Source organism: Aeromonas oralensis, from assembly GCF_049665575.1.
Classification (GTDB): Bacteria; Pseudomonadota; Gammaproteobacteria; order Enterobacterales; family Aeromonadaceae; genus Aeromonas; species Aeromonas hydrophila.
The window spans coordinates 978,042-1,033,182 of record NZ_CP187186.1; the positions used below are offsets into that span (position 1 = coordinate 978,042).

Annotated in this window: 52 protein-coding genes, 4 tRNA genes, 1 pseudogene and 1 other annotated feature (2 of these 58 only partly in view); of the genes and pseudogenes, 22 read left to right on the top strand and 35 right to left on the bottom strand. The window is 62.5% G+C overall.

The features are described 5' to 3' along the window. Positions 1-2,147: the 3' portion of a transporter substrate-binding domain-containing protein gene (locus ACPDZI_RS04800; protein WP_438834107.1), read on the top strand. The gene continues 1,270 nt to the left of window position 1, outside the view; the window shows 2,147 of its 3,417 coding nt (coding positions 1,271-3,417); the start codon falls outside the window, past its left edge; its stop codon occupies positions 2,145-2,147. Here ACPDZI_RS04800 and ACPDZI_RS04805 read toward each other — a convergent pair. The 4 genes from ACPDZI_RS04805 to ACPDZI_RS04820 all read right to left on the bottom strand — a co-directional run bounded on the left by ACPDZI_RS04805 (position 2,106) and on the right by ACPDZI_RS04820 (position 2,850). Beyond that, the gene (locus ACPDZI_RS04805; protein ID WP_187268073.1) at positions 2,106-2,399 is read right to left on the bottom strand and encodes a hypothetical protein; all 294 of its coding nucleotides are present in this window, start codon (positions 2,397-2,399) and stop codon (positions 2,106-2,108) included. The two genes, ACPDZI_RS04800 and ACPDZI_RS04805, sit on opposite strands and share 42 nt — an antisense overlap. Before the next feature lie 134 nt (positions 2,400-2,533). Then, a tRNA-Tyr gene (locus ACPDZI_RS04810) sits at positions 2,534-2,618 on the bottom strand. Between the two features lie 31 nt (positions 2,619-2,649). Beyond that, positions 2,650-2,734 (bottom strand) — tRNA-Tyr (locus ACPDZI_RS04815). 31 nt (positions 2,735-2,765) lie between these two features. After that, positions 2,766-2,850: transfer RNA gene (locus tag ACPDZI_RS04820), tRNA-Tyr, on the bottom strand. 335 nt (positions 2,851-3,185) lie between these two features. Here ACPDZI_RS04820 and ACPDZI_RS04825 point away from each other — a divergent pair. Then, on the top strand, positions 3,186-4,418 hold the full coding sequence (locus tag ACPDZI_RS04825) for a cysteine desulfurase-like protein (RefSeq protein ID WP_438834108.1): 1,233 nt from the start codon (positions 3,186-3,188) through the stop codon (positions 4,416-4,418). 53 nt (positions 4,419-4,471) lie between these two features. Here the strand turns inward: ACPDZI_RS04825 and ACPDZI_RS04830 are convergent, their stop codons facing one another. From ACPDZI_RS04830 to ACPDZI_RS04880, 11 genes are all read right to left on the bottom strand, one after another. Then, positions 4,472-5,533 carry a protein-glutamate methylesterase/protein-glutamine glutaminase gene (locus ACPDZI_RS04830; protein WP_207138566.1) on the bottom strand — a complete coding sequence of 354 codons (1,062 nt, stop codon included), beginning with the start codon at positions 5,531-5,533 and terminating at the stop codon, positions 4,472-4,474. 10 nt (positions 5,534-5,543) lie between these two features. Next, positions 5,544-6,014, bottom strand: a complete 471-nt coding sequence (cheD, locus tag ACPDZI_RS04835) for a chemoreceptor glutamine deamidase CheD (RefSeq protein ID WP_076362279.1) — start codon at positions 6,012-6,014, stop codon at positions 5,544-5,546. Positions 6,015-6,024: 10 nt separating this feature from the next. Continuing rightward, a complete protein-coding gene (locus ACPDZI_RS04840; protein WP_207138568.1) occupies positions 6,025-6,828 on the bottom strand; it encodes a CheR family methyltransferase in 804 nt (267 codons plus the stop codon). Between the two features lie 56 nt (positions 6,829-6,884). Then, positions 6,885-9,053 (bottom strand): methyl-accepting chemotaxis protein, encoded by a 2,169-nt coding sequence (locus ACPDZI_RS04845; protein ID WP_438834109.1) that lies wholly within the window; start codon positions 9,051-9,053, stop codon positions 6,885-6,887. Between the two features lie 70 nt (positions 9,054-9,123). Beyond that, entirely contained in the window at positions 9,124-9,696 is a 573-nt protein-coding gene (locus ACPDZI_RS04850) for a chemotaxis protein CheW (protein ID WP_146061029.1), read from the bottom strand. Between the two features lie 12 nt (positions 9,697-9,708). After that, a complete protein-coding gene (locus ACPDZI_RS04855) occupies positions 9,709-11,631 on the bottom strand; it encodes a methyl-accepting chemotaxis protein (RefSeq protein WP_187268076.1) in 1,923 nt (640 codons plus the stop codon). A gap of 15 nt (positions 11,632-11,646) precedes the next feature. Then, entirely contained in the window at positions 11,647-13,860 is a 2,214-nt protein-coding gene (locus ACPDZI_RS04860) for a chemotaxis protein CheA (protein ID WP_146061031.1), read from the bottom strand. Positions 13,861-13,886: 26 nt separating this feature from the next. Beyond that, a complete protein-coding gene (locus tag ACPDZI_RS04865) occupies positions 13,887-14,213 on the bottom strand; it encodes an STAS domain-containing protein (protein WP_146061032.1) in 327 nt (108 codons plus the stop codon). A 14-nt stretch (positions 14,214-14,227) separates the two neighbouring features. Beyond that, positions 14,228-14,596: a response regulator gene (locus tag ACPDZI_RS04870; RefSeq protein WP_011704967.1), complete on the bottom strand. Its 369-nt coding sequence runs from the start codon at positions 14,594-14,596 to the stop codon at positions 14,228-14,230. Between the two features lie 9 nt (positions 14,597-14,605). Then, positions 14,606-15,820 (bottom strand): methyl-accepting chemotaxis protein, encoded by a 1,215-nt coding sequence (locus tag ACPDZI_RS04875; RefSeq protein ID WP_438834110.1) that lies wholly within the window; start codon positions 15,818-15,820, stop codon positions 14,606-14,608. 304 nt (positions 15,821-16,124) lie between these two features. Continuing rightward, positions 16,125-17,213 carry a ketoacyl-ACP synthase III gene (locus tag ACPDZI_RS04880; RefSeq protein ID WP_187268079.1) on the bottom strand — a complete coding sequence of 363 codons (1,089 nt, stop codon included), beginning with the start codon at positions 17,211-17,213 and terminating at the stop codon, positions 16,125-16,127. Between the two features lie 203 nt (positions 17,214-17,416). On the opposite strand from ACPDZI_RS04880, the gene ACPDZI_RS04885 reads away from it, so the two are divergent. The 3 genes from ACPDZI_RS04885 to ACPDZI_RS04895 all read left to right on the top strand — a co-directional run bounded on the left by ACPDZI_RS04885 (position 17,417) and on the right by ACPDZI_RS04895 (position 21,057). Continuing rightward, positions 17,417-18,358, top strand: coding sequence for a LysR family transcriptional regulator (locus tag ACPDZI_RS04885; protein WP_438834111.1), 942 nt, complete (start codon positions 17,417-17,419; stop codon positions 18,356-18,358). Between the two features lie 128 nt (positions 18,359-18,486). Then, positions 18,487-19,095, top strand: a complete 609-nt coding sequence (locus ACPDZI_RS04890; RefSeq protein WP_187268081.1) for a LysE family translocator — start codon at positions 18,487-18,489, stop codon at positions 19,093-19,095. A 102-nt stretch (positions 19,096-19,197) separates the two neighbouring features. Beyond that, positions 19,198-21,057 (top strand): peptidase U32 family protein, encoded by a 1,860-nt coding sequence (locus ACPDZI_RS04895; RefSeq protein ID WP_438834112.1) that lies wholly within the window; start codon positions 19,198-19,200, stop codon positions 21,055-21,057. A 121-nt stretch (positions 21,058-21,178) separates the two neighbouring features. Here the strand turns inward: ACPDZI_RS04895 and ACPDZI_RS04900 are convergent, their stop codons facing one another. Together ACPDZI_RS04900 and ACPDZI_RS04905 are read right to left on the bottom strand one after the other, a co-directional pair. Further along, the gene (locus tag ACPDZI_RS04900) at positions 21,179-21,655 is read right to left on the bottom strand and encodes a methylated-DNA--[protein]-cysteine S-methyltransferase (protein WP_438834113.1); all 477 of its coding nucleotides are present in this window, start codon (positions 21,653-21,655) and stop codon (positions 21,179-21,181) included. Then, on the bottom strand, positions 21,652-23,226 hold the full coding sequence (locus ACPDZI_RS04905) for an AlkA N-terminal domain-containing protein (RefSeq protein WP_438834114.1): 1,575 nt from the start codon (positions 23,224-23,226) through the stop codon (positions 21,652-21,654). Before ACPDZI_RS04905 ends, ACPDZI_RS04900 begins: the two co-directional genes overlap by 4 nt. 214 nt (positions 23,227-23,440) lie before the next feature. Between ACPDZI_RS04905 and ACPDZI_RS04910 the strand changes: the two genes are divergently transcribed. After that, on the top strand, positions 23,441-23,842 hold the full coding sequence (locus tag ACPDZI_RS04910) for a VOC family protein (RefSeq protein WP_024944412.1): 402 nt from the start codon (positions 23,441-23,443) through the stop codon (positions 23,840-23,842). 69 nt (positions 23,843-23,911) lie between these two features. Here the strand turns inward: ACPDZI_RS04910 and ACPDZI_RS04915 are convergent. The 4 genes and pseudogenes from ACPDZI_RS04915 to ACPDZI_RS04930 form a co-directional block, all read right to left on the bottom strand. Further along, positions 23,912-25,391 (bottom strand): annotated as a pseudogene (locus tag ACPDZI_RS04915) (carboxypeptidase M32). Positions 25,392-25,497: 106 nt separating this feature from the next. Continuing rightward, on the bottom strand, positions 25,498-26,076 hold the full coding sequence (gene smrA, locus ACPDZI_RS04920) for a DNA endonuclease SmrA (protein ID WP_438834115.1): 579 nt from the start codon (positions 26,074-26,076) through the stop codon (positions 25,498-25,500). 151 nt (positions 26,077-26,227) lie between these two features. Continuing rightward, positions 26,228-26,413 carry a DUF3149 domain-containing protein gene (locus tag ACPDZI_RS04925; RefSeq protein WP_011704978.1) on the bottom strand — a complete coding sequence of 62 codons (186 nt, stop codon included), beginning with the start codon at positions 26,411-26,413 and terminating at the stop codon, positions 26,228-26,230. Between the two features lie 132 nt (positions 26,414-26,545). Beyond that, positions 26,546-27,439 carry a TraB/GumN family protein gene (locus ACPDZI_RS04930; protein WP_171280215.1) on the bottom strand — a complete coding sequence of 298 codons (894 nt, stop codon included), beginning with the start codon at positions 27,437-27,439 and terminating at the stop codon, positions 26,546-26,548. Between the two features lie 87 nt (positions 27,440-27,526). Here ACPDZI_RS04930 and ACPDZI_RS04935 point away from each other — a divergent pair, with 87 nt between their 5' ends. Continuing rightward, positions 27,527-27,859, top strand: coding sequence for a DUF1904 family protein (locus ACPDZI_RS04935; protein ID WP_076362291.1), 333 nt, complete (start codon positions 27,527-27,529; stop codon positions 27,857-27,859). A gap of 144 nt (positions 27,860-28,003) precedes the next feature. On the opposite strand, the gene ACPDZI_RS04940 is transcribed toward ACPDZI_RS04935, so the two are convergent. The 11 genes from ACPDZI_RS04940 to ltnD all read right to left on the bottom strand — a co-directional run bounded on the left by ACPDZI_RS04940 (position 28,004) and on the right by ltnD (position 39,975). After that, the gene (locus tag ACPDZI_RS04940; RefSeq protein ID WP_438834116.1) at positions 28,004-28,831 is read right to left on the bottom strand and encodes an SDR family oxidoreductase; all 828 of its coding nucleotides are present in this window, start codon (positions 28,829-28,831) and stop codon (positions 28,004-28,006) included. Positions 28,832-28,949: 118 nt separating this feature from the next. Further along, complete coding sequence (locus tag ACPDZI_RS04945; protein ID WP_011704981.1) at positions 28,950-30,395, bottom strand: OprD family outer membrane porin; 1,446 nt, start codon at positions 30,393-30,395, stop codon at positions 28,950-28,952. Between the two features lie 506 nt (positions 30,396-30,901). Then, on the bottom strand, positions 30,902-32,839 hold the full coding sequence (locus ACPDZI_RS04950) for a methyl-accepting chemotaxis protein (protein ID WP_438834117.1): 1,938 nt from the start codon (positions 32,837-32,839) through the stop codon (positions 30,902-30,904). 119 nt (positions 32,840-32,958) lie between these two features. Then, positions 32,959-33,855, bottom strand: coding sequence for a DMT family transporter (locus ACPDZI_RS04955; protein ID WP_130632893.1), 897 nt, complete (start codon positions 33,853-33,855; stop codon positions 32,959-32,961). A gap of 88 nt (positions 33,856-33,943) precedes the next feature. Next, complete coding sequence (locus ACPDZI_RS04960; RefSeq protein WP_438377933.1) at positions 33,944-35,449, bottom strand: GntP family permease; 1,506 nt, start codon at positions 35,447-35,449, stop codon at positions 33,944-33,946. Beyond that, positions 35,446-35,652, bottom strand: a complete 207-nt coding sequence (locus ACPDZI_RS04965) for a hypothetical protein (RefSeq protein ID WP_438834118.1) — start codon at positions 35,650-35,652, stop codon at positions 35,446-35,448. The genes ACPDZI_RS04960 and ACPDZI_RS04965 overlap by 4 nt, the downstream gene beginning before the upstream one ends. Continuing rightward, on the bottom strand, positions 35,646-36,389 hold the full coding sequence (denD, locus tag ACPDZI_RS04970) for a D-erythronate dehydrogenase (RefSeq protein ID WP_438834119.1): 744 nt from the start codon (positions 36,387-36,389) through the stop codon (positions 35,646-35,648). Before denD ends, ACPDZI_RS04965 begins: the two co-directional genes overlap by 7 nt. Positions 36,390-36,424: 35 nt before the next feature. Beyond that, entirely contained in the window at positions 36,425-37,198 is a 774-nt protein-coding gene (otnI, locus tag ACPDZI_RS04975; RefSeq protein WP_268015514.1) for a 2-oxo-tetronate isomerase, read from the bottom strand. Then, positions 37,195-37,827 carry an aldolase gene (locus ACPDZI_RS04980; RefSeq protein WP_438834120.1) on the bottom strand — a complete coding sequence of 211 codons (633 nt, stop codon included), beginning with the start codon at positions 37,825-37,827 and terminating at the stop codon, positions 37,195-37,197. Before ACPDZI_RS04980 ends, otnI begins: the two co-directional genes overlap by 4 nt. Further along, the gene (otnK, locus tag ACPDZI_RS04985) at positions 37,820-39,070 is read right to left on the bottom strand and encodes a 3-oxo-tetronate kinase (RefSeq protein ID WP_429045625.1); all 1,251 of its coding nucleotides are present in this window, start codon (positions 39,068-39,070) and stop codon (positions 37,820-37,822) included. The genes ACPDZI_RS04980 and otnK overlap by 8 nt, the downstream gene beginning before the upstream one ends. Further along, positions 39,067-39,975: an L-threonate dehydrogenase gene (gene ltnD / locus ACPDZI_RS04990; protein ID WP_076362299.1), complete on the bottom strand. Its 909-nt coding sequence runs from the start codon at positions 39,973-39,975 to the stop codon at positions 39,067-39,069. The genes otnK and ltnD overlap by 4 nt, the downstream gene beginning before the upstream one ends. A 255-nt stretch (positions 39,976-40,230) precedes the next feature. On the opposite strand from ltnD, the gene ACPDZI_RS04995 reads away from it, so the two are divergent. After that, positions 40,231-41,022, top strand: coding sequence for a DeoR/GlpR family DNA-binding transcription regulator (locus ACPDZI_RS04995; protein WP_187268094.1), 792 nt, complete (start codon positions 40,231-40,233; stop codon positions 41,020-41,022). Between the two features lie 125 nt (positions 41,023-41,147). On the opposite strand, the gene ACPDZI_RS05000 is transcribed toward ACPDZI_RS04995, so the two are convergent. Both ACPDZI_RS05000 and ACPDZI_RS05005 read right to left on the bottom strand, forming a co-directional pair. Further along, a tRNA-Arg gene (locus ACPDZI_RS05000) sits at positions 41,148-41,224 on the bottom strand. Between the two features lie 50 nt (positions 41,225-41,274). Then, positions 41,275-42,429 (bottom strand): flagellar assembly protein FlgT, encoded by a 1,155-nt coding sequence (locus ACPDZI_RS05005; protein ID WP_029303764.1) that lies wholly within the window; start codon positions 42,427-42,429, stop codon positions 41,275-41,277. A gap of 194 nt (positions 42,430-42,623) precedes the next feature. On the opposite strand from ACPDZI_RS05005, the gene ACPDZI_RS05010 reads away from it, so the two are divergent. Both ACPDZI_RS05010 and ACPDZI_RS05015 read left to right on the top strand, forming a co-directional pair. Further along, a complete protein-coding gene (locus tag ACPDZI_RS05010) occupies positions 42,624-43,244 on the top strand; it encodes a FlgO family outer membrane protein (RefSeq protein ID WP_016349807.1) in 621 nt (206 codons plus the stop codon). A gap of 15 nt (positions 43,245-43,259) precedes the next feature. Further along, positions 43,260-43,691 (top strand): LPP20 family lipoprotein, encoded by a 432-nt coding sequence (locus tag ACPDZI_RS05015; protein WP_011705018.1) that lies wholly within the window; start codon positions 43,260-43,262, stop codon positions 43,689-43,691. Between the two features lie 98 nt (positions 43,692-43,789). On the opposite strand, the gene pheA is transcribed toward ACPDZI_RS05015, so the two are convergent. Beyond that, on the bottom strand, positions 43,790-44,962 hold the full coding sequence (gene pheA / locus ACPDZI_RS05020) for a prephenate dehydratase (RefSeq protein ID WP_011705019.1): 1,173 nt from the start codon (positions 44,960-44,962) through the stop codon (positions 43,790-43,792). A gap of 38 nt (positions 44,963-45,000) precedes the next feature. Beyond that, positions 45,001-45,136 (bottom strand) — a sequence feature (Phe leader region). Positions 45,137-45,305: 169 nt separating this feature from the next. On the opposite strand from pheA, the gene ACPDZI_RS05025 reads away from it, so the two are divergent. From ACPDZI_RS05025 to ACPDZI_RS05080, 12 genes are all read left to right on the top strand, one after another. Next, positions 45,306-45,905 carry an HAD family hydrolase gene (locus ACPDZI_RS05025; RefSeq protein WP_016349809.1) on the top strand — a complete coding sequence of 200 codons (600 nt, stop codon included), beginning with the start codon at positions 45,306-45,308 and terminating at the stop codon, positions 45,903-45,905. 25 nt (positions 45,906-45,930) lie between these two features. Further along, positions 45,931-46,209: a DUF6482 family protein gene (locus ACPDZI_RS05030; RefSeq protein WP_016349810.1), complete on the top strand. Its 279-nt coding sequence runs from the start codon at positions 45,931-45,933 to the stop codon at positions 46,207-46,209. Positions 46,210-46,254: 45 nt separating this feature from the next. Continuing rightward, positions 46,255-47,127, top strand: coding sequence for a hypothetical protein (locus ACPDZI_RS05035; RefSeq protein ID WP_438834121.1), 873 nt, complete (start codon positions 46,255-46,257; stop codon positions 47,125-47,127). 95 nt (positions 47,128-47,222) lie between these two features. After that, positions 47,223-47,771 (top strand): DUF3157 family protein, encoded by a 549-nt coding sequence (locus ACPDZI_RS05040; protein WP_438834122.1) that lies wholly within the window; start codon positions 47,223-47,225, stop codon positions 47,769-47,771. 183 nt (positions 47,772-47,954) lie between these two features. Then, positions 47,955-48,584 (top strand): outer membrane beta-barrel protein, encoded by a 630-nt coding sequence (locus ACPDZI_RS05045; protein ID WP_011705025.1) that lies wholly within the window; start codon positions 47,955-47,957, stop codon positions 48,582-48,584. Positions 48,585-48,756: 172 nt separating this feature from the next. After that, complete coding sequence (locus tag ACPDZI_RS05050; RefSeq protein ID WP_011705026.1) at positions 48,757-49,701, top strand: YbgA family protein; 945 nt, start codon at positions 48,757-48,759, stop codon at positions 49,699-49,701. Between the two features lie 63 nt (positions 49,702-49,764). Further along, positions 49,765-50,652: a MerR family transcriptional regulator gene (locus ACPDZI_RS05055; RefSeq protein ID WP_438834123.1), complete on the top strand. Its 888-nt coding sequence runs from the start codon at positions 49,765-49,767 to the stop codon at positions 50,650-50,652. Continuing rightward, positions 50,649-52,070: a deoxyribodipyrimidine photo-lyase gene (gene phrB / locus ACPDZI_RS05060; protein WP_438834124.1), complete on the top strand. Its 1,422-nt coding sequence runs from the start codon at positions 50,649-50,651 to the stop codon at positions 52,068-52,070. Before ACPDZI_RS05055 ends, phrB begins: the two co-directional genes overlap by 4 nt. A gap of 1 nt (position 52,071) precedes the next feature. Further along, positions 52,072-52,500 (top strand): nuclear transport factor 2 family protein, encoded by a 429-nt coding sequence (locus ACPDZI_RS05065; protein WP_438377966.1) that lies wholly within the window; start codon positions 52,072-52,074, stop codon positions 52,498-52,500. Then, a complete protein-coding gene (locus tag ACPDZI_RS05070) occupies positions 52,497-53,234 on the top strand; it encodes an SDR family NAD(P)-dependent oxidoreductase (RefSeq protein ID WP_438834125.1) in 738 nt (245 codons plus the stop codon). Before ACPDZI_RS05065 ends, ACPDZI_RS05070 begins: the two co-directional genes overlap by 4 nt. Then, entirely contained in the window at positions 53,231-54,490 is a 1,260-nt protein-coding gene (locus ACPDZI_RS05075; RefSeq protein WP_438834126.1) for an NAD(P)/FAD-dependent oxidoreductase, read from the top strand. The genes ACPDZI_RS05070 and ACPDZI_RS05075 overlap by 4 nt, the downstream gene beginning before the upstream one ends. Then, positions 54,487-55,141 carry the 5' portion of a DUF1365 domain-containing protein gene (locus ACPDZI_RS05080; protein ID WP_438834127.1) on the top strand. Its footprint extends 128 nt past the window's final position, so 655 of the gene's 783 nt are visible here — the first part of the coding sequence; the start codon lies at positions 54,487-54,489; the stop codon falls past the right edge of the window. Before ACPDZI_RS05075 ends, ACPDZI_RS05080 begins: the two co-directional genes overlap by 4 nt.

A 55,141-nucleotide genomic window follows, 5' to 3' on the forward strand; every position in this document is an offset into this window, starting at 1 on the left:
CCTACATGGGCAATCTGGCGGTGATATCACGGCTTATCAACGAGCGGTTTGATGATTCGCTGCACATAGTGGCACCCACACCTTTCCGAGATGAGCTGGCGGTCGCGGTGAGAGATGCCTATGCCCCACTGCTGCCGCTCATCAACCGCGTATTGGCCAGCATGAGTGACAAGGAAAAGCGGCAGATCCGTAATACCTGGTTGGCGGTGAATTACAACGAAGGTGTTTCGTGGCACAAGCTGATGCGAACTCTGATCCCTATCGGTGTCTGCATTACTCTCTTTGTGTTGTCCCTCTCCATTGCCTATTTTCACCTGCGCCAGGAGATAACCCGACGGCGCGAGGTGGAGGCCGATCTTGCCTCCGCCAAGGAGGAGGCTGAGCTGGCCGCCAGGCAGAAGGCCGATTTCCTCGCCACCATGAGCCACGAGATCCGGACCCCCATGAACGGCATCATCGGCATGGCGGAACAGCTGCGTTTTACCTCGCTGGATCCTGAGCAGCGCCAGATGGTGGGCATCATCAATCAGGGGGCGGAAGGGCTGCTCCAGCTGATAGGCAATGTGCTGGATTATTCCAAGCTGGATGCCGGCAAGATGAGGCTGGCTCCCACCTCTTTCTTGCTGCGCGAGCTCATCGACAACACGCTCACCATGACCAGCAGCGAGTTGCAGCGCAAAGGATTGCAACTTTACTTGCAAGTCGACGATTGGGTCGGAGCACGTTTTCATGGCGATACGCTGCGTCTGAAACAGGTGTTGTTCAATTTGTTGAGCAATGCCATCAAGTTCACCGAATACGGATTTATTGAACTGTCGATCAGATTGGAGGCACAGACAGAGCGACAGCAGAGGTTGCTGTTTGGTGTACAGGATACCGGCATTGGCATGAGTGCTGATGTACAGGCCCGGATTTTCAATGCGTTTGAGCAGGCGGATGGCGCCACGACCCGCAGTTATGGGGGAACTGGACTTGGTCTCAGTATCAGCCGGACGCTGGCAGAACTGATGGGGGGGCGATTGAGCCTTGAGAGCGCACCAGGGTTGGGGACTCATATCGGATTGTCCATCCCCTTGGTACTGGAAGCGCACCACGAGACTGATCCCAAGCTGGCGGGGCTGAGTGCCTTTATGGCATTGCCGGATGGCAAACTGCGCCACACGCTGCGGCTGCATCTGTTGTCGCTGGGGCTGCAGTTGTGTGAAGCCCCGCAGGGCGCAGACTTGCTGTTTGGTGACCTGAATGAGCCGGCCGCCATCCGGGTCGCGCCGCTTGGCAGTGTGCTGGGTTATCAGCTTTGTGATGATGGCCATCATTGCCTCAACAGTAATCCCCTGACTTGGCAGGCCGTGAGAGATGTCTGTTATCGCCAGCTGAGCTTGGCAGAGCAACTGCCGTCCGATTTTCTGTCTGGTGGAACGGATGAACCACTGTTGCAGCAGCGATTGCTGGTCGTCGAGGATCACCACCTGAATCAGGTTTTGGTACAGCGCCAGCTCAAACAGCTCAATCTGCAGTGCGATCTGGCTGAAAATGGTCGACAGGCGCTCGCTATGCTGGCTTTTCACCGCTATGACCTGATCTTGTGTGATTGCCAGATGCCGGTGATGGATGGTTATGAGTTCACCCGCCGGGTGCGAGCCACCGAGGAGCTGGCACATCTCCCAATCATTGCCATGACGGCCAGCGTACTGCCGGAGCAGACGCAGCGCTGTCTGGCGGCCGGTATGAATGATGTACTTGGCAAGCCCGTGCTCATGGACGGACTTCGTCAGATGCTGACGAAGTGGCAGATATTGCCGGTACCCAGGTTGCTCGACATCAGTGCGTTGAGGGTTGCATTTGGATCTTCATTTGAGGCAATGCTGCTGTCATTTCGTCAAGATCTGGAACAATCCCTTGGCATGAGCCATGAGGATGACAAGGCGCTTGCAGATTGGGTGCATCGACAGGCGGGAACGATAGCCATGATGAGGATTGACGAAGTGGCAGATCAGGCATGGCATCTGGAAGAGCATATTCGCAGGCACGGACGGGCGCGATGCGAGGTGGAGCTGACGAATTTTCGTGTTGTGTTGCAACAACTTGTCGATGAACTAGCGGCACTATCCCGAGATTGTGGTCAGCAAGCCGCTGCGCTCAGATGACAATGCAGGGCGATCTGAGGAGGAGGAGGGCTGTACGGCCTGTGCCAGCCAAACCCAGTCGAGCAGAGGGGTATCGGCCTTGAAGCGCTGATAGGCAAGGCCCTGGTCGACGGTCAGAAACAGGGTGGTGGGCAGGCCGATTCGGTTGAGGTAACGCACCATCACTTCACCCCGATAGCAGCTCAGTCGTTGTTGCAACTGCGGCAGACTCAGCCCGGTTGCCTGTCCCTCTTCATCCCAGATCTCGAACATGGTCATGTCTCTTGATGCGATGGCAATACTGTTTCCAAAAGCGGGCCGACAGGCAATTGTCAGATCTGACAGTGTCAAATGGATAGAGGCATTAAAAGCGAAAACCCGGCACTGGGCCGGGTTTTCTTGAATGATGGTGGAGGGAGAAGGATTCGAACCTTCGAAGGCAGAGCCGTCAGATTTACAGTCTGATCCCTTTGGCCGCTCGGGAACCCCTCCACAGGGGCCTTGCATGTTGTGTTCAGGAAGATGGTGGAGGGAGAAGGATTCGAACCTTCGAAGGCAGAGCCGTCAGATTTACAGTCTGATCCCTTTGGCCGCTCGGGAACCCCTCCACGGGGTATTTTCCTGATTGTTGCACTTGAATGGTGGAGGGAGAAGGATTCGAACCTTCGAAGGCAGAGCCGTCAGATTTACAGTCTGATCCCTTTGGCCGCTCGGGAACCCCTCCCCAAGTGCGAGGCGCATACTATCAGATCTTCGCTCTTTGTGAACCCCTGGTGGGCCTATCTGGCGATAAAAAAGTGCCATTCGGTCATTTTTTGATATTTGTCGCTCATTTTTCACGCTTATCAACGACTTCCCTGTCGCTGTCAGACCGGATCCAGGACTCATCGCGGGTGTGAAGCATCATCAGACAACATGTGTCGAGTAGCGTTTTGTACTGAAAAAATCACCTTCTCTTCTAAGTGTGATGGCTGACCGCTTCCTTGATGGACATTGCTGCTGCCGCATTTTACTCTCGCCATGTTATTCAACTGTTAACATGGATTGTGGACTCTCCCTATGCAGGCTCTCGATATCGCCGTGTTGCGCGGCCAGTTTCCCGCTCTCAATCAACTGGTTGAGGGCAAAGCCCCCATCTTCTTCGACGGCCCCGGTGGCGCTCAGGTGCCACATGCCGTACTCACCGCCATGACCGATTACCTCGGTCACTTCAACGCCAATCTGGGCGGCCCCTTTTTCTCGGCCAGGGTGACCGAGCAGCAGGCGCTGCGGGCCAGGTTGGCGGTGGCCACGTTGTTGGGGGCTGAGCGGGCAGAGGAGATAGTGTTTGGCGCCAACTTCACCACCCTGACCTTTGCGCTCAGCCGAGCGCTGGCGCGGGAGTGGCAGGCCGGTGACGAGATCATCGTCACCGCGCTCGATCACTACTCCAACGTCTCCAGCTGGCAGCAAGCGGCGGCGGATCGCGGCGTGGTGGTGCATCAGGCAAGAGTGGACGTGACCACCGGCGGGCTGGACTATGGGCATCTGTTCAGTCTGCTGGGGCTCAAGACCCGGCTGGTGGCGGTGACGGCGGCCTCCAATACCACCGGCACCCTGGTCGATATCTCTCGCATCGCCGATGCGGTGCACGGGGTAGGGGCCTTGCTCTATGTGGATGCGGTTCACTTTGCGCCCCACGAGCGTATTGATGTGCAGGCCTGGGATTGCGATTTTCTGGGGTGTTCCGCCTACAAATTCTTCGGCCCGCACCTCGGCATTCTCTACGGCAAGCATCGTCACCTGGCGCATTTCACTCCCTACAAGGTGGAACCGGCCAAGAACGTGGCGCCCTACAAGTGGGAGACAGGTACCCAGAGTTGGGAAGCGCTGGCCGGGGTGGAGGCCACCGTCGAATACCTGGCCTCCTTGTCCGGGTTGGACGGCACCGAGCATGGGCTGGAGGAGCGGCTCGATCTGGCGTTTGCCCGCAGCCAGGCCCATGAACGGCAGCTCAGCGAGCACCTGCTGGCCAAGCTGGCCGAGAGGCCCTGGTTCACCCTGCACGGCATTCACGACAGCCTGGGGCGCACCCCGACCTTCGCCTTGACGTCAAACCGCCATACCCCGGCCGAAATGGCCGAGTTTTTGGGGCAGCATCAGGTATGCAGCTGGGCTGGCCACTTCTATGCCTTGGCACTGGTTGAGCAACTGGGCGTGAGCGATGGGGTGCTGCGCATAGGCTGCATGCACTACAACACCTCGGCCGAGATTGACCGCCTGTTTGCCCTGCTCGACGATATGCCGCATTGAGATAAAACAGCCCGGTCATGCCGGGCTGTGTCGTCTCATCTCTCTGCAGTTTGTTAGCGGCCGACGATGGCGTGATGGATATCCTGCAGCGGCAAGACATGGCGGGCGGCGCCAAGCTTGATGGCCTCCTTGGGCATGCCAAAGACCACGCAGGAGGCCTCATCCTGAGCGAAGGTATTGGCACCCGCCTCCAGCATTTCCCGCAACCCGCGGGCGCCGTCATCTCCCATCCCGGTCATGATGATGCCGGTGGCGTTGCCGCCGGCAAACTTGGCCACCGAGCGAAACAGTACGTCTACCGAGGGGCGGTGGCGGTTGATGAGGGGGCCGTCCATCACGTCGACGTGATAGTAGGCGCCGCTGCGCTTGAGCAGCATGTGCTTGCCGCCGGGGGCGATCAGCGCCAGCCCGGGGATCACCCTGTCATTGCTCTTGGCCTCCCGCACTTCTATCTGACACAGGCTGTTGAGCCGCTCGGCAAATGAAGCGGTGAACTTCTCCGGCATGTGTTGCACGATGACAATGCCTGGGCAGACCCGGGGCAGGGTGGTCAGCACAGCTTCCAGCGCCTGAGTGCCGCCGGTGGAGGTTCCGATCGCCACGATCCGCTCGGTGGTCTGGGCCATGGAATGCTGGCTGGCGGGGGGCATGATGGCGTCGGCGTTGAGCTTGGGGGCGACGCTGGGGGCGGGCACTTTGGTCAGTCGTCTGACATTGGCCTGGGCGGCGGCGCGCACCGCCATGGCCAGCTCCTGCGCCGACTCCTGCAGAAAGCTTTTCAGGCCGACGGTGGGCTTGGTGATGATGTCCACGGCGCCGGCGGCCATGGCCTGCAGTGTGGTTTCCGCCCCCTTTGCGGTGAGGGAAGAGCAGATGACCACAGGAGTGGGGTGTTCGGCCATTATTTTGGTGAGGAAGGTGATGCCATCCATGCGCGGCATCTCCACGTCCAGCACGATCACGTCCGGCCACTCCTTTTTCAGTTTCTCCAGCGCAAACAGCGGGTCAGACGCGGTGGCGATGACCTTTATGTCGGGCTCTTGCTCGAGAATGGCCTGCAATACCTGTCTGACCACGGCGGAATCATCCACCAGCATGACCTTGATCTGTTTCATTCCCGTCCCCTTAGCGATGTGGCAAGCGGTGATGACGCACCCAGACATTGCCGTTGGCCAGCTCAAAAATCAGGCTTCTGTGTCCCGCATGGCCAAGATGGTGGGCTTTGATGGTCAGGCCCAGGTGCTGGGTCAGCTGCCAGGCGGCCTTGATGTTCTTGATGGCCACATTCATGGTGTTGAGCGTTTGTTGTTCGATAAACATGTTGCCGCCGCCAAACAGCTTGACCTCGTATTCGCGGATGGGGGCGGGATGTTTGCTTATCTCATTGATAAATAACTGGATTGCCTCATCGGCATAGCGGCCGTCCAGACTCATGGTGCTGTGACCGCGGCTGGGCAGCATGTAGTGGCACATACCGCCTCGCTTCTGTTCCGGATGCCACATGGTAATGGCCACGCAGGAACCAAGATGGGTGCGGATGATGGTGTCATCCTGCCCAAAATAGAATTCACCTGGTTGCAGCGTGACCTCTCTCATCTTGAAACCCTTATGGTTTCAGATAGATGGAAGGTGATACCAGTTGCAGGCCATGGGGCAGACCGTTCAGGCTCTCGGCATGGCTGACGATGAGATAACCTCCCTTGTGCAGGCGCGGTACCAACCGTTGCAGTACCTGTGCCTTGGTCTCCCGGTTGAAATAGATCATCACGTTGCGGATCAGGATGACGTCGAACAGTCCGATGTCGGGTAGTTCCTGATTCAGATTGATGTGATGAAACTGCACCTTCTCGCGCAGCTTGCGATCAATGATGAAGGTGCCTTCCTGAAAACCGATCCCTTTCAGGCAGTACTTCATCAAAAATGGCTGTGGGATGTTGTGGGCCCGCTCGATGGGATATTGCCCTGCTCTGGCCTGCTCCAGCACTCGGGTCGAGATATCCGAGGCGATCACCTCCCAACTGCCATGGTTCAGATTGTCGGCCAGGGTCATGGCCAGGCTGTAGGGCTCTTCACCGGAAGAGCTGGCCGCGCTCCAGATCCGCACCGCCCGTTCTTTTGGCAGTTGTGCCAATACCTTGTTGCCGAGAAATTCAAAGTGTTTGGGTTCGCGGAAAAAATAGGTCTCGTTGGTGGTGAGCAGATCGAGTGCGACCTGCAGCTCTGTCCCCCGGTTATTCATGATCAGGCTGAAATAGTCGCCGTAGCTCTCCAGCTCGTAGTGGCAGAGCCGCTTTGACAGGCGGCTGGCGACCAGGGCCTTCTTGGCCGGAGACAAGTCGATACCCGCCGTCTGGTGGATCCAGCGTTGAAACTGCGCAAATTCATCATCATGCAACTGGGTCTGATACACGCGCAAACTCCCTGCTGTGAGCGAGATGCGGGTGAGCTTGGCTCACCCGCATCAGGTTAGAAGCGGACAAAGTCGGTGTCATTGTGAGGGCGTGGCGTGGTGCCTATACCTTCCTGACCGTTGCCATCGTGCATGAAGCGTCCCCGTGGGCCACCACGGGCAGCTGCCTTCTGGCTGGCGCCGTGCTTGTGCTGTTCCAGAGTGAAGAACTCCATCGCCAGTTGCAGCTGTTCGGCCTGGCTGCTCATCTCCTCGGCGGTGGCGGCCAGCTCCTCACTGCAGGAGGCATTTTGTTGAGTGACCTGGCTCAGCTGATTCATGGCGATGTTGATCTGGCTGACGCCAGTGGACTGTTCGGCGGAGGCGGCGCTGATCTCTTGCACCAGATCCGAGGTCTTGTTGATGGAGGGCACCATCTGATCGAGCAGACGGCCCGCTTTCTCCGCCATGTCGACGCTGCTAGAGGCCAGCTCGCCGATCTCTTGGGCTGCTACCTGGCTGCGCTCCGCCAGTTTGCGCACTTCGGCGGCTACCACGGCAAAGCCCTTGCCATGATCCCCGGCCCGGGCGGCCTCGATAGCAGCATTGAGGGCCAGCAGATTGGTCTGGTAGGCGATGTCGTCGATGATGCCGATCCGCTTGGCGATCTGCTTCATGGCATCGACCGTGAGCTTGACGGCCTCACCGCCTTCCACGGCCTCCTTGGCGGCCTTGCTGGCCATACCATCGGTGACCTGGGCATTGTCGGTGTTCTGGTTGATGCTGGCGCTCATCTGCTCGATGGAGGCGCTGGTCTCTTCCATGCTGGAGGCCTGCTCACTACTTGACTGGCTGATGGACTGGGCAGTGGCGCTGACCTGCTCGGCCGCGCTGGAGAGATTGTCGGATGCCCCCCGTACTTCGGTAACGATATTGGTCAGCGAGACGATGGTCTGGTTGAGGGAGTCCTTGGTGGTGCCAAACACTCCGGGGTAGTCGGCTTCGACCTGTTGGGTCAGGTCGCCTCTGGCCAGGGATTGCACCACCCGGATCACGTCGTTGAGGCTGGTATCGATCACCTCTGCGATACGATTGATGCCCTCTCCCAGGGTCTGGAAGAAGCCACTTTTACCGGTCAGGTCCATGCGGCGGTGCAGTTCGCCGTTGATCACGGCCTGCACGATCTCCGACATCTCCCGTTCGATGGCGACTTCCTTGGTGCGATCCGACCACTCGACCACGGAGCCCAGTCGTTCGCCATCGTCGCCAAACACCGGGTTGGCGATGAGCGAGAAGGTGCGCCCGCCAAGCAGGATTTGGGTGCGATAGGTGTTGTTCAGCTTGGCCAGCATGCTGCGCTGATGACCCGGGTTTTTGTGGAAGCTGTCGATGTTGGCCCCCATCAGGGTGGCTGCATTGAAGTTGTAGAGTTCTTTGCGAATATCCGGTTCAGCCAGGCTCAGCATCTCTTTGACGGACTCATTCATGTAGATGATGTTGAGATCGGTGTCGGCGATCATCACGTTGGTGCTTGCGCCATCGAGCGCCTTCTTGACGCGCAAACTCTCTGCTGCGGCGATCTTGGCCGCAGCGCTGGCGGCCTTCATCTCGTTTTCGATGGCGATCTCCTTGGTCCGGTCGGCCCACTCGACTACGGAGCCGAGGCGTTCGCCGCCATCGTTGAAGACCGGATTGGCGATCAGCGAGAAGATACGCCCCCCGACGGTTATCTGGGCGCGATAGGTGCTGTTCAGTTTGGCCAGCATGCTGCGCTGATGGGAAGGGTCTTTGTGGAAGGTATCAATGTTCTTGCCCATCAGCTGTCTGACATCAAAATTGGGCAGATCCTTGCGAATGTCTGATTCGGCCTGGCCCAGCATGGCGAGCACGGCTTCATTCATATAGACGATGTCGAGATTGGTATCGGCGATCATCACATTGGTCGAGGCCCCATCCAGCGCTTTGCGCACTCGCAGGTTTTCGTCATACAGGGTCTGGTTGGCACTGATGGTAGTGAGGGTGTTGCTAAGGCGCTCCCCCAGCAGTGCCAGCACGGTATTGAACTCCTGACAGAGCTCCCGCAGCGGGCCGCCGAGCGAACCCAGCTCAAGCTGGGCCGATTGATCGCCTTGTCTGATCCCCTGCTGGAGCGATCGGGTTGCGCCAATGAGCTGGAGCAGTTGCTCCTGCAGCAAGGCATGAGCGCTGCCGTTGCCGAACAGATTGCCAAAAAATGATTGAGTCATGAGCCTTATCCTTGTGCGACATGTCATTGCTGTGTGGTGAGCGACACTCTTGTTGCTTGCTACGTCTGAATCACGGTGTCTGTGGTTTCTGTTCCAGCAGCCGTTCCTGCTGCTGGGTCAGTTCGCTGAGCTGTGCCATTTCGTCGATGGAGAGCACTTTCTCGGTATTGATGAGGATGACGAACTTGCCATTTACCTTGCCCATGCCGCTGATAAAGTCCGCCCGGATGCGAGCCCCGAAGCTCGGTGGAGGCTCTATCTCATTGCAGGGAATGGTCAGCACTTCGGAGACGGAGTCCACCACCACGCCGATGTCCTGATTGCCGTGTTCCGGATCGTCCGGATGCACTCCCTCGATAATGACGATGCAACTGCGGCGGGTGATGCTGGAGGGGGCATTGCCAAAGCGGGCGTTGAGATCCACCACCGAGACCACGGCTCCCCGGAGGTTGATCACGCCGCGGATGAAGCTTGGCATCATGGGGATGGGGGTGATGTTGCCGTATTCGATGATCTCCTTGACCCCGAGAATGTTGATGGCAAACATCTCGCCGTTGATGAGAAAGGTCAGGTATTGGGCATCGCCCTGGTTATCAAGGGCCAGCGTGCCGGGCTGGACGGCCACTTCGGTAGACATGCTCATGGGGCTCTCCGGTTAAAAACGGACAAAATCGGCCTCGTCAACCTGAGGTTGCGCTGCCGTATTGCCGTGCAGTGGGTGCTGGGTCGGCATGACAAATTTGCCTCTGGGGGGCAATCCTTTATGTCCGCTCTCGTGGACCCTGGCCGGTTTGTTCGGGTTCTCCAGCGAGAAAAAATCCATGGTTTGCTGCAGCTCGTTGGCCTGAGAGCTCATCTCTTCGGCCGTGGCTGCCAGCTCCTCGCTGCTGGCGGCGTTTTGCTGGGTCACCTGGTTGAGCTGGCTCATGGCAAGGCTTATCTGGTTGGCAGCGCTGGCCTGCTCACCGGAGGCGGCATTGATTTCCTGCACCAGGTCGGAGGTCTTGCGAATGGAGGGCACGATCTTGTCGAGCAGGCTGCCCGCCTTCTCGGCAGTATCGACGCTGCTCGATGAAAGCTCGCCTATCTCCTGCGCCGCTATTTGGCTGCGTTCGGCCAGCTTGCGAACCTCGGCGGCCACCACTGCGAAGCCTTTGCCGTGTTCACCTGCCCGCGCCGCCTCGATGGCGGCGTTGAGTGCCAGCAGATTGGTTTGGTAGGCGATATCGTCGATGATGCTGACCTTGCGGGCGATCTGCTGCATCGCTGCCACCGTCTGCTGGACTGAGCGGCCGCCTTCGGTGGCTTCGAGCACGGCACTGCTCGCCATGTTGTCGGTGACCTTGGCGTTGTCGGTGTTCTGGTTGATGCTGGCGCTCATCTGTTCGATGGAGGCACTGGTCTCTTCCACGCTGGCGGCCTGTTCGCTGGTGGCCTGGCTCAGGGACTGAGCCGTGGTGCTGACCTGGTTGGAGGCATTGGTCAGGTTGTCAGCGGCGTTGCGCACTTCTTCGATGATGGCGGTCAGCGCTTCTATGGTGCTGTTGAGGCCATCCTTGGTCTGACCAAAAATGCCCGGATAGGGTTGTTCTATCTTCTGGGTCAGATCACCCCGCGACAGGGCAGTGGCGATGCGCATCACATCGTTGAGGCTGGTGTCGGTTACGTTGGATAGACGGTTGAGCAGTTCGGACAGCCGCTTGATGTAGCCCTGGCGTCCATCCAGTTCGATCTTGTAACTGAAGTTTCCCTGCTCGACGGCGGCAGTCACCAGGGTCTCGATGTCGTTGATGAGTGCCGTCAGCTTGTTGACCATGTTCTGCATGGCCAGCAGCAGCTGTCCGGCTTCGTCGTGGGCACCAATATCGATGGTGACGTCGAGGTTGCCTTCGGCCAGATGGTTGGCTACCTGCAGTGCCTGGTTGATGGGGGAGATGATGCTGCGGATGAGGACAATGCCAAACCAGGCGGCAGCCACCATGCCTGCGGCAACGACCGCCAGCATGGTGAGCAGCATGACGTCGTACCAGGCCTGCGCCTGCTCGTACTCGGATTTGGCTACGTCGAGTTGCAGGCTGACCAGCTCGGTTATCTTGCCACCGATGGGATCGATGGAGCTGTAAAGCTTGCCGTCAAATTCGTTGAGCATGCCGGTGACGACACCGCGCTGGGTCGAGAGAAATGCTTCCAGTCGAGTGATATCCCGATCCGCCGCGCTGAACAGGCTGTTGGCCTCGGCTGACAGCTTCTGCTCGGCTTCGGTCAGTTTGGTGGCCTGATAATGCTGCCACTCCAGTTTGATCTGCTGCTGGGCATGCTTGATCTGCTGCTGCGCCTCTTCGGCGCTGATGAGGCCCGCATTGGCTTTGTTGACGTTGTCGATGATGGCGACGGCATAATTGTCGGAAATGGTCTTGAGCTGTTTGAGCGGCACTACCCGATCGTTGTAGACCCGCTGCAGCCCAGTGTTGCTGCTCTGCATGTTGTAGAGTCCCAATGCTCCCACTCCCAGCAGCAGTGCGCAGAGCAGGCAGAGCAAAATGGTGAGTCGCAGTTTGATGGTGGAGTTTTTGAACATGACAGGCTCCTGGCGTTAATTGACTCTAGGTTGGGTTTGCAGACGTGGAATGGCGTACTGGCTCAGCTGGCCCAGCTCCTGTTCGATGGCGTGCTGAATGAGAGAGGGGATATCCAGAATGAGGGCAACTTCACCGCCTCCCAGAATGGTGGAGCCGCTGATCCCCTGCAGGCGCTGGAACAGCTTGCCGAGTGGCTTGATGACGGTCTGGAATTCACCCAGCAGCTCGTCGACCACCAGGCCGGATTTCTTGCCGCCGTGGCTGACGACCACGATGTTTTCCCGGCGACCTCTTGTACCTTCAACGTCAAAATAGTGTTGCAGCCGGACAAACGGCAGCACTTCGCCGCGCAGATTGATGTAGTTGCGCCCCTGGGTATCGGCCAGCGCACTCTGGGTCAGCTCCACGCATTCGATCACCATGTCGAGGGGGATGACGTAGTGGGTCGTGCTGACGCGCACCAGAAAACCATCAATGATGGCCAGCGTGAGCGGCAGCCGAATCTGGACCCGGGTGCCGAGGCCGGGTTTGCTGTCGAGTTCGACACTGCCCCGCAGGGCCTGGATGTTGCGCTTGACCACATCCATGCCCACCCCGCGGCCGGAGAGATTGGTGATGGCCTCCGCCGTGGAGAAGCCGGGTTCAAAAATGAGTTGATAAATTTCCTGATCCGTCAGGGTGGCATTGGTGGTTACCAGGCCGCGTTCTTGTGCCTTTTGCAGGATCCTGGCCTTGTTGAGGCCGGCGCCATCGTCCTGAATTTCGATGACGATGCTGCCAGAGTCGTGATAGGCGTTGAGGGTCAGGGTACCCCGTGCCGGCTTGCCGGCGGCCACCCTTCTTTCAGCCGATTCGATGCCGTGGTCCATGGCGTTGCGTACCAGGTGCATCAAGGGGTCGCCGATCTTCTCCACCACCGATTTGTCCAGTTCGGTATCGCCGCCGGTGATGACCAGGGCGATGTCTTTGTCCAGTTCATGGCTGACATCCCGCACTACCCGCTGGAAACGGTTGAAGGTATCGCCGATGGGCACCATGCGCAGGCGCAGCGCACCATCCCGGATCTCTTCGACCAGCATGGCTATGGTGGAGTTGGCCTCCTGCAACTGGCTGTCCCGTGAACGCTGGGCCAGCAGGTTGGCTCCTGAGCTGGCGACCACTAGTTCTCCCACCAGATTGATCAGGTCATCCAGCTTGTCGGCATGTACCCGAACATAGCGCCCCTCCTTGTTCTTGCTCTCCTTGTTCTGGCTCTGTTTCTTGAGCGCGGCATCCACCACCACCTCGCTGACAGCACCTTGGGCAATCAGGATCTCTCCCAGTTTGCCGGCGTCGGTCTGCGGCTGTTCATGCTGGGCTTGCAGTCCGAGTACCAGTTCGCTGGCCGTCAAGGCGCCGGTCTTGACCAGCAGCTGCCCCAGCATCTCGTTGTCTTCCGGCAGGGCATTGATGAGGTCGATGTACTCGGCCAGCTTGCTGTGGGGCGGGATAATGGTGATGCGACAGTCATCGCGTACGAATTCGAACACATCGCTCAGGGCATTCTTGTCGGCCTGGGTATCCAGATCGAGTTCATAGCCCAAGTAGCAGCTCTCCGGATCGAAATGTTCCCAATCGGGCAGTGAGCTGTGAATGGTCTCGATGGCGCAGAGGGTACCCATGGTGCCGAGGTAGCGCAGAAAAGAGGTGGGATCCATGCCGTTGCGCAGCACATCCGGGCCAAAGCGCAGGGAGATGTGCCACAGAGACGTGGCGCTGACATGACCCTCCTCCTTGCTGACCGGACTGGTCTCGGCTGGTGGGTTGCGTTCCGGCAGGCCGGTTTGGCTGGTGGTGTGATGGCGTGCCAGGTTGTGCCGCAGCTGCTCATCCTGAGCCTGTTCATCCGCACCGAGCGTTTCCCCTTGTTCGGCCACTAGGCTGACCAGGCGTTCGATGTGATCCCGGCTCTCCAGCAGATCCTTGATGAGTGCTTCACTGATCGCCAACTGCTGGTTGCGCACCTGATCGAGCAGATCCTCGACGATGTGGGTGAAGCTGACGATGGGTTGCAGGCCAAACAGGCCGGCGGAGCCCTTGATGGTGTGGGCCGCTCGGAAGATGGCGCCGATGAGCTCGCTATTGTCCGGCTCGTTTTCCAGCGTCAGCAGTGCGGACTCCATCTCCTCGAGCAGCTCACGCGCCTCGGCGATGTAGGTTTGCAGGGCCTGATCAAGATTGATGCTCACGAATGACTCCTTGTTCGCGGAACCGGCTAGGCGTGATCGGGGTGGGGGATGAGGGTGGGATCGCCGAAGAAGATTGCCAGCTGGCACAGCTCAAGGGCATCGAGTACCGCATGGCTGTGCATGACCAGATGCAGCGGATAGCCGCCCTGCAGCGCCGTCTTCTTGGCGGCCAGCAGCAGTTGCAGGCCGGCACTGTCCATTTCGCTGACCTGGGAGAGATCCAGTTCCAGCTCTTGCTGGCGATAGAGCAGGGGGGTGAGCGCCTGTTTGAGTTCTGCTGCGGTATAGATGGTCATCTCACCAGCAATGGCCACAACTGTCTTTTCTTCACCCGTTTCGATATGCAGCGGCATGAATGCCTCCCGGCTCAGGGCATGATGAGCTTGGCGACGGCAGCCAGCATTTGGTCCGGCTGGAACGGCTTGACCACCCAGGCTTTGGCTCCTGCAGCCTGTCCTTCTTGCTTCTTGCTGTCCTGGGACTCGGTGGTCAGCATGATCACTGGAGTGAACTTGTAGCTGGCCAGTTTCTTGGCCTCCTTGACGAAGCTGATACCGTCCATGTTCGGCATGTTGACGTCGCTGATGATGAGGTTGATCTTCTTGCCGTCGAGTTTTTTGAGGGCGTCCTTGCCGTCACAAGCCTCCATCACCTCATAACCGGCTCCCTTGAGCGTCATGCCGACGACCTGGCGTATGGTTGCCGAGTCATCCACGATCAGGACTGTTTTGGCCATATCTCTCTCCTAGAAAAAAGTGACATCAGCATTGTTGGATGGGGTTGCCGTCGGGGTTTTGCGACCGTGATGGATATTGCGCTGCTCATCGGTGGCATATGAGAGTTCCATGTCTGCGAGCCAGCTTTCTACATCGATCTGGATGGGGCCGGACTGGTGCGTTCTGGTGCGCGACGAGATCAGGTGATCGTTGAGGCTGTCCATGTTTTGACGAACATGACCAAGGATCTGACTGACTCTATCCTGGAACTGTAACGAAACGATGACATCGGAAATCTCACGGTGGATCCCGGTACTCTCGCTCTGCAGCAGGGCTGCCGACTCCGCCAGGCTGGTGGCGGCCATCCGAAAGCGCTCCAGTACCTGTTCGATGGCGTGTTCGGCGTCGCTGACGGCGGCCTGATCCCGCCCTGCTGCACTCTCGGCAATCTGGAAGGCCCGACCGATGCCGGTGTTGATGGTATCGACCTTGTCGGTCATCTTCTGGGCGGTCTCGCTGGAGAGGCGCGACAGGGTGCGCACCTCGTCTGCCACCACCGCGAAGCCACGACCCGCTTCACCGGCTCTTGCTGCCTCGATGGCGGCGTTGAGGGCCAGCAGGTTGGTCTGGGAGGCTATCTTGGCCACGTCGAGTGCCATGGTATTGAGTTCGATGGTGTAGGCGGTGAGGGTTTTTATCTCTGCCAGCATGGCGTCACGGTTGGCCTGGGTGGAGTGCATGATGGCGACGACCTGGTTGAGCTGGGCCTGGCTCTCGGCCAGCACGGCGGCCATGCCGGCGGATTTCTCGCCGCCCAGATCGCCGGCGGCGTTGTGGGAGGCGGCGACCGCCTCTTCCAGCTTGGTGGTCAGCCCGGCAAAGCGCTGGGTGAGGTCAATCATGGCCCCTTCGGTTTGCTGGCGAGAGTTTTCAATCTGTTGCGACCAGATGGGCACGGCCTTTTCGCACACCTGCTCGAGCCCGATGATGGAGTGGTTGAGCCCGGCAGCGGACCATGACGGAGTCTGTTCTTGTTCATCGGGCTGGCCGGCAGGTTTGGCATGGTAGTGGCGGGCACTCCACAGGGCGGCAGCCACGGCCAGCACCAGGTTGGCCAGCATATAAGGCAAGGGGCTGCCCGCAAGTACCAGCAGCAGGGTGCTGAACAGGCCCAGGCCAAGGCCGCAGGCCCAGCTGACAGGCTCCCAGAAAGAGGAGGAGTGTGCCCTTGTGTTATCTGTCATACGCGAACTTGCCCCTGCATATGGATGGAAGAAGGTGAACCGCCGTTCCCTCAGGTAGGGAACCCAAGCGCCAACTTGCTACTTATCAATAGCTCAGTAAGGTTAGCGCAAAAAAATGGGCTGGCTACAAATTGGTCCTATTCGGGGGGCGTTACTGAGAAAACTGGAATATGGCGATTGTTATGGGGCCATCGTCGGGAGCCGAAGCGGTGAGAGGGCCGGAGCCTGGGAGGCGGAGAGGAGTGCTGGGCGCGGTAATAAAAAGAGCCTGCATTGGCAGGCTCCTGGTGCTGTATGTGTAGATTTACGCTTCGTCGGCGTGGGCCTTCTGGCACCCTTCCACTGCATGGGCGATGAGCTCCAGCGCGCTCTTGTCGCACGGCGGCAGCTCCGCCTCGCACTTGTTGATGGGGGTAACACGATCACCCCACTTGATGATGGCGGCGCCCCAGGTCAGGCCGGCACCGAAGGCGGCGGTCAGCAGATAGCTGTTCGGCTGGACGCGGCCCTGCTCCAGTGCCTCGCAAAGGGCGATGGGCACGGTGGCGGCGGAGGTGTTGCCGTAGTGCTCGATGTTGACCATCACCTTCTCCATCGGCGCGTTCATGCGCTTGGCGAGGGTCTCGATGATGCGGATGTTGGCTTGGTGCGGCACGATCAGGTCGATCTGCTCCGGAGCGATACCGGCCTGCGCCAGTACCGTGTTGGTGGCTTCGCCCATGCCGCGTACGGCCCGCTTGAAGATCTCCTGGCCTTCGAAGTTGAAGGTGAAGAGGCCGTCGATGTCGGCAAAACGCACCCGGTCGGTGCCGAAGTTCGGCACGTGCAGGATCTCGCGGGCCTCGCTGTCACAGCCCAGCTTGTTGGCGATGAGACCGCTCTCCTGCTCGCTCGCCTCGATTACCACGGCGCCGGCACCGTCGCCAAACAGCACGGCGGTATCGCGACGGGCCCAGTCCAGCAGATAGGTGAGTCGCTCGGCGCCGATCACCAGCACCTTCTTCATCATGCCGGTCTGTACCAGCGAGGTGGCAACCGAGAGGGAATAGACGAAACCGGTGCAGGCGGCGTTGAGGTCGAACACGGCAGCGTTGACGGCGCCCAGCTTCTTTTGCACCGCGGAGGCGGCGCTCGGCAGCAGGTTGTCCGGCGTGGCGGTGGCCAGGATGATGCCGTCGAGGTCGCTGGCTTCCAGCCCGGCGCAGGCCAGTGCACGACGCCCGGCCAGGGTGGCCAGATCAGAGGTGCTGACGTGGGAGATGCGGCGAGCCTTGATGCCGGTGCGCGGGTAGATCCACTCATCCGACGTATCCATGATGGTGCTGAGGTCGTCGTTGGTCAGTACGGAGGGAGGCAGGCATTTGCCCCAGCCGGTGATATTGGCGTATTTCATCTTGTTACCGCTTCTCAAGTGGATCGCCCGCGGGCGGAAAATCGCGCAATTATGCCGCACGGGGCAACCACTGTCATCTTGTGGTCATGGTTATCTGGCAGCAGGGCCACGCCAGGTTGCGTGGGCCCACGGGAAATTTCGCTTAAACCACAGGGCTTGGCTGCCCTAAGATAGGGCTTTCGCCACTGGATGGAACTCCCCCCTTGCACAGAGCCAATCTCAATCTGCTGCCCACCCTCAAGGTGCTGCTGGAGACCCGCAACATCAGCCGGGCGGCGGAGTTGCTGCACCTGAGCCAACCCTCCATCAGCAAGCAGCTGGGCCAGCTGCGCAGCGAGTTTGGCGACGAGTTGCTGGTGCGGGAGGGGCAGCGCTGGCTGCTGACGCCACGGGCCGAGGCGCTGGCTGCCCAGCTGGCGGATTCCCTCGGTGCGCTGGAGCGGCTCTACGAGGCCCCCGGTTTTGACCCGAGCCGCTGCGAGCGGGTGTTCCGGCTCGCCTCCTCCGATTACGTGGCCCAGCACATCCTGCCGGATATCTGCGCGGCGCTGGCCAGGGAGGCGCCGCTGGCGGCGCTGGAGTACAGCCTGTGGGACAAGCGCCTGCTACCGCAGCTGTGGCAATCCGAGCTGGACATGGTTTCCACCATCACCGAACTGGTGCCGGATCAGATCCGCGGCCTGCATCAGGGGGAAGATCGGTTGGTGGTGTTGATGGGTAGCCACCATCCGTTGGCGGGGCGCCCGCTCAGTCTCGATGATTACCTCGCCTGGCCTCATCTGCAGGTGAGCGGCGGGGGTGACAAGGACAGCCCGGTGGAACAGGTACTGGCACCGCAGGGGCTGTCCCGGTGCTGGTTTGCCCGAGTGCCCTTCTTTCAGGCTGCGGTGGAGGTGTTGTTGCGCACCGACTGCCTGCTGACCACCCCAGCTCACATTGCCTGGCAGCTCTCTTGCGAGCACGCCTTGCACTTTTGTGATCTGCCGTTTGTCAGCCGTACCCAGCAGTATCATCTGCTGTGGCACCAGCGCCACCATCAGGATCCGGCCCACAAGTGGTTTCGCGAACTGGCCTATCCCTTCCTGCGCGAACACCTGCAGCGCACAGTGGCGGCGAGCCGCAAGGTGTTGAACCCGCCCCGCTAGCAACAGACGCTTGTGTTGGCCTATAGCCGTTGGCTATGGGTTCTATTCCCAACTTTCACTTCTGGCATAACCTGGGGCCCTTTACCCTGAGCGCAGATATTCATATTCCGCTTGAGACAAGGAACACCATGGAACTGACGAGTTGGCTGGCACTGGCCGCAATCTGCGTGATGGGCGCCATCAGCCCGGGGCCGAGCCTGGCGCTGATCATCCGCAATACGGTGCAAGGAGGGCAGGGGCACGGCGTGGCTACCGCGCTTGGCCACGGCTTCGGAGTCGGCATCTATGCGCTGATCACGGCTTTGGGTCTGGCCATCCTGATCACCCAGACCCCGCTGTTGTTTGACGTTATTCGCTACGGCGGCGCCGCGTTTCTCGCTTGGCTCGGGGTCAAGGCGCTGCTGGTCAAACCCGCCAAGGGGGAGGCGAGTGAAGAGGTGCATCAGCTGCGCGGTCGGCAAGGCGCCTTTGAAGGTTTTATGGTGGCCTTTCTCAACCCCCAGCTCGCGGTCTTCTTCATCGCCCTGTTCAGCCAGTTTGTGCATGCCGACACCGGCTGGCGCGAGGGCGGCATCATGATGCTGACCGCCGGCGGGATCGACGCTGTCTGGTACGTGCTGGTGGCGCTGGTGCTCTCTCGTGGTCCCGTGCTGGCCTGGCTCAAGGCCAAGTCCTTCGTCATCGACAAGGTAAGCGGTCTGGTGCTGCTGGGGCTGGCCTTGAAGGTGGTGCTCTGATCCAATCCTGTATTTTGCGGTGATCTTAAGCGGGATCAAGGCGGGGAGGGTGGCAATGCCCTAGAGTAGCGCCCATTTGCTGTCCGCCCTGATCCCGAGACCATGCACCAGAACAAGCACCCGTTAAGCCACAACAACCGGTTGGAGCTGCTGGCTCCGGCCAAGAACCTCGCCTACGGCATCGAAGCCATCAACCACGGCGCCGATGCCGTCTACATGGGCGGCCCTGCCTTTGGCGCCCGCAGCGCGGCGGGCAACACCATTGAAGATATCGAAGCGCTGGCACGCCACGCCCATCGCTTCGGTGCCCAGGTCTTCGTCGCCTTCAACACCCTGCTGCACGATCACGAGCTGGAGCAGGCCCGGCGCCTGACCCACCAAATTTACGAAGCCGGTGCCGATGCGCTGATCGTGCAGGATATGGGGCTGCTGGCGCTCGATCTGCCACCCATCGCGCTGCACGCCAGTACCCAGACTGACAACCGCACGCCGGAGAAGGTGAAATTCCTGCAGGATGCGGGCTTCTCCCAGGTAGTGCTGGCGCGCGAGCTGTCCCTTGCGCAGATCCGCGAGATAAGCGCCACGACCAATGTGCAGCTGGAGTTCTTTATCCACGGCGCGCTCTGCGTCTCCTACAGCGGTCAGTGCAACATCAGCCATGCCCGCACCGGCCGCAGCGCCAACCGTGGCGAATGTGCCCAGCTCTGCCGCCTGCCCTGCTCGCTGCAAAAGCCGGATGGCGAGGTGCTGGTGGCCGACAGCCACCTGTTGTCCCTCAAGGATATGGATCAGACCGACAACCTGGAGGCGTTGATCGAGGTGGGGATCCGCTCCTTCAAGATTGAAGGGCGTCTCAAGGGGCTCGACTACGTCAAAAACGTCACCGCCTGGTATCGGCAGAAGCTGGACGCCATTCTGGATAGTCGCTCCGATTTGGTGGCTGCCTCTGCTGGCCGTTGCAGCTACGGCTTCACGCCTGACCCCAAAAAGAGCTTCAACCGCGGCAGCACCGATTACTTCCTCCATGGTCGCCAGCCCGGGATCGATTCCACCAAGAGCCCGAAATACGTGGGCGAGCCGCTGGGGCGGGTCACCAAGGTGACCCGTGACGGTATCGAGATCGATGGCAAACAGGTCACCCTCAACAACGGCGACGGTCTGGGCTTCTTCAAGCCGAATAACGAGCTGGTGGGGATGCGCCTCAACAAGGTCGAAGGTAAGCAGTTACTCCTGTCAGAACGCATGCCGGGGCTGAAGGTGGGGACAGAAATCTACCGCAACCACGATCAGGCGTTCAGCAAGATGCTGGAGAAGGCGAGCGCGGATCGCCGCATCCGGGTCGATATGGTGCTGGCAGAGTGCGAGGAGGGCTTGTGCCTCACGCTCACCGACGAGCAGGGCATCAGCGCCGCGGTGACCCTGCCTTGCGACAAACAGGCTGCCGACAATCCGGAGCGGGCGCTGCAACAGGCGCGCGACCAACTTGGCAAACTCGGCAATACCCTGTTTGTGGCGCGCAAGATTGAGTTGGCGTTTACTCACCCGCTATTCGTTGCCGCATCAATGCTCAATGGTTTGCGCCGGGATGCCATCGCCGCGCTGGAGGCGGCGCGTATGGCCAGCTACCAGCGCCCCGAGCGACGCATCGCGCTGCGGGATATCCACTATCCCCAGCACCGTCTCTCCTACCTTGGCAACGTGCTGAACGGCGCGGCCGAGCAGTTCTTCCGCGAGCACGGGGTGGAGCGCATCGCGCCCGCCTATGAGGCGAACAAGGAGGAGCGGGAGGTGGTGCTGATGATCACCAAACACTGCATCCGCTACAGCCAGAACCTCTGCCCGAACGAGGTGCCGGGCCTCAAGGCCGAGCCGCTGGAGCTCAAGATGGGCAAGGACACCTTCCGTCTGCGGTTTGACTGCCACCGCTGCGAAATGCATGTGATGGGGAGTTTGAAGCGTTGATGAAGCTCACCTCTCCCGATACCTGCTGCGGGCGGCGGGCTTTGGCGTTGGGCGGCGCTATTTTCAGGCGCTCGGGTTCCACGGCTGGCTGGCCGAGCGCCTGTGAGTGGGCGCCGTGTCGTCAACAGGAGAGCCCTTCCAGCGTGAGCAGCGCCTGCTTGATGGGCAAGCCCCCCGCATAGCCGGTCAGGCTGCCGTTTTGGCCGATCACCCGGTGGCAGGGGATGATGATCGAGAGCGGGTTGCGGCCGTTGGCGGCGCCCACCGCCCGCACCGCATTGGGTTTGCCGATGGCGCGGGCGATGTCGCTGTAGCTGCGGGTCTCGCCGTAGGGGATGTCGCACAGCGCCTGCCAGACCGCTTGCTGAAACGCCGTGCCTCTTGGTGCGAGCGGCAGGGTGAAGTGTTGCAGGCGGCCGGCAAAATAGGCCTCAAATTGCGCGAGAAAAGGGGCCAGCGCCACCTTGTCCTGTCGCCAGCCACTCATGTCGGGCAGCGCGCGCAGTCCCGCCACGAAGTCCACGTGCAGCAGGCCGCGCTCGTCGATGGCCACCAGCAGATCGCCGCAGCGGCTGGGCAAGATATCGTAGCGGATCATGGGGTTGTCTCCTCTGCTTGATTGTCGCTTGCTGTGCCGCCTGGTACCGGCTCGGTCAGCAGTGCCGATTCGGCCAACAGAGCCGGCTCCTCGCTCATGGCATGCCACAGCCAGCTCGCCGCGTAGCCGCGCCAGGGCCGCCACCATTCGCTGTGGGCCAATACCGCTTTCACCGGCAACTTGGCGCCGCCCCCCAGCGCTTTTTGCAGCACCAGATCCGAGGCGGGGAAGGCATCCGGATCCAGCCCGCAGCGTAGCCGCCAGTAGGCGACCGTCCAGGGGCCGATACCGGGCAGCGCCAGCAGCTGTTCATCGCTGGCGCTGATCAAGCTCAACTCGCCGCTGGCCAGCGCCAGCGCCAGCCCCTGCAGCGTTCTGATCCGGCTGCCGGGCATGCCGATGCCGTCCAGGTTGAGCTCGCACAGCTGGGCAGGGGTGGGCAACTGCGCCACCCCGAATTGCGCCTCGGTACGTGCCACCAGCCGTCCGAGTATGGTGATGGCCCCCTTGACCGACACCTGCTGGCCGACGATGGCGCGCAGCATCACCTCGTACTCATCCCAGCCGGCGGGCAGCCTAACTCCCGGCCAGCGCGCCTGCAGACGCGCCAGCAGCGGATCCTGCCCGAGTCGTGCACCGATGCGCTGCATGTCGGCATCGAGATCCCACATCCGGCGCACCCGATACAGCAGATCCGGCAGCGCGGCGGGCGGCAGATCATGGACGCTGAGCTGCAGGCTGTGCCCCTTGCCCTGGCTGATGCGCACCCGCGCGACCTGATCGCCGACCCGGTGCCAGCGTTCATAGACCTCGCCATCCACCCGCTCCAACCCCGGAATGGCGCGCAGCCGGTAGAACGCCAGCATGGCCGCCACGTCGTAAGGGGGGCGGTAGGGCAGTTGTAGCGTGAGCATCGCCCCCTCCTCGGGCGCTTGCGTCAGGGCGGCGTCGTCGCCGGCTGGCTCGCTTTGACGGCGCAGGGCCCGCGGCGCCAAGCCGTATGCCTGCTGCCAGGCGTCGTTGAAGCGGCGAATGCTGGCAAAGCCCGCCGCAAACGCGATGTCGGTGATGGGCAGCCGGGTTTCGGTCAGCAGTCGCTTGGCGAGCAGCAGCCGGCGCGTCTGCTCCACCTGTTTCGGCGAAGCGCCGAGGTGCTGCTCGAACTGGCGGCGCAGCGTGCGCTCACTGATGCCGGCCTGTTCCGCCAGCGTGGTGAGCGAGCCTTCCGCCAGCTCGCCGCGATCGATTCGGGCCAGCAGGCGTGCCAGCGTCGGCGGCAGATCGCCGGGGGCGGCGGGCGCGAGCTCAGGCCGGCAGCGCAGGCAGGGGCGCAGGCCGTGCTGCTCCGCTGCGGCGGCGCTTTGGAAGTAGCGCACGTTGTGCTCGTGCGGCGGCCGCGCCGGGCAGACAGGCCGGCAGTAGATGCCGGTGGAGAGCACGCCGGTAAAGAAGCGGCCGTCGAAGCGCGCATCGCGGGCCAAGCGGGCGGCATGGCACTGCTCGGCGCTGAGCGGCAGGCCTGACTCATGCTCTGTGGCCGGCGGCATCGTCATGGCGTGATCTGTTGGCATCGCTGGCTCCTTGCGCCGAAAACGGGGGGGGGGGGGCGCGGCGGCCCGGATGAGTGAGAGACTAAGCAGGAACGAAGGCGATGACTAGTCAGAAACGGACAGCAATTGAAATAAAACCGACGCCGCACCCGCGACTACAGGGCATGAAAAACAGATCGGTTTGGCGGGGCAAGTGTGCGAATCTGGGGTGACAACATCCAAGGAGGAGAGAGCCATGCCAGGACCCGCACGTGCCGGCGCCCTGATCTATGCCAGGGATCCCGGCCTGCTGAGCCACTTTTATCGTACCCTGCTGCAGATGGAGATCCGCAGCCAGAGTGACGAGCTGATCGTGCAGGAAAATGCCGACATCCAGCTGTTGCTGCACGCAATCCCCGCCCCCTATGCCGAGCAGGTGGTCATCACCACGCCGCCGCAGCTGCGCGAGCAGGGCGCCATCAAGCTGTTCTTTACCGTGCCAAGCCTCGCCTGGGCGGAAGCGAAGGCGGCCGATCTCGGTGGCGGCTTGCTGCCGCAGCAGTGGTCCGGCCCCGGTTTCGTGGTGCGCAATGCGTTCGACCCCGAGGGCAACATCCTGCAGCTGCGCGAGTTTGTCGGCGTGCCGGACGGGCGTTGACGCGCCGTGTTGCCATGAAAAACGGGGCCGTGAGGCCCCGTTTGTTATCTGCTGGCGGGCGCTCTGGCCCTACTTCAGATAGCGCTGCTCCAGATGGCGGCGCAGCCAGTGCGGGTTCAGCGCCTCGCCGGTGGCACGGCTGACCAGTTCGTCGGTGCCGTAGCGGCTGCCCTGGGACCAGATGTGACGACCCAGCCAGGCGAAGATCTCCGGCAGGCGGCCCGCCGCGATCAGCTCGCCCATGTTGCCGAGCTCCCGCTCGAGCGCGAAGCGCAGCTGCGCCGCGTACATGGCGCCGAGCGTGTAGCTCGGGAAGTAGCCGAACGAGCCGTCGGTCCAGTGAATGTCCTGCATGCAGCCATTCTGGTAGTTGCCCTGGGTGGAGAGCCCCAGCCACTGCTGCATCTTGGCGTCCCACAGCGCGGGGATGTCCGCCACCTCGATGCGCCCCTCGATAAGGTCGCGCTCCAGCTCGTAGCGCAGGATGACGTGGGCCGGGTAGGTCACCTCGTCCGCATCGACCCGGATAAGGCCGGGCTCGACCCGATTGTAGAGCTTGACCAGGTTCGCCGGCGCCAACGCCGCCTGCTCGCCGAAGTGGGCGCGAATGTGCGGCGCCAGCAGCGTGAGGAAGGCGGGATCATGGCCGAGCTGCATCTCGCAGAACAGGCTCTGGCTCTCGTGAATGCCCATGGAGCGCGCCTCGGCCACCGGCTGGCCCAGCAACTGGCGCGGCAAGCCCTGCTCGTAACGGGCGTGACCGGTTTCGTGGACTATGCCCATCAGGCTGGAGACGAACTCCTGCTCGTTGTAGCGGGTGGTGATGCGCACGTCGGTCGGCACCCCGCCGCAGAATGGGTGGCTGCTCACATCGAGCCGGGCCGTGGGCAAAATCGAAGCCGAGCAGCCCCATCACCTGCTGGCCGAGCGCCTGCTGGGCGGCGATGGGGAAGGGGCCTTGCGGGATCTGCACCGACTCGCGCTTTTGCTGCTCGCTCACGGTCTGGATCAGGTTTGGCAGCCAGCCGGTCAGATCGCCGAAGATCTCGTCGAGCCGGGCGCTGGTCATGCCCGGCTCATAGAGCGCCAGCATGGCATCGTAGGGGCGTACCCCCAGCGCGTCGGCACGCAGGCGAGCCACCTCGCGCGCGAGTGTCACCACCTCGGTGAGGTTGGGTGCAAAGCCCGCCCAATCGTTCTCCTTGCGCTGGCGGCGCCAGGCGTGCTCGCACTTGCTGCCGGCGAGCGACAGCGCCTCCACGAGATCCCCGGGCAGCAGGCTTGCATCCTGCCAGTGGCGCTTGATCTCGCGCAGGTTGGCGCGCTGGATCTCGTCCAGCGGCTCGCTCTCGGCCTTGGCAATCCAGTCGCCCAGCTCGGGGGCGGTGCGCTTGTGGTGGATCAGCAGCCCCAGTTCGGCCATGGCTTCGGCGCGGGCTTCGTTGCCCCCCTCCGGCATCATGGCGGCCTGATCCCAGCCGCAGATGGCCGAGAGGTGGGAGAGGCGGTGCAGTTGTTGCTGATGTTGTTCGAGTTTCTGGTATGACATGGGATTGTCCTTGTTATCGTCCCTGATGGTATGCACCCCGTACCTGGCATGCTCGGGGCCGCCCGATGCTAGCACTGCCATCCACCCTGGTGCCACCCTCAGGCAGTCAGCCAAGCCGCTTCTGGTGGCGTTCGCGGTTCTCCGCCTTCTTGCGCTCGCTCTTGCGCAGCAGCACGTAGAGGGCACCACCGCCGCCGTGGCGACGCTCGGCGCTGTGCATGGCCATCACCGCCGGCAGTTGCGGCAACCAGGCGCTGACATAGCTTTTGAGCAGGGCGCGCGGCGTGCTGCGCTCTCCCTTGCCGTGCAGGATCAGCAGGCAGCGGATGTCGCGCAGTTCGCAATCCGCGATGAACTGCACCAGGCTCTGGCGCGCTTCGTTCAGGGTCTTCTGGTGCAGGTCCAGGCTTGCCTGCAGCTCGTACTTGCCGAGCCGCAGCTTCTTGTAGACTCCCTCCTGCACCCCGTCACGCTTGAAGCCGACGATGGCGTGGGGGTCGAGCATCTCGACCGCCTCCATGCTGAGGTGATCCTGGGCGAGTTGTTCGGCGGTGGCGGCCTGGCGCCGCGCCAGCTGGGCGTCGGTCGGGCTGCTGGCCGTCTGGAGGCGGACATGGTCGTTGCGAATGGGGCGCACATCGGCCACTTCATTGCGAAACAGTGAGAGTTCGTCGTTTTGAGACACGGCAGGCTCCCCGCAGGTGGAATGAGCGGCCATTATAGCGGGCGGGGGCGGATCTGAAAGTGGCGGGCGCGCTGGTGGCAACGGGTTGCTCAGCTCGTGAGCAAAGGAGGCGAGGGCGGGATCAGGCGATCGGGGATCGCCTGACGCAGGCTTATTGGCCCTCTTTCGGCGGCTTGGCGTTCATCACCTTGTAGATGAAATAGGCCGCGTAGGAACTGATCAGCAGGAAGGTACCGATAATCACCAACATGGACATCAGTCCCACGCTGTTGCCGAACATCAGGTTCATCCAAAATTCCATCTCATGCACTCCAGTCATCCCATTGATGACAGGCATGATAGATACCTCTTTGGGAGCAAAGAGATGATCTCGATCAAGTCCTTCCGTGGTTATTAAATCGGCAGCCGGATCTGTGAGCGCCCTCCCACATCAAGACCCTGACGGGGCCGATGTGGCTCCGCCTGCGCCTTATTGGCGGGGCTGCTTGCGCGGACCCGGCTCGGTGAGCGGGGTGATGCGCCAGCCCTGTTGTTCCAGCAACGCGAGCAAGCCCTGGTCGCCGTAAAGATGCAGCGCTCCTACCACGATGAAGCTCTCGTTCGGCAGGGTGGACCATTTCTTCAGCCAGTTGTGGTTGCGCTCCGCCAGCAGGGTCTGCTCCAGCCAGGCCTGCAGTTTGGGCGGTGCCATCTCCGATTTGAGCAGGTTGATGAGGGTCGCCTCGTCCCCCTCTTCCCACGCCTTCATCACCTCGCGAAAGCCGCGCTCGAGTTCGGGCAGCTCGTCCAAGGTGCTCTCCAGCATCAGGGTCTGGTTGTCACCGACGCTGGCGAGGTAGCCGAGCTGCTCGAGCAGGGTCTCGAAGCCGATGATGGGCTTGCCGCTGTCGCCTGCCTGCTTGGCGAAGTGCTGATCCACCCCGAGCGCGCTGCGAAAGTCGGTGCGCTCCAGCGCCGCCTGGGTGAGGGTGATGGCGGCGAACCAGGGGCGCAGCGGGGCCAGCATGTTCTCGGTCAGGCCGTTCTGGCCGGCGGCGATGATGGTGCGCCGGTAGAGATCGAGCGGCACGTGCTCCTTGAGGGTCTTGCCGTCCACCAGCCGGGTGATGGCCCCCATCTCCTGCCACTGCTGCTGGCTGATGTGGGTCAGGTCGACCTCCAGCACCAGGGCGCGGCTCTGCAGCCAGGCCCGCTCGATGGGGTCGGGCAGCGGATAGAGCGAAGGCTTGCCCGCGTGGATGGAGCCCAGCAGCCAGTGCTGCTGATCGCCCTTGCTGACCTTATAGAAGGCGGGGTCGGCAAAGGCGCTCAGCGGCAGCAGCAGGCAGAGCAGGAAGGGGAGCAGCAGGCGATGGAGTCTCATGGGGCACCTTATGTCAGCGGATGGCTTCTCTTCGTCACAATAACCCCTATGATAAGTCCTCATTTGTCACAGCCAAGAGGTTTTCCCATGCCCCACCTTCGTTTTCGGGCCGTCTCCGTCGACACCCTCAAGCAGATAAGCGCCCCCCTGCTGGCGGATCTCTGTGCCCTCACCGGGGGCAAACCGGAGTTCGTCACCCTGGAGAGGGTCGACAGCCACTGGGTACGCGAGGGGGAGGTCGAGGCCGGTTTTCCGTTCGTCGAGCTGGTCTGGTTCGAACGCCCGCAGGAGCTGCAGGACGCGGCCGCGGCGCTGATTACCCGCCACCTCAAAGCGGTGTTGGGGGAGCAGACCTATGTGGTGGTGCAGGTGCTGCCCATCGTCAAAAGCTGCTATTACAGCAACGGCCAGCACTACTGAGCGGGGACTGCCAGGGATGGCGGCTTGGCTAATTCAAGCCACTCTGGTGCCGGTTGGTGGGGATGAGACGAGAGGCGACGATGCGCGTCGTCGCCCCTGGCTGCAGGCTGCTTGCGGGTGTGCCGGGTGGCGAGGCGGTCGCCGTCAGGCCGACTTGGCCAGGATCCGGTCGAGCAGGCGGCTGGGCAACAGGCGGCGCAGCACCCCGAACAGCCGGGTCGGGAAGGTGACCGGGTAGCGGTGTTTGGGGCGCGGGCTGCCGAGTGCGTGCAGCAGCGGCGCAATACAGGCCTCGCTTGGCAGGGTAAAGCCACGGGCTCCCCCTTCACGCTCCAGCCGGCTCAGAGTCTGCTGGTAGGCGGCCTGATGGCGGCTGGCGGCGGGCTCTATGTGGCGCAGGAAGGCGGCGCGGGCATTGGCCCGAAAGCGGGTGTCGATGGGGCCCGGCTCGATCAGGCTGATCTGCACGCCGCTGCCGGCCAGCTCCAGGCGCAGGGTATCGGTATACCCTTCCAGCGCGAACTTGCTGGCGTTGTAGGCGCCGCGATACTTCATGGCCACCAGCCCCAGCACCGAGCTGTTCTGCACGATGCGCCCCTCGCCGGCCGCCAGCATGGCCGGCAGCAGCTGGCGAATCAGGTGGTGCCAGCCAAACAGGTTGGTATCGAACTGCTCGCGCAGCGCCTGGGTGGGCAAATCCTCCAGCGCGCCGGGCTGGCCGTAGGCGCCGTTGTTGAACAGGCCATACAGGCGGCCGCCAGCCAGTGCCTGCGCCTCGGCTGCGCCGCGCGCTATGCTGGCCTCGTTGGCCAGATCCAGCTCGACCGCCAGCAAACCCAGCTGGCGCAAATGCGCCACATCCTCGGCCTTGCGGGCGGAGGCGATGACGGTGTAGCCGTGCTGGCCGAGTGCCTTGGCGGCGGCCAGGCCGATGCCGCTGGAGCAGCCGGTGATCAGAACGAAGCGGGACATGGGCGGATCCTTGTGGTGACGGCGCAGGCAGAAGCACCTGCGGTTTTGCATGTTAACCCGCTGATCAGAAAAAGAAAACCGGGCCAATCGGCCCGGTTTGCTAAGTTCAACCACCTGCTTACAGGATGGTGAACGGCATGATGATGTGGAACTTGACGTCTTTCTCGGAGGCGAAGATGTTGGGGTATTCGGTCCAACCGCCGCTCTGGCTGATGTCGTTGTTGTAATCGGTGTAGTGCAGCTTGAACAGGGTGCCCTTCAGCTTGCCATCCTGCACTGTGTACATGACGTCGAAGTTAGCTGCCCATTCGGTATCTTCACCATTGGTGGCCTTGGTGCCGTCGCCTTTCTGGATATCCCAGCCGTAGGCACCGGAGACACCGACGGACCAGCCAGGTGCACCCACCAGGTCATCCAGGGAACGGGTCACGCCGAAGTACAGCGCTTTCTCGTTGTTGGCGTTCCAGTCGGAGCGGGAGTCCCACCAGATTTCGTTCGCGCCCTGGGAGTTGCCGTAGCCACGGGTCAGACGGGGCAGGTAGTTGCCTTCGTTACCCTCGGCCTTGGTCCACAGACCTTCCAGACGGAAGCCGTACGGGCCCATGCCCCAAGCGGCGGTCAGCGCTTGCTGCCATGCCAGGCCATCGTAAGTCTCGATGTCGGCACCACCCTTCTGATAGGTCTTGGTGTCGGAACCGTAGAACTGGTAGCTGGTGGAGAGACCGTTCAGCACGTCGAATTTATGGGCCAGCTTGAAGTGGTAGCTGTCCATGTAGTTTTCGGAGTTACCGTAGGAACCTGTGATGGCGGTGCCGTTCTCGAAGGTGTAACGGGCGGCGACACCCTGGATGTAGTCGATGACGTTTTCATCGGCGAACGGGTCCATCCATGCCTTGGCGCGGGAGAACTTCTGGGTCTCTTTGTACCAGGGAGATTTGTACTCGTCGGCGATGGCGTAGGTCAGGTAGAGGCCACCGAAGTTACCCTCGATCTGGCCACCACGATAGGTACCCGGCTGATAGGACCAGTTCACGCCGATCACGCCCGGTACGTAGAGCTGAGTCAGACCACCCTTGGCGGTGAGGGCACCGTCCAGCGCCTTGAATTTCAGCGAGGCGTTGGCCAGGCTGAAGCCGCCTTCCGGGGAACCGTCCTTGTAGTTTTCGCCCCATTTGTTGCCGGCGAAGGAGAATTCGTTCTCCTGGTTGACCGGGTGGTTCTCGGTCACGGCCAAGTCATAGGCACCGAAACCGCCTACATCGATACCCACCACGTCCCAGGCGTAGCCGGAGTTGAAGTTCAGGGAGGCCTGGGTGGTGGCGTGGCTCAGGTTGGATTGGTACTTGCCTTCTTTGTTCTTGGCGGTGGGGTCGCCGTCGATACGCTGACGGTCACGCTGGAAGTAGAAGAGACCACCGTTGAGTTTGCCTTCTTCATAGAACTTGCTGGCGGCGGCTGCATAGGTGGGGCCGGCTTCGTCGGCAGCCAACACCATACCGGGGGCGAGCATGGCAGCGACGATGGCTGCGCTCAATGCGGCACGTTTGAAGATCACTTTTTCCATTTTGTATTGCTCCTGATTTTATGGACTTAGCTTTTTTTGTCCGGCAGTCAGGCAAGCGCCCGCCGCTCGGTATTGGCATTGCAATCAAGACCCCGAAGGGCAAAAAGTTCGAGTATGTCGGCTGCGGCCGCGACGTCTTGGCACATCTGCGGTGGTGCAGTTCTGTTCATCACATAGTTTGTTTTTTTGTGTTCCGATCCTTGGCTATCGGACAATCCAAGAGTACGTTCGCGGTGCGAAATATCAATGGAAAGTTCCCACCAAGTTTCAAAAATATGACCGAGTGCAAATAATCATGACGCTTGCTGTGGACACTCCCAGCCCGCTGATATCGGTGATGACAACGTTTTCAGATGAAATTTCCGGCCGATCCGGACGGATCGCACGCTGCAGAGGGATCTTTCTTCGTTAACCCGCGGATAACAGATAATTTTGTGCCACAAAAAAGATAAACCCCTGCGCGATGGCAGGGGCCGGGTAGGGGGCGCCGGCTAAACCGGCGCGGCTCAGGCCTGGTGACCGAGGATGCGCGGGATCTGGCTGGCCTGGTGGTGGATGTGCTCCGACACTTGCACCGAAAGGCGGCTGCCCTGGCGGGCGTGCTGGCTGATGCGGCCGATGAGATCGGCAAAACTGGCCAGCTTGTGCTCCTGGCTCTTGGCGTTGTCGGCCCCCTGCAGGGCGATGACCGCCGTGCTGCGCGCCATCTCCCGCACCGCCTGGGTGGTCTGGCGCAGCTGCTCCGCCTGCTGGCGCTGGGCGGAGGCTTCTGCGGTGATGCGCGCCAGTACGGTGCCGAGCTGCTCCCCCGCCTGGGTGAGTCTGGTCAGGATCTCGGTGATCTGGCCGAGGGAGCGCTGGGTATCGGCAGAGAGGTGGCGCACCTCGTCGGCCACCACCGCAAAGCCGCGCCCCTGTTCGCCGGCCCGTGCCGCCTCGATGGCCGCGTTGAGCGCCAGCAGGTTGGTCTGCTGGGAGATGTGGCCGATCACGTCGACGATGGCGGTCACATCTTCCACCGAGCGCTTGAGCTGGGCCAGGGCGCCGCCACTCTCGTCGATGGCGAGCCCGGTCTGGGCGGTGGCCTGCAACATGCCGCCCACCAGCTGCTCGCTCTGGCTCATGGAGTGCTCGTTGTGCTGGGCGTGCTGCGCTATCTCGGCGGCCACCTGATGCACCTCGCCGGCCAGCTGGTTCAGCTCGCTCATCATCAGATCGCTTTCGTCTACCGCCTGCTCCGTGGTGCGGGTGCTGTGATGGATCTCCTGCACCTGGTTGACCATCCCCTGCAGGCTTTGCGATACCGCCGACAGCTGACCCTCTTTCTGCTGCTGATCCTGCTGCAGCCGCAGGATGAGGCGGTTGTAGCTGGCGACGATGTCGGCCAGCTCGTTGCGCTCGCGCCCCTCTGGCAGGGTCTCGGCCTGCCCGGTCTCGTCGAGCTGCAGAAAGGCCGCGCGCAGGCGCAGCAATGGCCTTACCAGCCAGCGGCGCTGCACCAGTGCAAACAGCAGGGCGACCAGCACCAGACAGAGCGCCAGACTGCCGAGGATGGCGGCCAGCCGCTGATTGACCGCCTGGCGGGCGGCGGCCAGTTCGCTGCCCATCTGGCCTGTGGCCTGCAGCATCTGGCCTATGTCTTGCTGCACCGCGAGACGGCCCGCCTGCTGCTGTTGCAGCGCCTTGCGGCTGTTCTCCAGCTCCTGCGGGTAGCGCTTGAGCAGCGAGAGCAGTTCGGCCTTGGGCAGATCCCCGAGCTCCTTGCGCTCCGGCTCCCCCAGGGTGAACTCATCGGCGGGAGGCGCCTCGAAAAGATCCAAACTCGGCAGGGCCGCCAGCTGCTCGGCCTGTTTTTGCAGGGCCGCCAGCTCAAACTGCAACCCTTCCAGCAGCTTGGGGCTGGCCTGCTCCATGTAGTTCTGGCGCAGGTGAGCGAGCCCCGGCAGGGCTGCCAGCAGGTCGCCGGCCAGCTGGCGATAGCGCTCGGCGCTGGCCGGGTCGCTCCCCATCGCCCCTTGCTGGCCGTAACGCAGCAGCGCCCTTGCCTGATCGGTCAGCTCGTTCTCGGCATTTTGCAGCAGCCACTGGCTGTTGCCGGAGAGCTTGCCGGCCGCCAGATAGTCGCTGTCGATGCGCGCACCCATCTGTTCGAGCAGGCTGCGCAGCGGGGCCGTGAGCGCCACATCCTGCTGGGCGAGCTGGGCAAGCGCCTGCTTGCGCACCGCTTCGGCCTCGGTCAGCCGCAGGGGATCGCCGCTGGCGAGGTAGTCGCGCAGGGTGCCCTGCAGGGTGCCGGTGAGCCGCTGCTGCAGCCGTTCGTGCTGGTATTGGGCCTGCTCGGCCTGGTTGAGCTGTTGCCAGCCGTGCCAGAGGGCACCGACCTGCACGGCGGCGACCAGCAGCAGAGCGAGAGAAGATAGGGAGGCGTAATGGGCAATTTTCACGGCAGCATTCCTGCTTGTTGAACCACGGCGATGGGCGTCGGCGTGAGCTTAAGCAGCAGAGATGGCGCTTTTATGACAGTCAGCCCGGCGGCCTGGGCTGACTGTCGAGGGGGACTGGATTATTGCAGTGGGGCGGGGGCTTCCTGCTGCTGGCGGGCAGGGGGCTTGCCCAGCATGCCGAGCAGGGCGCCACCCATGATGAGGGCGCCGGCCACCAGGTGACGGGGGGTCAGCTGCTCACCATTGAGCAGCACCAGCAGCAGCGTGCTCAGCAGCGGCGTCAGATAGGCCAGCGCGCCGATCCGGCGCGGATCCCCGTCTCGCAGCGCCAGATACCAGGTGACGAAAGCCGCCCCCATGGGGCCGAGTGCCAGCCCGATGATGAGGCCCCAGTCACCGGTCGGGATGCGGGCCACCGGCAGCGGTCCCTCCAGCAGCCAGGCCAGCAGCAGTGCCAGCAACCCGGCGGGCAGACAGGCCGCCGCCGTCATCACCGCCGGGGCCGGCGGCAGCCGGCGCGACAGCACCGAGTAGGCGCCCCAGACGATGGCGGCCCCCAGCGCCAGCAGATAGCCCGGCAGATAGGCCTGTTGCAGCTGCAGCTCGCCGTTCACCATCACCAGCACTGAGCCGGCCAGGCCCAGGGCGCCGGCCAGCAGGTGACGACCGTGCAGCGGGTGACCCGGCAGCAGCAATGGGGTGAACAATATGATGCACAGTGGCCACAGGTAGTTGATGAGGTTCGCCTCCAGCACGGGGGCATGGCGAAAACTCATGAACAGCAGCAGGTGATAGAGCAGCAGGGCGCTGATGGTCACCAGCCAGTTGACCGGACGAGCTCGCCACTGACGCCAGAATGGCAGGGCACCCGCCCCGCAGAAGAACAGCACCAGCCCCACCAGTACCAGCGGCGACACGCTGGTAACCCGGGAGGTGAGCGCCGCCAGCGAGGCCCACAGCACTATGGTCAGCAGCGCCAGCCCGGTGGACTTGTCCCACCACGAAGCAGCAGACATCCAACACTCCTTTGCAGATGAATGAACAAAAAGAGGGCCAGTCTAGCAGACTGGCCCTCGTCACACAGCGTTGCCGTGACGGCGCGGGTTATGACTCCCGGCTCGGAACGGCCTCTGCCGCCGGGGCCAGGGACTGCCCCTTGACGTACCAGACGATGAGGGCTAGCACCAGCAACGGCAGCACGGGGTCGAACCAGGTGCCGCCGGAGCCGAACATCAGGTTCAGCAGGGCGACGCCGGTGCCGCCGATGGCCCAGGCGATGGTGGTCGGGATGGACCAGACGATCATCTGCTGCTTCACGTCCGAGATCCCCATCATCCGGTTGACCACCCAGAACAGGCTGTCGTTGAAGTAGCCGAAGAAGAGCGACCCCATGGTGGCGGCCTGGGCGGCCAGCAACATGTTGACCCCGGGGATCTGCGCCAGGATGGGGGCCGAGATGGAGGCCGCCGTCACCATGGCCACGGTGCCGGATCCCTGGATGAGGCGCACCAGGGTCGCCACGATGAAGGGGATCAGAATGGGGGAAATGGGCAGCAGGGCGATCTGCTCGGCCAGCTGCTGGCCTGCGCCACTGTCGCGCAGCACGGCCCCCAGCGCGCCGCCGGCACCGGTCACCAGCAATATGATGCCGGCCGACTGCAGCCCCTCTTCCAGGCGAGCGGCGGTGGCGTGCCTGTCCATGTGCGGCACCAGGGTGTAGACCGCCAGCAGCACGCTGATGGCGAGCGCGATGATGGGGGCGCCGATGAAGTTGATGCCCTGCACCAGCGGGTTCTCCATCAGGCCGTCCATCCCCTCCAGGGTGGCGAGGGTGGTGAAGATGGCCTTGAGGAAGATGAGCACGATGGGCACCAGGATCGGCAGCAGCGACAGGCTCAGGCTCGGCAGGGTCTTGCCCTCCTTCTCCTTGAGGTACTGCTCATAGGTGACCTGCAGCTCATCCGGGGTCTGTGCCGCCTGGGCGCCGAACTCGGGGTACTTCTTGTCGAGCCACTGGGCATAGAAGACGATGCCGAGCACGCAGGGGATGGCCAGGGCCATGCCGGTCAGCAGCATGGCGCCGATGTCCACTCCAAACAGACCGGCCACACCGAGCGGGCCCGGGGTCGGCGGCACGGTATGGTGGGTCACCACCAGGCCGCCCGCCAGCGCCACCCCCAGGGTGAGCAGGGATCGCTTGCCGCTTTTCGCCAGCGCCTTGGCCACTGGATAGAGGATGACGAAGGCGGAATCCACGAAGATGGGGATGCTGACGATGTAGCCGGTGATGGCCAGCGCCCACTCCTCGCGGCGTTTGCCGAGCCACTTGATGAAGCTGTAGGCGATCTGCTCGGCGGCACCCGACACCTCCAGCAGGCGACCCATCATGACCCCGAGGCCGATGACGATGCCGATGCTGCCGAGGGTGGAGCCAAAGCCCTGAGTGATGACGGTGAGGGTCTTGTCGATGCTCATGCCGCCGGTGATCCCGGCGATACAGGCCGCCGCCAACATGGCGATCAGGGCGTGCACCCGGGTGCGGATGACCAGAAACACCAGCACGAAGACCGCGATGATGAGACCGATGATGGGGGTTGGGATGTCGCTCATGATGCCTCCTGCATGTCATGGGTGATGAAGCTGTCGATGATGTCGGCAAACGTCCTGTCTGCCATGAAACCGAGGGCGCTGGCGCGCTGGTTGTCGATGCGCCCCGGCCAGCTCGCCACGATGCGCTCGATGGCCGGATCGGCGGCAAACTGCACCCGATCCCGCGCCGCTTGGCCGCCTGCCTGAGTCAGCGCCGTCAGCATCTCGCCGACGGTGACGCTGATGCCGGGCAGGTTGATGCTGCGGTTATCCCCCTTGGCAAGGTGGCGGCCAGCAGGAAGTTGGCAACCACGGTGGCGGGGCTGGAGAGCCAGAGACGCAGCTCCGGGCTCACCGGACATACAGTTATCTCTCCCTGCAGCGGCTCGCGGATGATGCTGCTGACAAAGGAGGAGGCGGCGCGGTTTGGTTTGCCCGGCCGCACGCAGATGGTGGGCAGGCGCAGCGCCAGGCCGTCAACGTAGCCCTTGCGGCTGTAGTCGTTGACCAATAGCTCCCCCATCGCCTTCTGGGCGCCGTAGGAGGAGGTCGGAGTGAGGGCTGTGCCGTCATTCACCAGCTCCGGCAGCGGGCCGCCATAGACCGCCAGCGAACTGGTGAACACGAAGCGGATGCCCGGGCGGGCGTGACGGCACGCCTCCAGCAGGCTGCGGGTGGTGTCCAGATTGACCTGCCAGCCCAGATCGAAATCTTGCTCCGCGTGGCTGCTGACGATGGCGGCAAGGTGATAGACGACGGCGGTGCGTTCGCTGATGAGGGACTCGGCCACTCCGGGGGCGGTCAGATCCGCCTGCAGGCAGCGCACCCGTGGGTCGGCCAGGGCTGGTGGCGCCTGAATGTCCACCAGCAGCAGCTCGCTGAAAGGTAAGGAACTGTGCAACAGGGCACGGGCCAGCTTCTGTCCTAAAAAGCCGCCGCCGCCGGTGATGATGATCTGCATCTTGCTATCCTCAGACTCGTTCGTGTGTAGGGTCGTTATTGTTGTGCCAGCCAGGTCAGGCCTTGCCGGGTGTTGCCTCTGGGGTTGTATTCACAGCCGATCCAGTCGTGGTAGCCCGCTTGCGCCAGCACCTTGAACAGATGCGGATAGGCGATTTCCCCCTCGTCCGGCTCGTGGCGATCCGGTACCGAGGCGATCTGGACGTGGCCGATGGCCGGGCCCAGCTTGCCGATGAGACGGGTGAGATCCCCGTCCATGATCTGGGCGTGATAGAGATCGAGCTGCACCCCCACGTTGGGTCTGTCTATCTCCTGCACCAGGGCCAGGGCGTCGAGTTGGTGAGCCAGGAAATAGCCGGGCACGTCCCGATCGTTGAGGGGCTCCAGCAGCACCTTGATACCGTCTTCGGCAAGAAAGTCGGCGGCGAAGCGGATGTTGTCGATCAGGGTCTGGCGGTGGGCCGGGAGGCTATGAGCGGGGTCGACTATGCCGCTCATGGCGTGCACCTTGGTGCAACCGAGCGCCAGGGCGTAGTCCCGCACGCTTGGCAGGTGGCCGCGAAACTCCGCTTCCCGCCCCGGGATGGCGGCCATGCCGCGCTCCCCTGCCGCCCAGTTGCCCGGCGGCATATTGAACAGCGCCTGGGAGAGACCGTGCAGCTGCAGTTGGCGACCCAGCTCGGCGGCCGGCCACTCGTAGGGGAAGAGGAACTCCACCGCCTCGAAGCCTGCGTCGCGGGCGGCGGCGAAGCGCTCCAGGAACGGCACTTCGGTAAACAGCATGGTGAGATTGGCGGCAAACTTGCTCATGGTTTCATCCTCCTCAATTCATCAACTTCGGGTTCGTTCAGGTAGCGGATGGAGTGGCCATTGAGCATCAGTGCCAGGCGCGCCGTCTCCTCCAGCTCTTCCATGTTGTTGACCGCATCCACCAGATCCTTGCCCGTCACCACGGGGCCGTGGTTGGCCAGCAGGAAGGCGTTGCCTTCGGGGGCGCGGCGCCCCAGCTCCTCGGCGATGCGGGCATCCCCCGGTTTGTAGTAGGGGATGAGCGGCAACTGGCCGACCCGCATCACGTAGTAGGGGGTGAAGGGGCGGATGACATTGGCCGGATCCAGCCCTTCCAGACAGGAGAGGGCGGTCAGGTGGGTGCAGTGCAGGTGCACCACGGCCCGGCAGTCCGGATTGTTGTGGTAGATGGCAAGGTGGAAGGCCACCTCCTTGGAGGGGCGATCTCCCCCCAGGTGTTCCCCCTGCAGGTTGACGTGAGAGAGCCTGTCGGCGCTGAGCCGTCCCAGGCAGGAGCCGGTCGGGGTCGCAAGCAGGGTGCCGTCCGGCAGTTTGGCAGAGAGATTGCCGGCGCCGCCGGTGGCATAGCCTCGCTGGAAAAGGGATGCGCCCAGCATCACCATGGTGTCGCGTAGTGCCTGTTCAGTCATGGAAAAACTCCTGTGCCCGGCTGAAGAAGGTCTCGTCACCAAAGTTGCCGGATTTGAGGGCCAGCGAGAGTGGGGCATCGGTAGCCCGAACCCAGGGTACGCCGGGGGCGATCTGCGGGCCTATGTGGAAGGCGGCAATACCCAGCGCCTGGGTGATGCGGCTCGAGGTCTCGCCGCCGGCGATGATGAAACTGTCTATGCCGGCGGCGCGCAGCAGTACGGCGAGGCGAGCAAAGCACTGCTCCACCGCCTCGCTCGCAAGGTCGCGGCCATGGCGGGCCTGGATCTCGGCCAGCCGGTCCGGGCTGGTGGTGGCGTGGATCATGGGGGCGGGGGTTGCCGGCTGATCCAGAACCCAGCGTGCCAGTTCGGCCGGGTAGTCGGCTTGCGTCAGGCAAGCTGCCACGTCGAGGGCCAGTGCTGGCGCCACCTTCTGATAGCGGGCCACTTGGCGATTGGTCATCTCGGAACAGGAGCCCGACAGCACCACGGCGCGAGTGCCCAGCGGTCTTCCCGCGGCGCGGGCGGCCGCGGGATTGCCGTTACCGAGCAACCGGGCCAGGCCGATGGCGAGCCCGGAGCCGCCGGTCACCAGCGGCATCTCGATGGCGGCCTCAGCGATATCCAGCAGGTGCTGCTCGGTGAGGGTATCGACCACGGCGTAGCGCACGTCATCACGCACCAGTTGCTCGAAGGCGTCGGCAATGGCTGCGGGGCCCTGCGCTATGGTGGTGAAGGGCACCAGTCCGGCGCGCCCTGAGCCCTGCCCCTCCATCAATCGCAGTAGGTTGCTGTCGGTCATGGGAGTGATGGGATGGTGGCGCATGCCGGACTCGGCCAGCGGCTGGGCGCCGACGAACAGGTTGCCCTGATAGACGGTGCGACCGTTCACCGGCAGGGCCGGGCAGATCAGGGTGAACCGGCTCTCCAGCGCCGCCAGCAGGGCATCGGTGACCGGGCCGATATTGCCGGCCGCCGTGCTGTCGAAGGTGGAGCAGTACTTCTGGTAGATACGCGGGCAGCCGCGTGCCTTGAGCCAGTCGAGAGCGGCCAGCGAGTCGCGAACTGCTTCGCCCGCTGGGCAGGAGCGGCTCTTGAGGCTGATCACCACGGCATCGATGCCGCTGAGATCCACCGCCGGCGGGATGCCGGCAAGCTGGAGGGTGGCGAGGCCGTTTTCCACCAGAAAGCCGGCGATGTCGGTAGCCCCGGTAAAGTCGTCTGCAATCACGCCCAGTTTCATTGTGCCTCCTCCATGCCTGGCAGGGTAATGCCGTCGAAGATCTTGATGACGGCGCTGTCATCTTCCTGGCCGTGGCCGGCGTTGCTGGCGGCGAGGAACATGTTGAGGGCGGTGCTCGCCAGCGGCAGCGGGAAGCGCAGCTCTCGCGCCGTGTCGGCTACCAGGGTGAGATCCTTGACGAAGATGTCGACCGCCGAGCGGGCCTGGTAGTCGCCGGCCAGCACCCGGGCCATGCGGTTTTCGAACATCCAGGAGTTGCCGGCGGCATGGGTCACCACGTCATACATGAGATCCAGGGACACGCCGGCCCGGCTCGCCAGCGCCATGGCTTCGGCGGCCACGGCGATGTGCACGCCGGCCAGCAGCTGGTGAACGATCTTGACCGTGCTGCCCTGGCCCGGTTCGCTGCCGACCCGGTAGACCTTGCCGGCCACCGCATCGAGCACAGGGGCCAGCTTGTCGAAGGCGGCATTGGCGCCAGCGGCCATCACCGTCATCTCGCCGGCCTCGGCCTTGATGGCGCCGCCGGAGACGGGGGCATCCAGCATCGGCAGATCCAGCGCGGCCAGCTCGGCGGCCAGGGCGCTCGCCTCCTCTGTCGCTATGGTGGAAGAGACCATGACGGCAGTGCCCGGTTTGAGGTGCGTGGCGAGGCCGTGCTCGCCAAACAGGATCTTGCGTACCTGGGTGGCGTTGACCACCAGCAGCAGCACGGCATCCAGGGTCTCAGCCAGAGGTCTGGCATCGGCCATGACGGCGGCGGCACCGGCCTGCTGTAGCTGGCTGCGGGCCTGCTCGCTGAGGTCGATGCCATAGGTGGTGAGTCCGGCCCGCAGGCAGGAGCGGGCGGCGCCCATGCCCATGGCGCCCAAGCCGATGACGGCAACGTGATAGGGTCTGCTCATCTGTCAGTTCCTCGATTACAACGAATGAACCGATAGTAGGGGCTTGTGGTGGTGAAATATCAGGCAGGTGTCACAAAAATTAACCTTTAGTGTGTTAATTTTTGTTATTTAAGGAGGTATGGAGCCGATTGAGTGACTTTAATGGAGGTGTTTATGTGATTTGTTGTGAATTGTGAGCCTTGATTTGCTTTTTTATCAAAACTTCCCATCCTGCTGGGGTAACATGGACTCTCGTTTTAGCGTTACGGATTGCCCATGATCCCCGTAGAGAGACAGCAACAGATCCTGCACCTGCTGGCCGAGCGCGGTGCCGTCAGCATCACAGAATTGACCGAGCGCCTGCAGGTCTCCCACATGACCATCAGGCGCGATATCCAGAAGCTCGAAGATCAGGGGCGGGTCATCTCCGTGTCAGGGGGGGTGAGCCTTTCAGAACGGATCAAGAGCGAACCCTCCCACGCCACCAAGCGCAGCCTGATGCAGGAGGCCAAGCTCGCCATTGCGTACAGTGCTGCAGCCCAGGTGGCACCTGGCAGCTCCGTCTATCTGGATGCGGGAACTACCTCCCTCGAGTTGGCCCGGGAGCTGGCGCAGCGGGAAGATCTGATGATAGTGACCAACGACTTCATGGTCTGCGCCTACCTGATTGAGCACGGCCGTTGCCGCCTCTATCACACCGGCGGGCAGGTCATTCGGGAGAACCAGTCCTGCGCTGGCGAGGCCACCGCTCACTTCCTGCGCAATTTGCATCTTGATGTGGCCTTTTTGTCGGCCTCCTCCTGGGATGCCCTGGGGATCTCCACCCCCAGCGAGCAGAAGGTGCCGGTCAAGCGTGCCGTGGTGGAGGCCGCCGCGACCCGAATACTTATCTGCGACTCCTCCAAATACGGCAAGGTGGGTACCTTCAACGTGGTTGGCTGGGAAGCGATCGATCAGGTCATCAGCGATGGGCAATTGCCCGAAAGTGCCCGCGAGGTGCTGGCCCAGCATGGTGTCAGGCTCACTCTGGTCGCTGTGGGAGATGGCCCCACGGGGCTGGCAGGTTAGTTCGGGCAGGTACGCTTGTGGCGGGATGCGGGGCGGCCGACGTGCCCGCAATCGGCCGAATGGCGGCCTTGGCCTGAAACGACCAAGGGGTTGGCATCATGATGATGCCAACCCCTTGTTTTGTATGGCGCTCCCGACTGGAGTCGAACCAGTGGCCTGTCCCTTAGGAGGGGACCGCTCTATCCTACTGAGCTACGGGAGCCTTGTGGCGGGCATTATACAAGAAGCCGCTCCCTTTTAAACCCTTGATTCTTATTCCAATACTGCCAGATCCCCGATCTGGATGTTAAACGGCGAATATTTGTTCTGGCTGCTGATGATGGCGCCATCCTCGAACACCTGCACCACTTCGAACAGGCCGTCGGCGGGGTTGCGCATCATGCGTGACTTGCCGTAGGGGTCGATGAAATCGGCATCGTGCTGGATGCGGAACTGATCCCCGAGCCGGACACCGTTGCGGCGGCCCAGATTGATGTGGGGGCCGCGCTCGTTCTGGCCGACCACCCGGGCGGTGACCGGGGCGCAGCTGAGCTGTGCCACCAGATCCTGTACCGCTTCCTGCAACTGGTAGTTGACCTCCTGGCCGTAGCTCGACTGCCAGAACTGGCCGCTGCTGCTGCCCACCTGATCCCGCTTGGCAAAGGTCCAGTTGGCCCGGCCCTGATACTCCTTGCGGCCGAGCAGGCTGCCGTTGATGCCGTCGAACAGATAGAGCTGCATGCGAAAGTTGCGGATGGGGTCTTCATACCAGCTGGTCAGCTGGTTGCCCTGCGGCTCGAGGGAGAGATCGTCAATGCTGCCGAGCACCAGATACTGGCTGTCGGTGCGCAGGCTGAGGGCCTTGATCTCCTCGAGGGCGCTGCGATCTCCCTGTTGCAGGTGGAGCGGGTCGATGCGCAGGTTTTCGTCCAGCCACTGGCGCACGGCTACCCCTTGCGGCGCGTTGGCCAGGGCCTCGAACATGCGGCGTGACAGGTTGGCGGGCATGTCGTCGAGGGCGCCGTAGCTCGCCTGCTCGGGGTAGCGCAGCCGCAGCCGCACCAGCGTCAAATCCTTGGCGTAGTGCTGGGTCTGGCAGATCTGGCGCTCGGCCTGAATGTCGGCCTGCAGCGTGATGTACATGCGGCCGTTGCGCACCTCTTCCCGCTTGAGCCGATACTGGCGAATGTCGCCGCCGGAACGGATCTGGATCTGCTCGGAGCGCAGGCTGCCGTTTTCCAAACGCTGGATGCTGGAGACGGCGGCGCCGCTGGCCAGCAGAGCCTGCCGCAGGGCATCGCGGGTCGCCTGCTCGCGGGCGTAGACCTCGTCTCCGCCCAGGATGGCGGCACTGCCCTGCGCCTCGATGATCTCCGCCCGGGCCGACAGACTGGCCAGCAGCAGGGTTAACAGCAGCGGTAATTTCATGACAAGCACCTTGAATATGCGGGTCGGCGCGATTCACCCCTGTCGAAGCGAGGTCGCCGGCCGATACAGATCACAGAACCGTGCTGGTTGCACAGCACACGCGAATATTTAGCAAGATCCATGCCTCATTCCCGGCTCAAGCTTTGGCCGGTCGAACCGATAACAAGTCAGGTGCAGATACAGGAAAGGTATCCATGAACAAACTCATCACGGCGTTGGCGCTTGCCTTGGCATTGGCCGGCTGCGGCTCCGACCCCATCAACCGGGAGCAGGGTGATCCTCGTCAGGCGGCGCAGGGGATGGAACTCAACTGGCTGGTGGCGCGCATGACCGATCAGCTGATGGAGCGCAAGTCGCTCTCCACCCTGACCGAACCCATCGCGGTCTCCTCTTTCGTCGATCTCGATACCCTGCAGGACACCAACTGGATGGGGCAGCAGATCGAGGAGAGCTTTATCTATGAGCTGAACCGGCGCGGGGAAGTGGTGGTGGATTTCAAGCTGACCGGCAGCATCAAGGTCACCCCGCAGGGGGACTTCGTGATGAGCCGCAACTATCGGGATCTCTCCCCCCGGCTACCCATCTCCCGCATCCTGACCGGCACCTTCAGCCGCAACAAGCAGGGGATCCTGGTCAATGCCCGCATCATCGACCTGCGTACCAAGATGGTGGAGACCACGGCCCAGAGCCTGATCCCGCAAAAATACCTGTTCGGTGCCAACAATTCGTTTGGTCGGGCCTCGATCAACCGCGGTTACCTGATGCGTGACAGCCAGGCGCGTCCCGGCGGCCATCTGGTCAATCTGACGCCCTGACAAGGAGTAGATGCAATGAAAATCCTGTTCGGATGCCTGCTGGCCCTGCTGCTGACGGCGTGCAGCGGCGGCAATCGGGTGGTCAACTATGGCGGCGGCAATAACAAGCCGGATGATTTCCCGGTGCTCAAGGCGGTCGGCTACGCGGTGATCGACATCCAGCCCGGTCCATCCCAGTCTGAGAAGATGCTGCAGGCCATCCGCGCCTCCAAGATGGATGCCTATCGGGAGCTGGCGGAACAGCTCAACGGCCAGCAGGTGCGCGGCCAGAGCAGCTACAAGGACTTGACCCAGACCTCCAACTCGCTGGACGTGTCGGTGGCCGGCATGGTGCGCGGCGCCAGAGTGGTGGCCTCCTATCCCCGTGGCAACACCTATGCCACCGAGATGGAGCTCGATACCCGCGCCCTCTACAACATCAACCAGTTGATGGCGGGCCAGTTCTGACGGCGTATCTCAGGCGAATGGACGACAAAAAGGCGACCCAGTGGGTCGCCTTTTTCATTGGGGTGTCGGCCGCCCCGCCTGGCGGATTAGAGTGCTGGCTAGTTGCCCAGCAGCACCGGCGGTACGGCGGTCGGTTTGACGTCTTCGCTCGGGTAGCAACCCAGCACCTTGATGTAGCGGGTGATTTTGGTCAGCTCCATCAGCGCGGCCTGCATGGCCGGGGTCTGCAGGTTGGCGGAGACATCCAGGTAGAACATCTCCTCCCACGGGTTGCCCTGCACCGGGCGGGATTCCAGCTTGGTCATGTTGATCTCGTTGCTGCGCAGCACCAGCAGCGCCTCCACCAGCGAGCCCGGTTTCTGGGAGGTGGACATGATGAGGGTGGTCTTGGCCGGGATCTGTGGTGCCACGTCGATGGGCTTGCGCGCCACCACGATGAAGCGGCTGTAGTTCTCCTTCTGGTTGGCCAGCTGCTCGGCCAGCACGTCCAGCCCGTACAGCTCGCCGCCAGCGGCGCTGCCGATGGCCGCTGCCTCCGGGCTTGCCAGTTCCTTCACCTTCATCATGGCGCTGGAGGAGGAGTCGCAGATCTCGTGGCGTGCCCCTTCCAGCTTGCTGAGGTAATGGGAGCACTGCTGGAATACCTGCGGGTGGGCATAGAAGGTCTTGATGCGGCCCAGCTCGGTCGGCACGGCGGTGAGGATGCAGTGCTCGATGGGGTAGGTCAGCTCACCGACGATGGAGAGGCTGGTGTGCTGCATCACGTCGTACACCTCGTTGATGGAGCCCGAGCTGGTGTTCTCGATGGGCAGCACCCCGAAGGCTGCCCGGCCCGATTCCACTGCATCCAGCACCTCGCGGAAATTCTGGCAGTTCACTTCGATCACCTGATCCTTGTAGCGGGCCAGGTACTTGCGGGCAGCGAGGCTGGAGTAGGAACCGCGTGGTCCCAGATAGGCGACGCTGGTCATCGGCTCCTGCTGCTCCGGGTTGAGCAGGCTCTGCAGATAGGCCTGCTGGGAGAGCACCGAGTCTTCGATGATGGTGTGATAGATGCGGGTGATGTATTGGGCGTCCAGCCCCAGCACACGCCCTTTCTGGATCAGAGCAACCAGCAGATCCTGCTCACGCTGGGGGTCGCGGATCGGGCGTGGGTTGGCCTGCTTGGCGCGGGCGACCTCGATGCTGAGGGTCTTGCGTTTGGCCAGCAGGGCGAGCAGCTCCTGATCCAACTGGGTGATGTCTTGTCTGATCTCGTCGAGCGTTGCCATGATGGTTCCCTATCCAAGTAATCGATTGTGGTGGCTGCAAAAAAAAAACCTCCGCTAGGGGAGGCTCGATTCGTCTTTGCTTTCTGTTTACGCGAGTGCTTCACGTGACGACGGGCCTTCCCTCATGAGGGCCGGATAAACGAGAAAGCAAAAAAGAATAGTGCGTGCATGAGTGTGTCCTTGAGGTAACGCCATAACCATTAAGGGATTTGACCGTGCGATGCAAGTAAAACTTGCCCGGGGGAGGCGAACGGGGCAGGGTAGGGGCGTGAGCCTGCGGGGGCAATACCGGGTAAAACGGACCCGCTTGCTGTCGTAATGATGCAGATAGCTGGAGGTGAAGATGGCGATTATTTTCGATCTGGGACGGGTGGTGGTGAGCTGGGATCCGGTCGGTATCGTGCGCTCGGTACGCGGGGATCATGGAGCGGAGCAGCTGGCAGAGCGGCTGTTCAACCACCCGGATTGGCTGGAGGTGGACCGCGGCACCCTCTCACTGCACACCATGGCCCGTCAGGCCGAGCATCGCACCGGGCTGAGCGCCGCCGAAAATCTGGCGATTTTGCAGGCGGTGCCCGCCTCGCTGGTGCCGGATCCCGCTATGCTGAGCCTGATAGAGAGCCTGCATGGGGCGGGTCACACCCTCTATGCACTCTCCAACATGGGTCATGCCAGCATCGACTGGCTGGAGCAGCATCAGCCCTTCTGGCGTTTCTTCAGCGGCAAGGTGGTGTCGGCAAGGGTACGGATGATGAAGCCGGAGCCGGATATCTACCGCTATCTGCTGGTGTCGTTCGACTTGCAGGCCGAGCAGTGCCTGTTCATCGATGACAGCCCGGCCAACGTGACTGCCGCACAGGCGTTGGGGATCGGCGGCCTGGTGTTTACCGATGCATACAGTTGTCGCCAGCAGCTGGTGGCGCAGGGTTACCTGCCCGCCTGAATGGCAGGATGTAGAGGGAGAGGGTATGGAGCATGGCCGGTTTCGCAATTGGCTCAGTCACTATCCGGATGCGGGGCTGCTGATCGCCTGCCTGGATGGCAGTGGGTATCAGCTCTGTGTCGAGGTTGACGGCGAGATGCAGTGTCTCACCGACAGCGGAGGGGGCCGGCTGACCTTTGCCTCCCTCGAACAGGCGGAGGGATTCCTGCGCATGCATCAGGTTCATCAGGCGAAACTTCGGATTTACGATGCTCAGCTGGATGAAAATGAAACTAATTGGCATGAAATTATCATTAAATTCTGATTTATCCCTGCCCTTTAAGGGTTTATTCAGGATTGTTGCAGCACAATGGCGCCCAATTCATCATCCGGTGCCGCTGTTATGGATGCCAATATCGTTGTGCTGAATCGGGGATACGATCAGACCTTTCAGACCAGGGAACAGTCACTTATCGAGACCCTGGCTGGCTACGGCGAACTGGTGGTCTCTTTCTCCGGTCGACTGGAATCCTGCTACAGCATGGATCTGTGCCGCGCCAGCGGTATCCGGATCCGGGCCATCACCCTGGACAGCCCGACCCGCAGCCGCAAAGAGGTGGCGCGCGCCAAGCGCTATTGCCAGCGTTACGGCATCGAGCAGCGGGTGATCAAGACCGACGAGATGATCTTCTGCGATCACCTGCGCCACCTCAACGAGGTGATCGACCCGGTGCGCTACATCTGCCACCTCACCGCGCTGGAAACCGACTGGAGCCACCTGCCCATGCTGCTGCCGGCGCCGGTGGAGGAGTTGCAGGAGTATCTGCGCCGTTTTGGCAGCCTGCCGGCCAATACCCTCTGGCTGTTTGCCAAGCAGGGCATGACCCACAGGGACTTTCGCTACGGCTTCAACAAGCGCCAGCTTGGGCGCTGGGGCAAGAGTGCCCACGGCTGCCTGAGCTACCGTTTCTCCGACCCCGAGCTGGTGAAGCGCCGTCATCTGCGGATGGTGGACATGGCGGAGCAGATGCTGGCCGACATGGGGCTGGAGGAGGCCCAGGTGTTCTTTCATACACTCGCCGATCGGGCCACCACCCTGGCCCGGGTGCGGGTGCCGGCCCGGCTGCGGGCCCAGGCCTTCGATCTGCAGCCGGATATCCTCACCGCCCTCAAGAGCACGGCCTTCGATCTGGTGACGCTGGACATGGCGGCGGAAGAGGAGCGGCAGGAGCTGGTGGTCTAGGCAACCAAGGGCAGGAACGTGAGTGCGGTCATAGGCAAGCCGGGACGGACTCTTTATACTGACGCCCTTTTCCATCGACGCCGAGTCATCACCCTATGAAACCCTTGTCCCGTCTGCTGGTTGCCCTCTGCCTCTCGCCCCTGCTGGCGCAGGCCGCTCCGCTCACCCAGGTGACCCTGCCGGATGGCCGCCAGGTGCAGCTCAACGATGACTTTACCTGGGAATACCTGCTGCTCAAGCCCGCCGCCGACGGCAGCGCGGTGCAGGGCTCGGTGGCCGTGCCGGTGCTGACCGAGCAGGCGATGAGCAACCCCGAGCTGCTGGTTCAGGCCGTCAAGGACGGGATCGGCGTCAAGCTGGCCAAGGTGGAGGGCTCGGATCCTCTGCAACTGCAATTCATGGTGAGCAACACCGGCACCCGCAACGTGGTACGGGTACGCGGCAGCGTGACCCTGTTCAGCGAGCAGGGGGCCCAGCTGGTCAAGCAGGAGGCCCGCTTCTGGGTCGGCGAGAACCGTCTGCCGGAGTCCTATCTGCGCAAGGGGCAGCAGCGCCCCTCCATGGTGCTGGAGGTGCCGCGCCCGGCCGGCCTCACCGGCAAGCCCCTGGTGCGGGTCGAGATTGAGGAAGTGGAGTTCCGCTGATCCGTCATGCAACAGGCTCCTTCGTGGAGCCTGTCTTGATTGTTAACCCGGTAACCACCTGCAACAGTTGCTTACATCTGACATGGTTTGGCAACAGCTTGCCGCTCGGCATTTCTCCCCACCCTCTGCACAATGACCCCATTCCAGCTAGGTCTCAACTAGCTCAACGATGGAGTCATCAAAATGAAAAAAGTTGCACTTTCAGTTCTGGTTCTGGCCGGTTTCGCTTCAACTTCCGCTCTGGCTGAGGATGCCTTCAGCTACGCCAAAGGCGGCCTGACCTGGGCGCACACCAAGTCCGATTACATCGGCGGCAAGGATAGCAACAACCGCGACTTCGGCGGTCTGAACCTGGACCTCTCCAAGAGCTTCGGTTCCAACTTTTATGGTCGTCTGGGCAGCGAGTACACCTCCCGCAACGATGGCAACGACAGCATGGGCATCTCCAGCCTGGGTCTGGGTGTCTACACCCCGCTCAGCACAGGTCTGAACCTGTATGGGGAAGCTGGCCTGATGGGTTACACCATGGAGCGTCAGGTGGCTGCCAACGTCAAAGACAGCGGCTGGGATGTGATCACCCGCAAGAACAGCGGCAGCATGTACGGTGAGGCTGGCCTGCGCTACGACATCGGCGCGGTCGAGCTCTCCACCGGCTATCGCTACGCCAACATGACCGACGACATGCACGATTTCAAAGTGGGCGCCGCCTACAAGGTGAGCCAGAACCTGGCCCTCACCGCCGACTACACCTACCGCAAGTGGGACCTGCAACAGGGCTCCATCACCAGCCTGGGTGTGAAGTACAGCTTCTAATCATCCTTCCTGTAGTGTCTTCATTTTTACCCATGACCTCGGTCATGGGTTTTTTCATTTCCGGTTGATCCACCCTTCACCCTTGTGTCGTATCAGTCCGCAATAGTTATACAACTTCAATTTTTTTGTATAACTGCTATAACTGATTCAGACTTATACAAGGAGTGATGATATGTACAAGATCAAGGTTGGTATCAGCGCCTGCCTGCTGGGGCAGGAGGTACGGTTCGACGGGGGCCACAAGCGTTCCAGCTTCTGCGAGCGGGATCTCGGTGCCCACTTTGACTATCACCCCGTCTGTCCCGAGATGGCCATTGGCCTCGGGGCGCCCCGCGCCGCCATCCGGCTGGTGAAGCGCCACGGCGAGATCCGCGCCGAGGCGAGCAACGGCAGCTTCGACGTCACCGAGAAGCTGATTGCCTTCAGCGAGCAGAAGGCGCGCCAGCTCGACTTCATCTCCGGCTACATCCTCTGCGCCAAATCCCCCAGCTGCGGCATGGAGCGGGTGCGGATCTATGGCGCTAACAACGAGGGGAGTGCCAAGGAGGGGGTCGGCCTGTTTGCCAAGGCGCTGATGGAGGCCAATCCCCTGTTGCCGGTCGAAGAGGATGGCCGCCTGTGCGATCCCATCCTGCGGGAAAACTTCGTGTTGCGGGTCTTTGCCTACCACGACTGGCAGCAGCTCTGCGCGCGCGGCATCACCGCCTCTGCGCTGATCCGCTTCCACTCCCGCTACAAGTATCTGGTGCTCTCCCACGCCACCACCCACTACCGGGCGCTTGGCAAGCTGCTCGGCAACCTGGCCAAGGCCGACCTGCAGCAGGTGGCCGACAGCTACATCAAGGGGTTGATGGCGGCGCTGACTTTGCGGGCCAACCGGCGCAGCCACACCAATGTGCTGATGCACCTGCAGGGCTACTTCAAGCGGGTGCTGACTCCGGCCCAGAAGCAGGAACTGTGCGACACCATCGACAAATACCGTACCGGCGTATTTCCGCTGCTGGTGCCGCTCACCCTGATCCGCCACTACCTGCGCGAATACCCCAACCCCTATCTCGCCGAGCAGGTATATCTCAATCCCCATCCCGATACGCTCAAGTTGCGCTACGGGCTCTGAATACTATGTGCAGGCCCCGGCGGATGGCCGGGGCCTCTCCCTCAACCTTTGCTGGATGCCGTTATGTCTGATTTACCGCACGCCGCTTCTCCTTCGCCGGAGGAGGGGATCTACCCCATTCGCGAGGTCTCCCGTCTCACCGGGGTCAATGCCGTAACCCTGCGCGCCTGGCAGCGTCGCTACGGGCTGGTGCAGCCGGCCCGCACCGAGAAGGGCCACCGCCTCTACAGCGAGCAGGACATTCGCCAGATAGGCGAAATCCTGAGCTGGCTGGAGCGGGGGGTGAGCATCGGACAGGTGAAGGGGCTCCTGAGCGAACCCCAGGCCCAGCCGGTGAGCGATCACTGGCAGCAAACCCTGGAGCAGTTCAGTCAGGCGCTGCTCGCTTTCAACCAGCGCAAGGCCGAGGCCGAGCTGAACGACCTGCTGGCGAGCTACCCGTTCGAGCTGGTGCGCAGCCGGGTGCTGCAGCCGCTGGTAGAGCGCTTGCTGGGGCTGTGGCGCGAGCGCCCCGATGGCGAGCTGCTGCAACAGGTGTGGCTGGGCTGGCTGCATACCCGCTTTGCCCGCCACCTGATCGAGCAGGAGAAGGGCATGCCGGTCACCTTGGCGAGCTGGGGACAGGTGGGCCCGCTGGATCTGGTCTGGGCTGCTTACGAGCTGATCGGTCAGGGTTATGAGGTGCAGCTGCTGGGGGCGGTGGAGCCGCGCCATGCCAGCCTGCTTGAAGGACGCGCCGTCACTCCCTGGCTGGTACTGCTGGGAGCCGGCCTTGGCAAGCAGGAGCTGGCTGGCGTCTGGCCCGCCGGTACCCGCTTCTTTGGTGAGCTGGGACGCCTCTACGATGATGAGTGGCTTAAAGCTCACGGCTGGCAGGCGAGCCTTGCCGAGCTGATGGTGGACGCACCTGCTGCGGCTGGCGCCGGCGGACGCGGGAGGAAAAAATCATGAAGCTGGTCTGGTTTCGCAGCGATCTGCGCCTGGCCGACAACCCGGCGCTGCGGCATGGCTGCGCCGATGATGAGCCGGTGGCCGCGCTCTTTATCCTCTCCCCCACCCAGTGGCAGCAGCACAAGCTGGCCCCCGTCCGTCAGCGCTTTATGTTGGCCCAGGTCGATGTGCTGGGCCGCGAGTTGGCGGGGCTCGGCATCCCGCTCCATCTGCTGCGAGTGGAGACCTTTGCCGAGGTGCCAGCAGCGCTGGCAGAGCTTTGCCGCGAGCTGGGCGTAACCCAGCTCTACGCCAATCAAGCCATCGAGATCGATGAGCTGCGTCGGGACCAGGCCGTCACCGCCGCGCTGGCGGAGCAGGCGGTGGGTTGTCATTGGCTCAACGGCTGCTGCGTGCTGCCGCCTGGGCGGGTGCTGACCGGCTCTGGCGAGATGTTCAAGGTTTTCACGCCCTTCAGCCGCGCCTGGCTCAAAGCGCTCGATGAGGATGGTTTCGTCATTCATCGCGCGCCCACTGCTCGTAGTGAGCCGCTGCCGTGGCAGCCGCTGGCAGAGCGGGACTTCGTCGATGCCGCCCTTGGCGAACTGACGGCAGACCCCCGTTGGCCGGTGGGGGAGGCCGAGGCCAGCCGCTGTCTGAATGACTTTCTGGAGCAGGCGGTGCTCGACTATGGCGAGACCCGGGATTTCCCTGCCATCGCGGGTACCTCCGTGCTCTCCCCCTATCTGGCTGCTGGCATCATCAGCCCGCGCCAGTGCGTGGCGGCGCTCCAGCAGCGCCTTGGCTACCGCCCACAGTCGAAGGCTCAGCCCGGCTTTGTCTGGCTCAATGAGCTGATCTGGCGCGAGTTCTATCGCCACCTGCTGGTGCTGATCCCGACCCTTTCCATGAATCGGCCCTTCAAGCCGGAGACGGCTGCCCTGCCGTGGAGCTGGGACCCGGATGCCTTCGCCGCCTGGTGTGAGGGACGAACCGGCTACCCCATCGTCGATGCGGCGATGCGCTGCCTCAACGCCACCGGCTGGATGCACAACCGGCTGCGAATGATAGTGGCGAGCTTTCTCACCAAGGATCTGCACATCCATTGGCGGCTCGGGGAGGATTATTTCATGAGCCGACTGATCGACGGCGATCTGGCGGCCAACAACGGTGGCTGGCAATGGGCGGCGGGGACCGGGGCCGATGCGGCGCCCTATTTCCGGGTGTTCAACCCCACCACCCAAGGGCAACGATTTGATCCGCAAGGGGAGTTCATTCGTATCTGGGTCTCTGAGCTGGCTGATCTGCCTGCCGCCTATCTGCATCAACCCCACGACTGGTTGCGGCTCAAGGGGCGACACGATTATCCGGTCCCCATGGTGGACCACGCCGTTGCCCGGGTGAGAGCCATCGAGATGTTTCGCGCCCTGGAGAAATAGCATGGATGAGTCGCTGGCCCGCTTTGTGGCCCTCTATCAGCAGCTAAGCAGAGACGAGCTGCACCGTTTGCCGGAGGTTTACGCAAACGAGGTGGTCTTTACCGATCCTGCTCACCGCATTGAGGGGCTGGCGGCGCTCACCGACTATTTTGCCGTCCTCTATCAGCATCTGGCCTACTGCCGTTTCGTCATCACCAGCCAGCAGCTGCAGGGGCGCCAGGCCTGGCTCGGCTGGACCATGACTTTCTCCCATCCCAGATTGCGTGGCGGTGCGCCGGTGACGGTGGAGGGGGCAACCCGCCTGGAGTTCGATGAGGCGGGCAAGGTGTGCCTGCATCGCGACTACTTCGATCTGGGCGCCATGCTCTACGAGCAGTTGCCGCTGATAGGCCCCCTGGTGCGCACCATCAAGGGGAGGCTGGGCGCATGAGTGGCGGCAGGGTGCTGATTACCGGAGCCACCTCGGGCATAGGCTTTCAGCTGGCGCTCGATTATCGGCGTGCAGGCTGGCAGGTGTGGGGTTGTGGTCGCGATGGCGAGCGGCTGCTGGCACTGGGTCGTCACGACATCACGCCGCTGCAGTTTGACGGGCGCGATGCAAGCGCCGTGAGCGAAGCGGCCGCCTGCTTGCCGCGAGTCGATCTGGTGATCCTCAATGCCGGCAACTGCGAGTATATGGATGTAGCCGAGGGGTTTGACGGCGCCCTGTTTGCTAGGGTCATCGAGACCAACCTCGTTGCCACCGGTCATGCCCTGGCCGCCTTTTTGCCGCTGCTCGGGGCGGGCGGACGCCTTGCCATCGTCAGCTCGTCGGTGAGCTGGTTGCCGCTGCCCAGGGCCGAAGCCTATGGCGCCTCCAAGGCGGCTCTCGATTATCTGGCGGATACCCTGCGCCTCGATTTGGCCGGCAAAGGGATTGGCGTGACCCTGATCCGCCCCGGTTTCGTGGCGACGCCGCTCACCGCCAAAAATGATTTTGCCATGCCCTGCCTGGTGACGGTGGAAGAGGCTTCCCGCGCCATCATGGTGGGGCTCGCCGCCAGTCGTCACCAGATCCATTTTCCCCGCCGTTTCATCTGGCTGCTGCGCCTGCTCGGCGCGCTGCCGACGGGGCTCTGGCTGCGCCTTGGCCGCGCATTCGTATCGAAAGGACGCCCTTCATGAAGAAAAAGATCGCCATCGTCGGTTCCGGCATTTCAGGTCTGACCGCCGGTTTCCTGCTCCACAAGCTGCACGACATCACCCTGTTCGAGGCGGCGCCGACCCTGGGTGGCCACACCGCCACCGTCGACGTCCACCAGGCGGGGCGAAGCTATGCCATCGACACCGGCTTCATCGTCTTCAATGACCGCACCTACCCCAACTTCCTGCGGCTGCTCGAGCGGATCGGGGTGGCGCGGCAGCCGGCCGAGATGAGCTTCTCGGTGAAAAGCCCGCAGGGGCTGGAGTACAACGGTCACAACCTGGATACCCTGTTTGCCCAGCGCAGCAACCTGCTGAGCCCCCGTTTCTACGGCTTCGTCGCCGAGATCCTGCGCTTCAACCGCGAGGCGCGGGCCTGGCTGGCCGATGGTCAACATCAGGGCGAGGGCCCCGAGCTGACCCTGGGGGATTTTCTGCAGGTGGGGGAGTTCAGCGACTACTTCGCCCGCCACTACATTTTGCCGATGGGGGCCGCCATCTGGTCGTCGACCCTGGCCGATATGCGCGCCTTTCCCCTCGGTTTCTTCCTGCGCTTTTTTGCCAACCACGGGCTGCTCGAGGTGGCCAACCGGCCTCAGTGGTACGTGATCCCTGGCGGCTCGCGGGAATATATCGGCCCGCTGACGGCCGGCTGGCAGGCTCACATTCGTCTGGCCTGTCCGGTGCAGGGGATCCGGCGCCAGGCGGACGGGGTGCTGATCCAGAGCAGCTACGGCGAGGAGCGGTTTGACGAGGTGATCCTCGCCTGTCACAGTGATCAGGCGCTGGCGTTGCTGGCGGATCCGGGCGAGCGGGAGCAGGCCATTCTCGGTGCCATGCCCTATCAGGCCAACGACGTCTGGCTGCATACCGATGTGCGCTGCTTGCCGATGCGCCGCAAAGCGTGGGCCAGCTGGAACTATCAGCTGGGCGAGGATGACGGGGCGCGGCCGTTGGTGAGCTACAACATGAACATATTGCAGGGGGTGAGCTCGCCGCAGCCCTTCTGCGTCAGTCTCAATCCCTTGGGCAAGGTGGACGAGAGCAAGGTGCTGCGCCGCTTCGTCTATCACCATCCGGTGTTCAATCAGGCCTCTATTGCAGCCCAGGAGCGGCGGGCGGAGATCTGCGGCCAGCAGCACACCCACTTCTGCGGCGCCTACTGGTACAACGGCTTTCATGAAGATGGGGTGCGCAGCGCGCTGGACGTGGCCAGACGGTTCGGGGCCGAGCTATGAAGGGGGCAGTCCTGGTAGGACAAGAGGCGAGTGGCGAGGCCATGACCGGTACCCTCAGCGCCATCTGGCAGGGGTCGGTGCGCCACCGCCGCTTTGCACCGCGCGCCCATGCCTTCTCCTACAACCTCTTCATGCTGGGGCTGGATCTCGACGAGTTGTCACAACTCGATCGCGGGTGCTGGTTCGGGGTAGAGCGAGCAGGGCTGCTCTCGTTTCACCGTGACGATTATCTGCGTGGCAGCGAGGGGCCGCTCAAGCAGGCGGTGTGGGAGAAGGTGAGCGAACTGGGTGGCGATGCCGAGCCCGAGGGGCGGGTGCTGCTGCTCGGTAACGTGCGCTGTCTGGGGTTCTACTTCAGCCCGGTCAACTTCTACTTCTGCTACCGGCAGGGAGAGGCGCGCTATCTGCTGGCGGAGGTGTCGAACACCCCCTGGAACGAGCGCCACTACTACCTGCTGGATCTGGCGGCGCTGGCCCCTCACAACAAGGATTTTCACGTCTCCCCCTTCATGGGGCTGGCGATGCGTTACCACTGGCGCATTCGTCCGCCCGCGCAGGAGACACTGATCCACATCGAGAGTCATCCCGTATCCGGCGAGGCAAAGCTGTTTGACGCCACCCTGGCGCTGCGCCGAGCGCCGCTGTCGCGCA

What these genes read in the sequence shown, in the direction of transcription:
- phrB (WP_438834124.1), top strand. Translation starts at nt 50,649, where the DNA reads ATGAAGCTGGTCTGGTTTCGCAGCGATCTGCGCCTGGCCGACAACCCG.
- ACPDZI_RS05035 (WP_438834121.1), top strand. Translation starts at nt 46,255, where the DNA reads ATGGCGCCCAATTCATCATCCGGTGCCGCTGTTATGGATGCCAATATC.
- ACPDZI_RS04945 (WP_011704981.1), bottom strand. Translation starts at nt 30,395, where the DNA reads ATGGAAAAAGTGATCTTCAAACGTGCCGCATTGAGCGCAGCCATCGTC.
- ACPDZI_RS04965 (WP_438834118.1), bottom strand. Translation starts at nt 35,652, where the DNA reads ATGCTGACGGCGCTGACTCAGGCAGGCGGCCAAGCGGCGCGGGATCGG.
- ACPDZI_RS04960 (WP_438377933.1), bottom strand. Translation starts at nt 35,449, where the DNA reads ATGAGCGACATCCCAACCCCCATCATCGGTCTCATCATCGCGGTCTTC.
- ACPDZI_RS04825 (WP_438834108.1), top strand. Translation starts at nt 3,186, where the DNA reads ATGCAGGCTCTCGATATCGCCGTGTTGCGCGGCCAGTTTCCCGCTCTC.
- ACPDZI_RS04935 (WP_076362291.1), top strand. Translation starts at nt 27,527, where the DNA reads ATGCCCCACCTTCGTTTTCGGGCCGTCTCCGTCGACACCCTCAAGCAG.
- ACPDZI_RS04955 (WP_130632893.1), bottom strand. Translation starts at nt 33,855, where the DNA reads ATGTCTGCTGCTTCGTGGTGGGACAAGTCCACCGGGCTGGCGCTGCTG.
- ACPDZI_RS05010 (WP_016349807.1), top strand. Translation starts at nt 42,624, where the DNA reads ATGAACAAACTCATCACGGCGTTGGCGCTTGCCTTGGCATTGGCCGGC.
- ACPDZI_RS04905 (WP_438834114.1), bottom strand. Translation starts at nt 23,226, where the DNA reads ATGCCAACAGATCACGCCATGACGATGCCGCCGGCCACAGAGCATGAG.
- ACPDZI_RS05075 (WP_438834126.1), top strand. Translation starts at nt 53,231, where the DNA reads ATGAAGAAAAAGATCGCCATCGTCGGTTCCGGCATTTCAGGTCTGACC.
- otnK (WP_429045625.1), bottom strand. Translation starts at nt 39,070, where the DNA reads ATGAAACTGGGCGTGATTGCAGACGACTTTACCGGGGCTACCGACATC.
- ACPDZI_RS05025 (WP_016349809.1), top strand. Translation starts at nt 45,306, where the DNA reads ATGGCGATTATTTTCGATCTGGGACGGGTGGTGGTGAGCTGGGATCCG.
- ACPDZI_RS04900 (WP_438834113.1), bottom strand. Translation starts at nt 21,655, where the DNA reads ATGATCCGCTACGATATCTTGCCCAGCCGCTGCGGCGATCTGCTGGTG.
- pheA (WP_011705019.1), bottom strand. Translation starts at nt 44,962, where the DNA reads ATGGCAACGCTCGACGAGATCAGACAAGACATCACCCAGTTGGATCAG.
- ACPDZI_RS04865 (WP_146061032.1), bottom strand. Translation starts at nt 14,213, where the DNA reads ATGCCGCTGCATATCGAAACGGGTGAAGAAAAGACAGTTGTGGCCATT.
- ACPDZI_RS05005 (WP_029303764.1), bottom strand. Translation starts at nt 42,429, where the DNA reads ATGAAATTACCGCTGCTGTTAACCCTGCTGCTGGCCAGTCTGTCGGCC.
- ACPDZI_RS05070 (WP_438834125.1), top strand. Translation starts at nt 52,497, where the DNA reads ATGAGTGGCGGCAGGGTGCTGATTACCGGAGCCACCTCGGGCATAGGC.
- ACPDZI_RS04930 (WP_171280215.1), bottom strand. Translation starts at nt 27,439, where the DNA reads ATGAGACTCCATCGCCTGCTGCTCCCCTTCCTGCTCTGCCTGCTGCTG.
- ACPDZI_RS04940 (WP_438834116.1), bottom strand. Translation starts at nt 28,831, where the DNA reads ATGTCCCGCTTCGTTCTGATCACCGGCTGCTCCAGCGGCATCGGCCTG.
- ACPDZI_RS05015 (WP_011705018.1), top strand. Translation starts at nt 43,260, where the DNA reads ATGAAAATCCTGTTCGGATGCCTGCTGGCCCTGCTGCTGACGGCGTGC.
- ACPDZI_RS04895 (WP_438834112.1), top strand. Translation starts at nt 19,198, where the DNA reads ATGCACCAGAACAAGCACCCGTTAAGCCACAACAACCGGTTGGAGCTG.
- ACPDZI_RS05065 (WP_438377966.1), top strand. Translation starts at nt 52,072, where the DNA reads ATGGATGAGTCGCTGGCCCGCTTTGTGGCCCTCTATCAGCAGCTAAGC.
- ACPDZI_RS05050 (WP_011705026.1), top strand. Translation starts at nt 48,757, where the DNA reads ATGTACAAGATCAAGGTTGGTATCAGCGCCTGCCTGCTGGGGCAGGAG.
- ACPDZI_RS04855 (WP_187268076.1), bottom strand. Translation starts at nt 11,631, where the DNA reads ATGTTCAAAAACTCCACCATCAAACTGCGACTCACCATTTTGCTCTGC.
- ACPDZI_RS04980 (WP_438834120.1), bottom strand. Translation starts at nt 37,827, where the DNA reads ATGACTGAACAGGCACTACGCGACACCATGGTGATGCTGGGCGCATCC.
- ACPDZI_RS04805 (WP_187268073.1), bottom strand. Translation starts at nt 2,399, where the DNA reads ATGTTCGAGATCTGGGATGAAGAGGGACAGGCAACCGGGCTGAGTCTG.
- ACPDZI_RS05045 (WP_011705025.1), top strand. Translation starts at nt 47,955, where the DNA reads ATGAAAAAAGTTGCACTTTCAGTTCTGGTTCTGGCCGGTTTCGCTTCA.
- ACPDZI_RS04910 (WP_024944412.1), top strand. Translation starts at nt 23,441, where the DNA reads ATGCCAGGACCCGCACGTGCCGGCGCCCTGATCTATGCCAGGGATCCC.
- ACPDZI_RS04890 (WP_187268081.1), top strand. Translation starts at nt 18,487, where the DNA reads ATGGAACTGACGAGTTGGCTGGCACTGGCCGCAATCTGCGTGATGGGC.
- ACPDZI_RS05040 (WP_438834122.1), top strand. Translation starts at nt 47,223, where the DNA reads ATGAAACCCTTGTCCCGTCTGCTGGTTGCCCTCTGCCTCTCGCCCCTG.
- ACPDZI_RS04870 (WP_011704967.1), bottom strand. Translation starts at nt 14,596, where the DNA reads ATGGCCAAAACAGTCCTGATCGTGGATGACTCGGCAACCATACGCCAG.
- cheD (WP_076362279.1), bottom strand. Translation starts at nt 6,014, where the DNA reads ATGAGAGAGGTCACGCTGCAACCAGGTGAATTCTATTTTGGGCAGGAT.
- ltnD (WP_076362299.1), bottom strand. Translation starts at nt 39,975, where the DNA reads ATGAGCAGACCCTATCACGTTGCCGTCATCGGCTTGGGCGCCATGGGC.
- ACPDZI_RS04875 (WP_438834110.1), bottom strand. Translation starts at nt 15,820, where the DNA reads ATGACAGATAACACAAGGGCACACTCCTCCTCTTTCTGGGAGCCTGTC.
- ACPDZI_RS04845 (WP_438834109.1), bottom strand. Translation starts at nt 9,053, where the DNA reads ATGACTCAATCATTTTTTGGCAATCTGTTCGGCAACGGCAGCGCTCAT.
- ACPDZI_RS05055 (WP_438834123.1), top strand. Translation starts at nt 49,765, where the DNA reads ATGTCTGATTTACCGCACGCCGCTTCTCCTTCGCCGGAGGAGGGGATC.
- ACPDZI_RS04830 (WP_207138566.1), bottom strand. Translation starts at nt 5,533, where the DNA reads ATGAAACAGATCAAGGTCATGCTGGTGGATGATTCCGCCGTGGTCAGA.
- ACPDZI_RS04850 (WP_146061029.1), bottom strand. Translation starts at nt 9,696, where the DNA reads ATGAGCATGTCTACCGAAGTGGCCGTCCAGCCCGGCACGCTGGCCCTT.
- denD (WP_438834119.1), bottom strand. Translation starts at nt 36,389, where the DNA reads ATGCAGATCATCATCACCGGCGGCGGCGGCTTTTTAGGACAGAAGCTG.
- otnI (WP_268015514.1), bottom strand. Translation starts at nt 37,198, where the DNA reads ATGAGCAAGTTTGCCGCCAATCTCACCATGCTGTTTACCGAAGTGCCG.
- ACPDZI_RS04925 (WP_011704978.1), bottom strand. Translation starts at nt 26,413, where the DNA reads ATGCCTGTCATCAATGGGATGACTGGAGTGCATGAGATGGAATTTTGG.
- ACPDZI_RS05030 (WP_016349810.1), top strand. Translation starts at nt 45,931, where the DNA reads ATGGAGCATGGCCGGTTTCGCAATTGGCTCAGTCACTATCCGGATGCG.
- ACPDZI_RS04880 (WP_187268079.1), bottom strand. Translation starts at nt 17,213, where the DNA reads ATGAAATACGCCAATATCACCGGCTGGGGCAAATGCCTGCCTCCCTCC.
- ACPDZI_RS04995 (WP_187268094.1), top strand. Translation starts at nt 40,231, where the DNA reads ATGATCCCCGTAGAGAGACAGCAACAGATCCTGCACCTGCTGGCCGAG.